42 protein-coding genes are annotated in these 47,786 nt (G+C 59.7%); 22 read left to right on the top strand and 20 right to left on the bottom strand.

All coding sequences use genetic code 11. The features are described 5' to 3' along the window. Window positions 1-85: 85 nt before the first annotated feature. From NW828_RS05315 to NW828_RS05300, 4 genes are all read right to left on the bottom strand, one after another. Window positions 86-1,054, bottom strand: coding sequence for a Gfo/Idh/MocA family protein (locus NW828_RS05315; RefSeq protein WP_238376973.1), 969 nt, complete (start codon window positions 1,052-1,054; stop codon window positions 86-88). A 180-nt stretch (window positions 1,055-1,234) separates the two neighbouring features. After that, entirely contained in the window at window positions 1,235-1,885 is a 651-nt protein-coding gene (locus tag NW828_RS05310) for a (2Fe-2S) ferredoxin domain-containing protein (RefSeq protein ID WP_414382186.1), read from the bottom strand. Then, on the bottom strand, window positions 1,869-2,147 hold the full coding sequence (locus NW828_RS05305) for an Asr1405/Asl0597 family protein (protein ID WP_414382184.1): 279 nt from the start codon (window positions 2,145-2,147) through the stop codon (window positions 1,869-1,871). Before NW828_RS05305 ends, NW828_RS05310 begins: the two co-directional genes overlap by 17 nt. A 126-nt stretch (window positions 2,148-2,273) precedes the next feature. Beyond that, window positions 2,274-2,825 (bottom strand): Dps family protein, encoded by a 552-nt coding sequence (locus NW828_RS05300; RefSeq protein WP_414343201.1) that lies wholly within the window; start codon window positions 2,823-2,825, stop codon window positions 2,274-2,276. 422 nt (window positions 2,826-3,247) lie between these two features. On the opposite strand from NW828_RS05300, the gene NW828_RS05295 reads away from it, so the two are divergent. Continuing rightward, window positions 3,248-4,375 carry a YcjF family protein gene (locus tag NW828_RS05295; RefSeq protein WP_414382181.1) on the top strand — a complete coding sequence of 376 codons (1,128 nt, stop codon included), beginning with the start codon at window positions 3,248-3,250 and terminating at the stop codon, window positions 4,373-4,375. Here NW828_RS05295 and NW828_RS05290 read toward each other — a convergent pair. Together NW828_RS05290 and hslO are read right to left on the bottom strand one after the other, a co-directional pair. Then, window positions 4,367-5,371 carry a glycosyltransferase family 2 protein gene (locus NW828_RS05290; RefSeq protein WP_414382178.1) on the bottom strand — a complete coding sequence of 335 codons (1,005 nt, stop codon included), beginning with the start codon at window positions 5,369-5,371 and terminating at the stop codon, window positions 4,367-4,369. The genes NW828_RS05295 and NW828_RS05290 overlap by 9 nt on opposite strands. A 52-nt stretch (window positions 5,372-5,423) precedes the next feature. Beyond that, the gene (hslO, locus tag NW828_RS05285) at window positions 5,424-6,314 is read right to left on the bottom strand and encodes an Hsp33 family molecular chaperone HslO (protein ID WP_414382192.1); all 891 of its coding nucleotides are present in this window, start codon (window positions 6,312-6,314) and stop codon (window positions 5,424-5,426) included. A 342-nt stretch (window positions 6,315-6,656) separates the two neighbouring features. Here hslO and NW828_RS05280 point away from each other — a divergent pair, with 342 nt between their 5' ends. The 4 genes from NW828_RS05280 to NW828_RS05265 all read left to right on the top strand — a co-directional run bounded on the left by NW828_RS05280 (window position 6,657) and on the right by NW828_RS05265 (window position 9,222). Then, window positions 6,657-7,142, top strand: a complete 486-nt coding sequence (locus NW828_RS05280) for an allophycocyanin (protein WP_414382175.1) — start codon at window positions 6,657-6,659, stop codon at window positions 7,140-7,142. 63 nt (window positions 7,143-7,205) lie between these two features. Continuing rightward, window positions 7,206-7,691 (top strand): allophycocyanin subunit beta, encoded by a 486-nt coding sequence (gene apcB, locus NW828_RS05275; protein WP_011433054.1) that lies wholly within the window; start codon window positions 7,206-7,208, stop codon window positions 7,689-7,691. A 166-nt stretch (window positions 7,692-7,857) separates the two neighbouring features. Next, on the top strand, window positions 7,858-8,061 hold the full coding sequence (locus tag NW828_RS05270) for a phycobilisome linker polypeptide (RefSeq protein WP_414373364.1): 204 nt from the start codon (window positions 7,858-7,860) through the stop codon (window positions 8,059-8,061). Window positions 8,062-8,193: 132 nt separating this feature from the next. Continuing rightward, on the top strand, window positions 8,194-9,222 hold the full coding sequence (locus NW828_RS05265; protein ID WP_414382173.1) for an ABC transporter ATP-binding protein: 1,029 nt from the start codon (window positions 8,194-8,196) through the stop codon (window positions 9,220-9,222). Between the two features lie 130 nt (window positions 9,223-9,352). Here NW828_RS05265 and NW828_RS05260 read toward each other — a convergent pair whose 3' ends face one another. Both NW828_RS05260 and NW828_RS05255 read right to left on the bottom strand, forming a co-directional pair. Continuing rightward, on the bottom strand, window positions 9,353-10,993 hold the full coding sequence (locus tag NW828_RS05260; RefSeq protein WP_414382170.1) for a 2-isopropylmalate synthase: 1,641 nt from the start codon (window positions 10,991-10,993) through the stop codon (window positions 9,353-9,355). Between the two features lie 71 nt (window positions 10,994-11,064). Then, on the bottom strand, window positions 11,065-11,997 hold the full coding sequence (locus NW828_RS05255) for an arylamine N-acetyltransferase family protein (protein WP_414382167.1): 933 nt from the start codon (window positions 11,995-11,997) through the stop codon (window positions 11,065-11,067). 258 nt (window positions 11,998-12,255) lie between these two features. On the opposite strand from NW828_RS05255, the gene NW828_RS05250 reads away from it, so the two are divergent. From NW828_RS05250 to NW828_RS05240, 3 genes are all read left to right on the top strand, one after another. Further along, window positions 12,256-12,537 carry a MoaD/ThiS family protein gene (locus NW828_RS05250; protein WP_414382165.1) on the top strand — a complete coding sequence of 94 codons (282 nt, stop codon included), beginning with the start codon at window positions 12,256-12,258 and terminating at the stop codon, window positions 12,535-12,537. A gap of 59 nt (window positions 12,538-12,596) precedes the next feature. Beyond that, entirely contained in the window at window positions 12,597-14,735 is a 2,139-nt protein-coding gene (locus NW828_RS05245; protein WP_011433060.1) for a polyribonucleotide nucleotidyltransferase, read from the top strand. Between the two features lie 106 nt (window positions 14,736-14,841). Then, the gene (locus NW828_RS05240) at window positions 14,842-17,004 is read left to right on the top strand and encodes a CHASE2 domain-containing protein (protein ID WP_414382162.1); all 2,163 of its coding nucleotides are present in this window, start codon (window positions 14,842-14,844) and stop codon (window positions 17,002-17,004) included. 579 nt (window positions 17,005-17,583) lie between these two features. Here NW828_RS05240 and NW828_RS05235 read toward each other — a convergent pair. Further along, a complete protein-coding gene (locus NW828_RS05235; protein ID WP_414349692.1) occupies window positions 17,584-17,805 on the bottom strand; it encodes a high light inducible protein in 222 nt (73 codons plus the stop codon). Window positions 17,806-18,004: 199 nt separating this feature from the next. On the opposite strand from NW828_RS05235, the gene NW828_RS05230 reads away from it, so the two are divergent. After that, window positions 18,005-18,487 carry a pyridoxamine 5'-phosphate oxidase family protein gene (locus tag NW828_RS05230; RefSeq protein WP_414382159.1) on the top strand — a complete coding sequence of 161 codons (483 nt, stop codon included), beginning with the start codon at window positions 18,005-18,007 and terminating at the stop codon, window positions 18,485-18,487. 67 nt (window positions 18,488-18,554) lie between these two features. Here the strand turns inward: NW828_RS05230 and NW828_RS05225 are convergent, their stop codons facing one another. Then, window positions 18,555-19,493, bottom strand: a complete 939-nt coding sequence (locus NW828_RS05225; RefSeq protein WP_414349693.1) for an alpha/beta fold hydrolase — start codon at window positions 19,491-19,493, stop codon at window positions 18,555-18,557. Window positions 19,494-19,761: 268 nt separating this feature from the next. Here NW828_RS05225 and NW828_RS05220 point away from each other — a divergent pair, with 268 nt between their 5' ends. From NW828_RS05220 to NW828_RS05210, 3 genes are all read left to right on the top strand, one after another. Further along, window positions 19,762-22,083 carry a fused MFS/spermidine synthase gene (locus tag NW828_RS05220; RefSeq protein WP_414382156.1) on the top strand — a complete coding sequence of 774 codons (2,322 nt, stop codon included), beginning with the start codon at window positions 19,762-19,764 and terminating at the stop codon, window positions 22,081-22,083. Window positions 22,084-22,228: 145 nt separating this feature from the next. Next, window positions 22,229-22,846: an NADPH-dependent FMN reductase gene (locus NW828_RS05215; protein WP_414382154.1), complete on the top strand. Its 618-nt coding sequence runs from the start codon at window positions 22,229-22,231 to the stop codon at window positions 22,844-22,846. A gap of 356 nt (window positions 22,847-23,202) precedes the next feature. Next, complete coding sequence (locus NW828_RS05210; RefSeq protein WP_414382152.1) at window positions 23,203-26,145, top strand: GAF domain-containing protein; 2,943 nt, start codon at window positions 23,203-23,205, stop codon at window positions 26,143-26,145. 24 nt (window positions 26,146-26,169) lie between these two features. Here the strand turns inward: NW828_RS05210 and NW828_RS05205 are convergent, their stop codons facing one another. The 3 genes from NW828_RS05205 to NW828_RS05195 form a co-directional block, all read right to left on the bottom strand. After that, entirely contained in the window at window positions 26,170-27,153 is a 984-nt protein-coding gene (locus NW828_RS05205) for an energy-coupling factor transporter transmembrane component T family protein (RefSeq protein ID WP_414357909.1), read from the bottom strand. A gap of 115 nt (window positions 27,154-27,268) precedes the next feature. After that, complete coding sequence (locus NW828_RS05200; RefSeq protein WP_414382149.1) at window positions 27,269-29,344, bottom strand: SH3 domain-containing protein; 2,076 nt, start codon at window positions 29,342-29,344, stop codon at window positions 27,269-27,271. A 187-nt stretch (window positions 29,345-29,531) separates the two neighbouring features. Beyond that, the gene (locus NW828_RS05195) at window positions 29,532-30,239 is read right to left on the bottom strand and encodes a Crp/Fnr family transcriptional regulator (protein WP_414382146.1); all 708 of its coding nucleotides are present in this window, start codon (window positions 30,237-30,239) and stop codon (window positions 29,532-29,534) included. A 273-nt stretch (window positions 30,240-30,512) separates the two neighbouring features. Here NW828_RS05195 and NW828_RS05190 point away from each other — a divergent pair, with 273 nt between their 5' ends. The 6 genes from NW828_RS05190 to NW828_RS05165 all read left to right on the top strand — a co-directional run bounded on the left by NW828_RS05190 (window position 30,513) and on the right by NW828_RS05165 (window position 34,821). Then, window positions 30,513-31,175, top strand: coding sequence for a sigma-70 family RNA polymerase sigma factor (locus tag NW828_RS05190; RefSeq protein ID WP_414343224.1), 663 nt, complete (start codon window positions 30,513-30,515; stop codon window positions 31,173-31,175). A gap of 2 nt (window positions 31,176-31,177) precedes the next feature. After that, entirely contained in the window at window positions 31,178-31,786 is a 609-nt protein-coding gene (locus NW828_RS05185; RefSeq protein ID WP_414382144.1) for an anti-sigma factor family protein, read from the top strand. A gap of 35 nt (window positions 31,787-31,821) precedes the next feature. Continuing rightward, window positions 31,822-32,451, top strand: coding sequence for a hypothetical protein (locus tag NW828_RS05180; RefSeq protein WP_414382141.1), 630 nt, complete (start codon window positions 31,822-31,824; stop codon window positions 32,449-32,451). A 63-nt stretch (window positions 32,452-32,514) separates the two neighbouring features. Beyond that, window positions 32,515-32,829, top strand: coding sequence for a DUF3181 family protein (locus NW828_RS05175; RefSeq protein ID WP_011433076.1), 315 nt, complete (start codon window positions 32,515-32,517; stop codon window positions 32,827-32,829). Window positions 32,830-32,874: 45 nt separating this feature from the next. Continuing rightward, the gene (locus NW828_RS05170) at window positions 32,875-33,948 is read left to right on the top strand and encodes an S-layer homology domain-containing protein (protein WP_414382139.1); all 1,074 of its coding nucleotides are present in this window, start codon (window positions 32,875-32,877) and stop codon (window positions 33,946-33,948) included. 303 nt (window positions 33,949-34,251) lie between these two features. Further along, the gene (locus NW828_RS05165; protein ID WP_011433078.1) at window positions 34,252-34,821 is read left to right on the top strand and encodes a photosystem I assembly protein Ycf4; all 570 of its coding nucleotides are present in this window, start codon (window positions 34,252-34,254) and stop codon (window positions 34,819-34,821) included. Between the two features lie 328 nt (window positions 34,822-35,149). Here the strand turns inward: NW828_RS05165 and NW828_RS05160 are convergent, their stop codons facing one another. The 5 genes from NW828_RS05160 to NW828_RS05140 all read right to left on the bottom strand — a co-directional run bounded on the left by NW828_RS05160 (window position 35,150) and on the right by NW828_RS05140 (window position 39,655). Continuing rightward, entirely contained in the window at window positions 35,150-36,733 is a 1,584-nt protein-coding gene (locus tag NW828_RS05160) for an NAD(P)H-quinone oxidoreductase subunit N (RefSeq protein ID WP_414382136.1), read from the bottom strand. Window positions 36,734-36,857: 124 nt separating this feature from the next. Next, window positions 36,858-38,156 carry a gas vesicle protein GvpJ gene (gene gvpJ / locus NW828_RS05155; protein WP_414382134.1) on the bottom strand — a complete coding sequence of 433 codons (1,299 nt, stop codon included), beginning with the start codon at window positions 38,154-38,156 and terminating at the stop codon, window positions 36,858-36,860. An 86-nt stretch (window positions 38,157-38,242) separates the two neighbouring features. After that, window positions 38,243-38,722 carry a peptidylprolyl isomerase gene (locus tag NW828_RS05150; protein ID WP_414382189.1) on the bottom strand — a complete coding sequence of 160 codons (480 nt, stop codon included), beginning with the start codon at window positions 38,720-38,722 and terminating at the stop codon, window positions 38,243-38,245. A gap of 221 nt (window positions 38,723-38,943) precedes the next feature. Beyond that, complete coding sequence (locus tag NW828_RS05145; protein ID WP_414382132.1) at window positions 38,944-39,420, bottom strand: phosphate-starvation-inducible PsiE family protein; 477 nt, start codon at window positions 39,418-39,420, stop codon at window positions 38,944-38,946. Window positions 39,421-39,469: 49 nt separating this feature from the next. Further along, window positions 39,470-39,655: a DUF2256 domain-containing protein gene (locus NW828_RS05140; RefSeq protein ID WP_041437321.1), complete on the bottom strand. Its 186-nt coding sequence runs from the start codon at window positions 39,653-39,655 to the stop codon at window positions 39,470-39,472. Between the two features lie 273 nt (window positions 39,656-39,928). Here NW828_RS05140 and NW828_RS05135 point away from each other — a divergent pair, with 273 nt between their 5' ends. Beyond that, the gene (locus NW828_RS05135; RefSeq protein ID WP_414382129.1) at window positions 39,929-40,891 is read left to right on the top strand and encodes an RNA polymerase sigma factor RpoD/SigA; all 963 of its coding nucleotides are present in this window, start codon (window positions 39,929-39,931) and stop codon (window positions 40,889-40,891) included. Window positions 40,892-41,012: 121 nt separating this feature from the next. On the opposite strand, the gene NW828_RS05130 is transcribed toward NW828_RS05135, so the two are convergent. Both NW828_RS05130 and NW828_RS05125 read right to left on the bottom strand, forming a co-directional pair. Continuing rightward, complete coding sequence (locus tag NW828_RS05130; RefSeq protein ID WP_414382126.1) at window positions 41,013-42,647, bottom strand: CTP synthase; 1,635 nt, start codon at window positions 42,645-42,647, stop codon at window positions 41,013-41,015. Between the two features lie 46 nt (window positions 42,648-42,693). Further along, window positions 42,694-43,191 carry a hypothetical protein gene (locus NW828_RS05125; RefSeq protein WP_414382123.1) on the bottom strand — a complete coding sequence of 166 codons (498 nt, stop codon included), beginning with the start codon at window positions 43,189-43,191 and terminating at the stop codon, window positions 42,694-42,696. 195 nt (window positions 43,192-43,386) lie between these two features. Here NW828_RS05125 and NW828_RS05120 point away from each other — a divergent pair, with 195 nt between their 5' ends. From NW828_RS05120 to NW828_RS05110, 3 genes are all read left to right on the top strand, one after another. Further along, on the top strand, window positions 43,387-44,382 hold the full coding sequence (locus NW828_RS05120; protein ID WP_414382120.1) for an aldo/keto reductase: 996 nt from the start codon (window positions 43,387-43,389) through the stop codon (window positions 44,380-44,382). Window positions 44,383-44,502: 120 nt separating this feature from the next. Continuing rightward, on the top strand, window positions 44,503-47,133 hold the full coding sequence (locus NW828_RS05115) for a heavy metal translocating P-type ATPase (RefSeq protein WP_414382118.1): 2,631 nt from the start codon (window positions 44,503-44,505) through the stop codon (window positions 47,131-47,133). Between the two features lie 278 nt (window positions 47,134-47,411). Next, a partial coding sequence (locus tag NW828_RS05110; RefSeq protein WP_414382116.1) for a DUF4388 domain-containing protein occupies window positions 47,412-47,786 on the top strand: 375 nt, incomplete at its 3' end.

The following is a 47,786-nucleotide window of genomic DNA, read 5'->3' as shown; positions in this document are numbered from 1 at the left end:
GTTTGGAAACAAACAGAATGCTATCGCTGCATAGTTGAACAGTGATGTTCAGCAGTGTTCAGCGTAAATGTATCAGGGACTTCCCTTAGGGCCAATCCTGAACGCAAACCACCTGCTGGGTTTGGGCAGATCGCTCGGCTGCCTCGGCCACCGCCAGGGCGTGGAGCATGTTTTCAGTATGGATATAGAGGGGTCTGCCGTGGCGCAGGTGATCCAGCACCATGCGGGTGTCTTGCTCGAACAGGCCGTGGCGGGATCCCGTCTCTAGAGGGTGGGCGCTGCCGGGCCGCAGCAACGTTGCCTCTTCGCCGTTGATCAATAGGCCCCCCCGTTGACCGTGGAACTCCAGTAGCCGCTGCGAGCACCACAGGGAATCTCCCTTGCCATAGGTCAACACCGCCAGCAACCCACTGGCAAAACTCAGCTGGGCTGTGCAGTAGCAACTGCTGTAGCGGTGGGGCAGATCCGGCCCGTCGTAGCGCAGTTGGCAGCTCACCCGTTCTACCCTGCCCAACAAGTCCACCAAGCGGTGGATGCGAGAAACGGCCCCCATGAGGGGGAAGCCAAACAACTCAGGCCGATAGGTCCAGCGATCGGGGGCGGGGTGGGTGGCGGTGAGAGTGATGTAGCGAACGGCAAACAGCTTGCCCAACCCTTCCAGCTCTTGTTTCAGCAACCGGTGAACGCCGCTAATTAGCTCGATGTGTTCGACGTGCAGCAGCACTTGCCGCTCGGCTGCCAATTGCACCAAGGAACGCGCTTCGGCAGCGCTGAGGGCGAGGGGATATTCCACGACGGTGTGGATCCCTGCCTCCAGAGCAGCACGGGCAATGGCGGCATGATCCCGATTGATGGTGCTGACAAAAACCAGATCCAGCCGCTGCTCGCCCAACAGAGAAGACCAGTCCGAATAGGCGACGGCCCCCAACTCGGCGGCAAAAGCATCGCTCCGGTCGGGAGCTCGACCGGCAACAGCGACAATCTGCACTTGCCCATCTTTGCGCAAGGCCTCGGCCCGTGAGCGAGCTGCGTAGCCGGTGCCGATGATCCCCACCCGCAAGGTTTGTTCCCTCCCCTAGCCTGCCTCTGTCTGTAGCATCACACAGGAGGGATCCTTTGTACCACCCGGCAATCCGGATCTCGCTCCGCCTAGGTTTGCCGGAAAACTCCTGCTGCACCCTTTGATTTTGTGCCTACCTCACAGAGCTGTTCGCCGGTGGGGATCCCATGGGCGTTAGGAAGAAGCTGCTGCTTCAACCTCTTGGGGTTGCGGCGAGGAAAGCGGAAAATGCCGCTCCAACAAAGCCGGGATCCCCTGGGGGGAAACGCCGCTATAACGAGCCTTGTCGGGCATAAACACCACATGGGGGCCCCGTTTGCAATCTTTCATGCAGCCCACCCCCTGCACGCAAATCGAACCAGAGTAGGCGGCCAAGTGGGCGTTCAGGGCTTGCATCACCGCTCCGGCCCCACGCCGATAACAGTCGGATTTCTGGCAGACCAGCACCTTACCTTTGATGTCTGTACCTTTGATATCTCCTTTGATATCTGTGATGTTTGGAGCAACCGGTTCGGAAGCTGCCTCAGCCCCAGAAGCCGAAGACAAACCCCCCGCCCTCTCTCCGAGGGGAACCACCCGGTAAAGCACCCACTTCTCTCGCCCTTTGTGCGGATCCACCTCCCGCTCCCCACAGATCTGCACGGTGTCTCCAGGTTTGAGGGTGCGGTAGAGGGCAGAGCGCAGAGACTTGGGGATCTTGCCGGAAAAAACGTCAGCCCCAGCCTGCCAACGCAGGTACTTGAGCTTGCCATCCTTATCGGGAAGAAATCCCAAAAACTGGCCCTCCGACTCAAACGGGATTCCTTGCTTAGGGAACTTGCTCATCTTGACCCCCAGCCTCTGTGTTGAGCTGCCAACAAACCTCTAGGCCATCCAATAACTCCTGTCGCCGCGCTGTGTGCTGACGGATCACACTGCGCACCTGTAGAACAGCCAATGGAGTACTCACCTCCACCCGCAGACGGCCATCTCCCGTACAAACTGCCGGGATCCCCAATTCCATCAGCCGCCGACCGATGCGCCAGCGCTCGCCCAGAGGAATATCCAAAAGATAACCGCGCTCAGAGTCCAGAAAGACGGGGTTCATGGTCGGGATCAGCACCTCAGAGTAAAGAATAGTAGTGAAGAGATGAAACAAATTCTCAATAGCCTTTCAAAAAAAAGCCAGAGGCCGGAAGCTAGGCAGGCTCAAGCCCACCTGTGGACCTTCTGGCTAGGCTCTGCCGTTCATCAAGCCAAACACCAGGCTATCGTTGGCCAGGAAGTGATGGAGATGGAAGGCGCGATCCTCTGTCTTCAACAGGATCTGCTCGTAGAGGTAGCGGGTGGCCCGATCCCCAAGGCTCTCCGCCTGGGCTGCCTGTCGCCGCAGCAGATCGATGATGGCCTGCTCTGCCGCCAGGTCGTTCATTAACATTTGCCGCGCCCCAAAAGCTCCATCCGGCTCAGGGGTAAAGCAGCAAAGCTGGGCCAAGGTGGCAAAGCTGGCTACCGGCACACCTCCCAGCCCTTCTAGGCGTTCTCCCAGGTCGTGGACATGCTCCCTCGCCTGCTCGTAGTGATCTTTGAAGAGTTGGTGCAGCGGATAGAACTCAGTGCCTTCTACCACGAAGTGATGCTTCTGGTACTGCAAGTACAGCCCCTGGAAGCTGGCCAGCAGGGCGTTCATCCCCTCGCAAACCGGCTGGGTTATCTCAGTGCCAAGCAAGACAGGATTGTCGCGCACGCTGTTGAAAGACTGGCGCAGGGTTGAAGTTTCGGACATAAAACTCTCCAGCACAAGTTAAAAGGAGCTGTGAATCCTAGAGCGCCCGCCACAACGGGCCTGGGATCCCTGGGTGTTTGCCTCCAAATCTAGCATAGTGCAGAAAATGGCTCTTGTGAATAACTCTCAATAAACCCGTTGTTGCGGATCCCTTTGGAGTGGGATCAGGGCGCAGACAGATTGGCTCTTGGCTAGGTCAGTCTCCGGTATCGGAAGAAACTTGGCAGTAGGATCCGCCCTGAACTACCTTTGTGGGGCTATCGGCCTTAGGGGAAGAAGCAAGAAGCATGTCTCAGAAAAGCCCATCCTTCTTAGAGAAACTGACTGACCTAACCCGCCAAATTGTTGACCGTGCCCGAGGCATCCCAGAAGCTTCTGAATCTCTCGAGAAGCCAGAAGCCTTTAAGTCTTTCTGGAATTCGGTGTCTCAGATACTACAGAAGGACCTCCTAGAGGCGCAGACAGAGTTGGGCCACTGCAACATCCTGGTCATTGGCAAAAGCGGGGTGGGCAAGAGCACCTTGATCAATGCAGTGTTTAGAGATGAGCTGGCCCGTACCGGTGTTGGCAGCCCCGTCACCCGCCACATTCGTCAGTATTCCAAGCCAGGTTGCCCAATCACCATCTACGATACACCTGGCATGGAACTAGACGGTGAACAGAATCAGCAAGTTCGCCTGGAGGTTTCCCAGCTTATCGAGGAGCTGCGCTTTAAGGATCCTGAACATCACATCCATGTTGTTTGGTACTGCCTCCACCACGAACTGAAGCGGTTGGAGGAAGTTGAACGCAAATGGCTAAAGGAGTTGGAACTCAAAGACGTTCCCGTCATCTTGGTCTTAACCCAATGCTTGGAATATCCCAATCCTGAAGAGAGCGAGTTTTTCCGGTATTTGCAGCATCAAAATTTGCCTGTCCGCTACATTGTTCCCGTTTTGGCCCGCAACAAGGCGATTAACCGGCAAATTACCATTCCTGCCCACGGGCTGGAGCACCTAATTGGCTGCACGCTAGAGCTTTTGCCGGAAGTGGCTCGCATTGCCTTTATCCGCCAGCAATTGCTGCGGGTGGATCTCAAAGCCGAGGCTGCCTTTAAGTACGTATCAGGCTATGTGGCCAGTGCAGCGTTTATCGGGGCAGTGCCCCTTCCCTTTGCAGATGCCCCTCTGTTGGTTACAGCCCAAGCAGGCATGATTGCCAATATCAGCTTTATTTTTGGCTTCGAGGCTTCCCCTTCTTTTTACTACTCTTTGATAGCCGCTTTGGCAGGCACTACAATTACAACAGCAATCGGGCGAACGATTGTGTCCAACTTGCTGAAGATGATTCCCGGCCCGGGGATTGTAGGCAGCGCTATCCAATCCACTACGGCAGCCACCCTCACTCTCTCTCTGGGCCTGGCCTATATCGAGCTGATGAAGGCCATCGCCCGCGCCAAAATCCAAGGGATCCAGCTATCTCCAGAAGAGATGAAAGATATCTTTATACGCGAGTACCAAAGTTATGTTGCCTCGGGATCCAAAACTCTGAAAGATGACTTTTCATCCTAGCTTTTGCGTAGGTACTGAATCTAGGGCAGGGGAAGGTCGTGGGGTCTCAAACCCAAAGGTGCCATCGACCAGGTAGAGGGGGCGGCCTTTCACTTCTTCAAAAACGCGGCCTAAATACTCGCCAATCACGCCCAAGCTGATCAGCTGGATCCCGCCCAAAAACAAGATCATCACCGCTAAAGAGGCATAGCCAGGTACATCGGAGCCAAAGAGCAAGGTGCGGATGATGAGAAAAAGGCCATACAAAAAGGCTGGAACCGAGATCGCCAACCCTATGTAGCTCCACACCCGCAACGGCCAAGAGCTAAAAGAGGTGATGCCTTCTATGGCTAGGTTCCACAGCCGCCAGTAGTTCCACTGGGTTTTGCCGCGAAAGCGGGGGGCGCGATCGTAAAAAATGGCCGTTTGCCGGTAGCCCACCCAGGCAAAGATCCCTTTCATAAAGCGGGTGCGCTCTCGCAGCTGTTTAACTGCCTCCACCACCTGCCGATCCAGCAGTCGAAAATCCCCCGTATTGCGCGGGATCCGCACCTGGCTGAGTTGATCAATCAACCAATAGAAGCCGTTGGCTGTAAAGCGTTTTAGCCAGCTCTCCCCGCGGCGGCTGCGACGCACCGCATAAACCACCTGATAGCCCTGCCGCCACTGCTGCAGCATCTCCGGGATCAGCTCCGGCGGATCTTGCAAGTCGGCATCGATGGGAACGACAGCGTTGCCAGAGGCGTGATCGAGGCCGGCAGTAAGGGCGATCTCCTTGCCATAGCAACGGGAAAGGTTCACCACTTTGATACGGGGATCCCGACGATGGAAGGCAATGAGCTTTTCCAGCGTGTTGTCTTGGCTGCCATCGTTGACGCAGATAATCTCGTAGGGGATCCCCAGCGGCTCCAAGGTAAGTTGCAGGCGTTCAAACAGGTGTTCCAGGTTATCCGCCTCATTTTTGCAGGGGACAACAACCGATAATTCAACCAACTCAACCGGGGGCTCAGACAACATCGAGAGGTGTCAGAAAACAATGAGGATCCCGTAGTTGGCCATCATTTTGCCATTAGGGGGTGGCCGACATCTCCGCCACAATCGAGCGCAGCTCGTCTTCCGAGATGCGATAAACCTCGTTGCAAAAGTGGCAAACTGCCTCTGCCCCCTTATCGGTGTGGATCATATCGAGCAACTCGTCCCGCCCCAGCATGCGCAGGGCCCCCTTCACTCGGTCGGAATTGCACTTGCAGTAGAAGCGGATGGTGCGCATTTCCGGCGCAATTTTCAGATCCAAGTCGCCCAGGCAGATTTGCAACAGCTCCCGCAAGCCGCCGCCACCAGCCAACATCGGGCTAAATTCTTCCACTTTGGCCAAACGGGCTTCCATCTCTGGGATCAGACTGGCCGGCGCCCCTGGCATCAGCTGCAACAACACTCCGCCGGCGGCGCGTACCCGCTGTGAGTCGAGATTTACTCCCAGAAGGACTGCCGAGGGAATCTGCTCTGAGGAGGAGAGGTAGTAGGTGATGTCGTCTCCCACCTCTCCCGAAACCAGCTCCACCGCGCTGGTGTAGGGCTGGCCATACCCCAGATCCCGCAGCACATGGAGGTAGCCATAGCGCCCAACGGCTTGGCCCACATCCAACTTGCTCTCGGCAGTGAGAGGAAGCTCAATGGCGGGGTTGCTCACATACCCGCGTACCGTGCCATCCAAGCCGGCATCCACCCAGATGTTGCCCAAGGGGCCATTTCCTTTCAGTTGCAGGTTAATCCGCGCCTGGCGCCGCTTCAGGTTGGCCGCTAGCAACAGGGCTGCGCTCATGGCCCGCCCCAAGGCCACTGTCGCCACATAGGAGAGCTTGTGCCGCTCCCTTGCCTCTTGTACCGCCTGGGTGGCCACCAAGCCCACCACTCGGATTTTGCCTTCTGCCGCCGTGGCCCGGATGAGGTGATCCGGCAGAGATGAGGGCGTACCCTCAGAAATACCTTTCGCTCGCTTCAATCGTTCTGACCCAGAGGCATCCGTCATCGCAACCTCAACGCATGTCTTAAACCAAGCCTGCAGGGATCCCCTGGCGACTCAGCCTTCATTCTAAGTGAGTCTAAGTGAGATTGTAGCCCCTCTCTTGCCGGACTTTGGGGAGGGAACTGCCCTGTCGGGGCGGGAATGGGACTGTCCCTTTTCTGGGAGAGATTTTAAGAAGTGTGAAGATCTGAGATGGCAGACGGCAAGCATATCGGAAAATAACTTGCGGGTATGCTCGTCATACTCTTTAAAAAATCGACTTGAGGATGGATATCCATGAGTGTTGTTACGAAATCGATTGTGAACGCGGACGCGGAGGCCCGCTACCTCAGCCCGGGGGAACTGGATCGGATCAAGTCCTTTGTCACCTCGGGCGAGAAGCGGTTGCGCATTGCTCAAGTCTTAACCGAGTCTCGTGAGCGCATCGTCAAACAAGCTGCCGACCAGCTCTTCCAGAAGCGCCCTGACATTGTCTCTCCGGGGGGCAATGCCTACGGGGAAGAGATGACGGCGACTTGCCTGCGGGATATGGACTACTACCTGCGCCTGATCACCTATGGTGTCATTGCCGGCGATGTCACCCCAATCGAAGAGATCGGCCTGGTGGGTGTTCGCGAGATGTACAACTCTTTGGGCACACCCATTCCGGCGGTGGCCGAGAGCATTCGTCAAATGAAGCAGGTGGCCATGGGTCTGCTCTCTCCTGACGATGCGGCTGAAGCCGGCTACTACTTCGACTTTGTGGTGGGGGCAATGAGCTAATCCCTCATTGTTTTTGCCGCACAACCCTTTGCTGTTCGTCGATTTGGATTTAGGAAGCTCATCATGCAAGACGCAATTACTGCTGTAATCAACAGCTACGATGTTCAAGGCAAGTATCTGGACAGCTCGGCCATGGAGAAGTTGAAAGCCTTCTTCGCCACAGGCGAGCTGCGGGTGCGGGCGGCTGCCACCATCGCGGCCAATGCCTCCACCATCGTCAAGGATGCTGCTGCCAAGGCGTTGCTGTACTCTGATCTCACCCGTCCTGGCGGCAACATGTACACCACCCGTCGCTATGCTGCCTGCATCCGCGACATGGACTACTACCTGCGCTACGCCACCTACGCCATGCTGGCCGGGGATCCCTCCATTCTGGACGAGCGGGTGCTGAACGGGCTCAAGGAGACCTACAATTCCCTGGGAGTGCCCATTGGGGCAACCATCCAGGCCATCCAAGCCATGAAAGAGGTAACTGCCGCTCTGGTGGGTGCTGAGGCCGGCAAGGAAATGGGGGTGTACTTCGATTACATCTGCTCTGGCCTGAGCTAACTCCCGGCGTCATTGCCTCAGGGGAGGTGCATTCTTCAACGAGCACGGCGGGCGATTTGCCACAGGGATCTGGTGTGCTAGCTGAAGTACGCGAGCTTTCTGGGGTGAGTCGCCTGTTTTGCTGGTCAAGATAGCCCATTTTGTTGTTGAGCGGGGATCCCATATCATGCGCATGTTTAAGATCACGGCCTGTGTGCCCAGCCAAACCCGGATTCGCACTCAGCGGGAGCTGCAAAATACCTACTTCACCAAGCTGGTGCCCTACGACAACTGGTTTCGGGAGCAGCAGCGCATCCAGAAATCGGGTGGCCGCATCCTGAAGGTGGAGCTGGCCACGGGTAAGCCTGGGATGGATGTAGGACTGTTGTAGTTCCCCTATCCAGTCGTTCCTTTCCCTCAGATACTGAGAATAGCCCTCTCCAGATCCGGTATGCCCAGCTCTGGAAGCTCTGTTCTTGGGGTTGGGGTAGCGGATCTGGCCGTTTTGTAGGGGTGGGGGTAGATGTTGCCTGATGTGCCGACCCGGTTGGAGCCAATCATCGCTGCCCACAACCTGAGCAAGGTTTACCCGGTGGCCGTCAAGGATCCCGGAGTGGTTGGCACCCTGCGCCACTTTTTTCGCCGCACCTATCGCCACATCCCGGCAGTGCAGTCCGTGAGCTTTCAAGTTCAGCCGGGGGAGATGGTGGGATTTTTGGGGCCCAACGGGGCGGGCAAGACCACTACCCTCAAGATGTTGACTGGTTTGATCTATCCGTCCGGCGGCACGGTGCAAGTGGTGGGTCATGTGCCTTACCGCCGGGAACCGGCGTTTTTGCGGCAGATCACCCTGGTGATGGGGCAGAAGCAGCAGCTCATTTGGGATCTGCCGGCAATGGACTCTCTGCGCATCAACGCTGCCGTTTACGAGATCCCTGAGAAGGAGTTTCGGGAGCGGGTGGGGGAGCTGGCAGAGCTGCTCGACCTAGAAAGCAAGCTGAAGCAACCGGTGCGCAAGCTCTCGCTGGGGGAGCGGATGAAGGCGGAGCTGTTGGCGGCTCTGTTGCACCGCCCGCAGATCTTGTTTTTGGACGAGCCCACCTTGGGGTTGGATGTCAACGCCCAGGCCGGCGTGCGGCAATTTCTGCGGGATTACAACCGCCGCTATGGAGCAACGGTGCTGTTGACCAGCCATTACATGGCCGATATTACTGCGCTGTGCCAACGGGTGCTGGTCATCAACGCGGGGCAGCTCATGTACGATGGCGACCTCGAGGCATTGCTGGAGCGCTTTGCCCCCTACCGAGAGGTGAGGTTGAAATTGGCTCGCCCTTGCCCTGTGGCCCAACTGCAGCTCTATGGAGAGGTGCGCACGGACGGGGATCCGGGCAGCTGTGAGGCGCGGCTGTGGGTGCAGCGGGAGCAGCTCACCCAAACGGTTGCCAAGCTCTTGGCAGAGCTGGAGGTGCTGGATCTAACGGTAACCGACCCGCCCATCGAGGAAGTGATCGGGCGGGTGTTTGCGGATGGGATCCCTTCGGCCAGCCCATAGGGTCATTTGCAACAGGGTTAGGTTGAGCGTGGGCTCCCTTCTTCCCCAAGAGGAGAGGGGCTGGGGGTGAGGGTCAGCAGCGAAGGATCCCAGCTTTGTTGGAAACGACTGGGATTCCCTAACCCTTCCCTCAGATCTTCTGGGCAGCAGCCTCGCGCTGGTCAGCCGTCGAGCGTGCCGCGTGCAGCGCAGAGTAGAGCTTGTTGAGGGCATTCATGTAGGCTTGGGCCGAAGCGACGATGATGTCGGTGTTGGCGGCATGGCCGGAAAAGATGCGGTCTTCGTGGCGCAGGCGGATGGTGACTTCCCCAATGGCGTCGATGCCGGCAGTAACCGATTGGACAGAAAACTCGATTAACTTGTTGGGGATATTGACAATGCGGTTGATGGCCTTGTACACCGCATCCACCGGGCCTGTGCCCACGGCAGCGTCCACCCGCTCTTCCCCTTCCGGGGTTACCAGGCGCACCGTGGCAGTGGGAGTCTCTCGATTGCCACACACCACTTGCACATGCTCCAGGCGATAGAGCTCCGGCACCGGGCGAGTTTCGTCGTTAACAATCGCTTCCAGATCCAGGTCGGAGATTTCTTTTTTCTTGTCAGCCAGCTCTTTGAAGCGCAAGAAGGCCTTGTTCAGATCCTGCTCCGACAGCTCGAACCCCAGTTCTTTGAGGCGGGTGCGAAAGGCGTTGCGGCCCGAGTGCTTGCCCAACACCAAGGTGCTCGATTGCAGGCCGATGGTCTGGGCATCCATGATCTCATAGGTCTGGCGGTTCTTCAACATGCCGTCCTGGTGGATGCCAGATTCGTGGGCAAAGGCGTTGGAGCCGACGATAGCCTTGTTGGGCTGCACCAACATGCCAGTGAGGTTGGAGACGAGGCGCGAGGTGCGATAGATCTCCTGAGTTTTGATGTGGGTGAGGGGCTTCTCGGAGTCCACCGGCAGGCCGAAGTAGGGGTTGAAGTAGCTGCGCCGCACGTGCAGGGCCATCACCAACTCTTCCAGGGCTGTGTTGCCGGCCCGCTCACCAATGCCGTTGACCGTCACTTCCACCTGACGGGCGCCCTGCTTAATCGCTTCCAAGAAGTTGGCCACCGAGACGCCCAGATCGTCGTGGCCGTGCACAGAAAGGATCGCTTGCTTGATGTTGGGCACGTTCTCGCGGATGCCCTTGATCAGTTGGCCGAACTCCTCCGGCATGACGTAGCCGACGGTATCGGGGATGTTGATGGTTTTGGCCCCCGCCCGAATGGCCGCCTCGATGACCTGGTATAGGAACTCTGGGTCAGAGCGGGTGGCGTCCATCATGGAGAACTCCACATCGTCCACGAAGGACTTGGCGTAGGCCACCATCTCTTCGGCAATTTGCAGCACCTCAGCGCGGGTTTTGCGCAACTGATACTTCAGGTGAATGTCGGAGGTGGAGATGAAGGTGTGGATGCGGGGCTTGGCAGCGGGCTTTAGGGCTGCAGCGGCTGCCTCAATGTCCGGCTTGAGGGCACGGGCCAGGCTGCAAATCACGGGGCCATCGGGCGTTCCCACCTGCTCGGCCACTTTCTGCACGGCCTCAAAGTCACCAGGGCTGGCATAGGCAAACCCCGCTTCGATGATATCGACGCCCAGCCGGGCCAACTGCCGGGCAATGGCCAGCTTCTCTTCGGTGTTGAGGGTGGCGCCGGGGCACTGCTCCCCGTCTCGCAGGGTGGTGTCGAAAATGAGTACATGATCCAAAGCTTGGCCATCAAACCCGGCGACCGCGGCAGCATCCATAACGGTTACTGGGATAACGAAACACTACCTCATTATTCTGACATTAACTGGGACATTAACTGGCAGGGGTTCTAGCCTTGTTTGGGGAAGATTTGGGTGGGCTCTGTTGAGACGTCATTGGGCTTGGGTCTTGCAACCTTTCCCCTGGGATCCCCAGCGGCGGCAGGAGATGGGGGAAGGCAGATCCCGAAGGCGCAGGCGAGCAGTTGTTCATACTCTTTCTCATCCCTGAGAGGGCGTTCCCAGCGGCCTTCTGGGGTGGTCTCGATCCACTTAAAAGAGCCATTGGCGCGGGCGGTGAGGGTGACCCGTCCGGTCGGAGTGGCTAGGGTGCAAAGGCGCAGCCGGGTAAACATCGATTCTGGCGAAGTTTGGTGAAAGTGGCACATGGGCTCGAACTCCTGCAGGGAGCGTGGGATCCGATCCAGAAGAAATAGAGTTTTCCAGGTGTGATCCGGCTGTTCCTGCTGAACGAGCCAATACCGACGAGCGGTGGGATCCCCTGGCCAAGGGGTGAGGCGGTAGCGTCCTTCAGCCTGGGCCTGAACCCCAGGATCCCCCAGCCGCAACGGCTCGCGAAAAGCCTCCCCATACCCCACATCTGCCAGCCAGGCTTCATCGCCGATGTTCACCTGCACAGCCAAGTGGTCGCACTCAGGTCCAAAGCGGACATCGGACTCCGTCGGAGTAGCGCGAACGGCGCGGCTCACCTGTCCTGAGAGTAGGTGTACCGAAAACCCCATTCCCTGCAAGGCAGCGGCCAGCAGGCTGTTCAGCTCGAAGCAAAACCCACCCCGCCGCTCTCGGACGATTTTTTGGAACAAGAAATCCCGCTCCAGGCAAATGGCGCGACCCCGATGAATGTCCAGATTTTCAAACGGCACCCTCAGCAGGTGGGCTAGGTGGATCTGGCGGAGGGTTTGCAGGGTGGGCTGGGTGGGGCCAACGTAGCCAATCCGATCCAAGTAGGCCCTGATTTGGGAGGGGGTCAGTGGCTCTAGCATCAGCACAGAAGCCGGTTGGCTGCAAACTGCAAAGCAAGCTTTTGACCTACCCTAGCCTTGCCACGAATCCCCGGCCAGAGCCAGAAGAACAGTTCACTGGAATCTGAAAGACGGCATCTTTTCCCCGGAGCCGATTTTTCTGGGGTTGTGGGGATCCCTGATGGCCAGGATATGGGCAGAGGATTCTGGTGGACAAACCGGCCAAAGATTGCCCAAGATTGTCCACAAGATCGTTCAAAGCAGGTGGGAGCACTGTCGATGGTTGCTGCTCAAAATCCAGCCCCCGATGAGCTTTTTCCCATCACGCTGAAGCTCTTTGCCATCTATCAAGAAGTGATCGGACAAACCGAGATGCGCCTGCAGGTGAGCCCTGGTACCACCGTCGGGCAGCTGTGCGATCAACTGATCCAGCGCTACCCCAGCTTGGCTCCTTGGCGCTCCCAAACGCGCTTCGGTCTCAACCTCAATTTTGTAGCTGCCGACACTCCCCTATCGGCGGGAGACGAAGTCGTTCTGATCCCTCCGGTCAGCGGGGGCTGAAAAGGAGCAAAAGGAGAATGCTACGATAGCGGCAAGAAAAAAAGAAGGCGAAGCGTTACATGGCAGAATACACTCGGTCGATTTCCTTTTATGGGCGGGAAATTGACATCAATATTGGGCTGATGGCCCCCCAGGCAGGGTGTGGGGTTTGGCTGACTTCGGGCGAAACCTCGATTTTGGTTACCGCCACACGGCAGCCAGGCCGGCCTGGCGTTGATTTTATGCCCTTGTTGGTCGATTACGAAGAGCGCCTCTACGCAGCGGGGCGGATCCCAGGGGGATATCTGCGGCGAGAAGGCCGGCCACCGGAACGGGCCACTTTGATCTCTCGCTTAATAGACCGACCCATTCGTCCGTTGTTCCCGGAATGGCTGCGGGATGATGTGCAGGTGGTGGCCACCACCCTCTCTGTAGATGATACGGTGCCGCCCGATGTGTTGTGTATTTTGGGAGCCTCGTTGGCCATTCACGGTGCTCGCATCCCCTTCAACGGCCCGGTGGCGGCGGTGCGGGTGGGCTTGGTCAAGGATGAATTTATCCTCAACCCCACCTATGCCGAAATTGAGGCGGGCGATCTGGATTTGGTGGTGGCCGGCTGTGCCGATGGCGTGATCATGGTGGAAGCCGGGGCCAACCAACTGCCGGAAAAGGATGTGGTGGAGGCCATCGAGTTTGGTTTTGAGGCCATCCAGGAGCTGCTCAAAGCCCAACAGCAAGTCCTGGCGGATCTCAACATCACCCCGGTAGAGCTGCCCCCTCCCCCCAAAAACGAGGAGCTGATTGCCTTTGTAGAAGAGCAGGCTCAGGAGGGCATTCGCTCCATTCTCAGGCAGTTTTTGGACAAGACCAGCCGGGAACAGCAACTGGAGGAGCTCAAGGCCAAGCTGGAGGCCCAAATCCAGGAACGGCCAGAGGGGGATCCCTTGCGGCTCTATCTTCTGGAAAACCCCAAAGAGTTGGACAACCAGTTCAAGGCTCTGCTCAAGAAGCTGATGCGCCAGCAAATCCTGCAAGAGGGGGTGCGGGTGGATGGACGCAAGCTGGACGAGGTGCGACCGGTCTCTTGCCGGGTGGGTTTGATCCCAAGGGTGCACGGCAGTGCCCTGTTCAATCGCGGCCTCACCCAAGTCCTTTCCATTACCACCCTCGGCACCCCCGGCGATGCCCAGGAGCTGGACGACTTGCACCCGGTGGATGAGAAGCGCTACATGCACCACTACAATTTTCCGGGCTTTTCAGTGGGAGAAACGCGGCCTTCACGCTCCCCGGGGCGGCGGGAGATTGGTCATGGGGCGCTGGCGGAGCGGGCCTTGGTGCCGGTGCTGCCCAAGGAAGAGGAGTTTCCCTACGTGGTGAGGGTGGTGTCGGAAGTGCTCTCCTCCAATGGTTCCACCTCGATGGGATCCGTCTGTGGCTCCACTCTTTCTCTGATGGATGCCGGGGTGCCGATCAAAGCGCCGGTCAGCGGGGTGGCCATGGGTCTTATCAAGGAGGGGGACGAGGTGCGCATCCTCACCGACATCCAGGGGATCGAGGACTTTCTGGGCGACATGGACTTCAAGGTGGCCGGTACGCGGGCGGGGATCACTGCTTTGCAAATGGACATGAAAATCACCGGCATCACCGTTGACGTGGTGGAGCAGGCCATTCGGCAAGCCAAGGCCGGACGCGAGTTCATCCTCGACAAGATGCTGGAGACGATTGCTGCGCCTCGACCCCAGTTGGCCAAAACGGCTCCCCGTCTGCTCACGTTCAAGGTGGATCCCGAGGATATCGGCAAGATCATCGGCCCCGGTGGCAAGACCGTGCGCGGCATCACCGAAGCGACAGGGGCCAAGGTGGACATCAGCGACGACGGCACAATCACCGTGTCTTCCTCGGTGGGCGGCCAGGCGGAGGCGGCGCGGGCGATGATCGAAAATCTGGTGCGGCGGGTGGAAGAGGGGCAAGTGTATTTGGGCAAGGTGACCCGCATCATCCCCATCGGCGCTTTTGTGGAGTTTTTGCCCGGCAAAGAGGGCATGATCCACATTTCGCAACTGGCGGAGTACCGCGTCGGCAGGGTGGAAGACGAGGTGGCTGTGGAAGATGAGGTGGTGGTCAAGGTGCGCAGCATCGATCACAAAGGCCGCATCAACCTCACTCGCCTCGGCATTAGCCCTGAGGAAGCAGCGCGGGTGCGCAACCATCACCACTGAGGCTGCGGTTTTCCCCCAGCAACGGGGGCCTCGGCAGCTGCCAGAATGGCAACTAGCTCCGCGTCTGCAGTGCCGTTCGCGTCGGGGTTGCGGAGCACTTTGCAGTATGCCGGATTCTATCCCCCACTTGCTCGCTGGCCAAAGCCCTACTTCTCCGGCTCGACCATCCCCCTCCCGGCGACGGCTGGGCTGGGCCTTGGCTTGGGGCTTGGGTTGGGCTGCTCTGCTCAACCTTTCTGCTCAGCATCCTTTGTTGGTGCGGATGGAGAGCGACGCCCAGGAGTGGCTGTACGCTTGGCGTGGTCCCCAGCAGCCTTCTCCAGAGGTGGTGATCGTTGGCATTGACGGTCATATCAGCAGCCAGGGGGAAAGCAATGATGTCGCTCTGCAACACTTTCGTGAACGCATCAGTGGTGCGGAGCACCTTGGCCAACATCAAGTTGACTTCCTTCTGGAACGGGCCAACTACGCCGGCCTGACCTTGCGTCTATTGGAAGAAGCCAAGGCCAGGGTGGTGGTGCTGAACCTGCCCAGCAGCTTTGTGGTGCCGCAAAACCTGGGCAACGAGAACTTAGATGCCCCTCTACGTCAGGTGGTACAGCGCTACCCAGATCGCTTGGTCTTGGCCACCCGCAGCAGCGAGAGCTTTGGCCGCTCCGAGATTAACATCTACAACCATTTCCTGCCCTTTTCTTCCCTGCGGCTGGAGTACTTGGTGCCGCCAGAACATGTGCAGGGGGTGGTGCAACATCGGGTAGACAGTGCCGGGATCCTGCGCCAGGCCCAGCTGCGGGGGCTCTACCTGCGCCGCGACAGCCAAGAGGAGCAGATGTTCGCCTCGGTCGAGGCTCTGGCTTTTGCCAAATACGACCCGGAGCGGGCCAGCCGCTGGTTTCGCGAGCGGGGGTTGCAGCCGATCCAATTCAACCCCCTCGGATCCCAGCACGGGATCCCCATCATCCCCATCGAACGGGTTTGCCCTCCAGCTGTTCTCCAGGCAGGATCCGGGTCTGTTGCCCCGATGATCAACCCCAGCCAAGCCTGCCGCGGCCAAGAAGGGATCCCTCCCCTCGATCCCGAAGTTGCCGACCAATTGCGGGACAAAATTGTCCTGGTGGGTTTTGTGGGCGGCTACCCCGAAACCTTCCCGGTGCGGACTGCGGATGGATCCCAGATTGCGGCGGTGGAGTTGCAGGCGCAAATCCTCTCCAGCCTGCTCACCGGAGAGGTCTACCAATCCGTGCCGGGGGGGGTGGCGGTTGCGGTGGTCTTGCTGCTGGGAGTGGGAACGGGACTGCTTTTGGTGCTTTATCGTCCCCCCCTACGTTCGCGTCAGCGGTGCGGAGCACTTTTGAGCCCTTGGGGCTGGAAGCAACAGCAGTTTCTCCTGCGGCCTGTGGTGGGGCTTGCCGTTTACGAAGGGTTGGCTGTGGCCCAGTTTCTGCTGTGGCGTTGGGTTTGGCCTCTCGTCTTGCCAGCCTTGGCCAGTGGGCTAACGGGGGTAAGCCTGCTGCTCACTTTGGTCATTGTGGAGAATCAAGAACGGCTCTTGGCCCAGCAACAGGAACTGGAGCGCCTGCGCCGAGCCGAACAGGAGGCTGCCATTGACCAGGCTCGCAAGCTGCTCTACCGAGTAGCCACCGACATTCACGATCGCGAGCTGCAGGAGCTGAAGGTGGTGATGGACAACTTGGAGAGCTTGCAATGGCAGCAGCACCAGGGAAAAGCTCCCGATCCCACCGTCTACGACCACCTGCTCGAGCAACTGGAGAGGATCGGACGCGGGATCCGGAATCAGCTCAACGATGTGCGCACCCTAGCCGCCAAGCTGCGCATCTCCCCCAGCTTGCGAGAGGGGTTGCATCGCGGCATCGAGATCTATCTGGACGAGCTGATCCAAGCGGGCAGCCTAACGCTATCTGTAGAGCGGCAACTGCAACCGCTGCAGGAGCCCAACACCGGTGAGTGGTTTGATCAGCGAGAAGACATCTTGCGCTTCTTGCGAGAGGCCATCGGCAATGTCATCGCCCACGTGCAACCCCCCAAAGGCAATGCTTCCTTTGTCAGAGTGTCGCTGGCCCAAACGGAGCGCCACTGCTGCCTTTCCGTGGTCAACGATGGTATCGAGTACGCTCCCGGCCTCAGCGGCGGCTACGGCAGCAAGGCCATGAACACCATCGCCCGCTATCTACCCAAGGGATCCTGGCATCGCACCCGCACCCCAGAAGGCCATACCCATGTCGAGCTGCACTGGGAGATGCCGCTCTGAAAGACCTACACAGCACTGAACAGAACAGATTTTTGCTCAGCGCTGTTGCTTTCTTCCTGCTTCAGCAACCCTTGACTAGCGGTAGGTTTTAGACCTACCACCCCGCCAGAGGAGTCTCCACAGGCGTTAGCTTGTCGGGGTGTGGGGGTAGCTAAGCCCCGCACTGTACCCGTAGCGTCAGTGTCGGGATACAGATACCCCCACATGGTGTATGGTGAGAGTAGTTGCACAAAACGGCTTTTGCCGGAATCTGGTGCAGCTACGCGGTGGGACATCCCGTGTCTGCTCGCAGAGGGTTCTTGCGTAGGCTCCCCAATGAAGCGAGAAGCCCACACTGTACCCGTAGGGTCAGTGATGGGAGTATGTCACTTCCCCCAGAGCTTGGGGTACATTTCAAACGGTAGCTGGGGTCTAGAAACATAAACCTAACCACCCGCTCTCTGCACACTCGCACAACTGCCTAGCGTTTGCACATCAGGTTGTAGAGAACTGTGCAGCAAAGTGAGGACTCCGTTCCACTATCGCGAACAGTCAATCGGCGATTAGAGACAGCCCTCTTCCTAGGAAGCGTTCTTTGGCTTATCGGCCCAGGGATTGCAGCCAGCCGAGCAGGGTGGTACCGGACAGAGCTTCAAACAGGATCAGGGCAACAAAGCCGATCATTGCCAAACGCCCGTTCAAGCGCTCTGCATATTCGGTGAAGCCCACGCGGGGGGTGCTGTCCACATACATTTCCGGCTCGATGGCGTAGTTGTTCAGCCGACCACCTTCTTCGACGACAACGGAGCGATATCGGGTCATAGGGTTCTCCTTGTGCTTTCTTCACCAGCGTAGCTCGCTTTGCATAGGATTGTAAAGTTTTATTTACAACGTTGTTGACGCCCAATGTTCCGAGCTGCCGGGCAGAGTTCAACCAGGCCAGGAACAGCCTGTAAGCAGGGTTGTGGCTCTTGTCCCAGTACAGGGGAGCTGATAATAGCAAGGGGACTGGAGGACAACCATGTCGGTGCTGGAACAGTTAAATATGCTGCTGGATGGCCAGCCGGTGGCCAGCTTGGCGGTGCTGGAGCAGGGATCCCCGGCGGTGTCGTTGGTGCCTTTTGTGGTGCAGCGGGATCCCTTGCGCTTTGCCATTGTCATCAGCGATCTTTCTGCCCACACCCAGGCTTTGCGGGCGGATCCCCGGGCCGCGCTACTCATCCACGAGCCGCCTACGCCAGGGGATCCCCGCAGTAACCACGCCCTGCCGCGGGTGATGGTGAGCGGAGAAGCCCAGTTTCTCAGTCGCGAGGAGGCGCAGGCGCAGGGGTTTGAAGCCCTCTACCGCGCCAAGTACGAGATTGCCGAGATGATCCTAAGTTTGGCGGATTTTCACTTCTGTCAGATCATCCCCAAAACTGGTAGCTTCATCCAGGGGTTTGGCCAGGCATTCCGGCTGAGCGGCCCCAACCTGGATCAACTGGAGCACCTTGGTCGGGCGTAGATTATGAGAATTCCAAGGGCAGCCCGCGCCATCCTTGAGCCCAGGGAAGCTCTTGCTGCGCCGCTTCTTAGCTCCCCTCTTCTGGGGGGAGAGAATGGAGTCCTTTCTCAGGTTTTCGGGTGGGATCCCGGATCCAGTCCAACAGCAGCGGGTTGACCAGCTCGGGGGCTTCATCCTGGGGGCAATGGCCAACCCCCGGCAACGGGATGAACCCCACCACGCAAGGAAACTCTGCCAGGGCCCGCCCCAGAGCAATGGGTTCCCAGGGATCCGCTTCCCCCCACAAGATCAAGACGGGACAGGTGAGCTGAGGCAAGAGATCTTCAGCCAAAGGCCCCTGAGAGTAGCGCACAAAGGCCAAAAAGACCTCTGCCGCCCCCGGCTCCAAAGCGGGTTTGAGCAAAAGCTGGATCAGCTCCTCGGTAACCGCTTCTTTGCGCCCGTAGGCTTGGAGGAGGATATTGCGAATGGCCCTAGCCTGGGCCACCTGAGCAAAGAAGAAACGACCAAAGGGGGGCCACCCCAGCAGGGATTGCAGCAAAGGGGTAAACTGGCGGCGCAGCCAGGAGACCTGGCCCCGTTTCCGCTCGTGCAATAGCCGCAGCGAGGGATCCAACATCGCTACCCCTAAAACCTGGGCTGGATCCAGAACCGCCGCCTGCAAAGCCACGATGCCCCCAATCGAGTTGCCCACCAGGTAGGCCGGCTGGCCCATCACCTCCCGCACAAAATCGGCCACCAGGGATCCCCAGGTCTCAAAGGTGTAGGGCAAAGGGGATCCCGGCAGGGGCTTGGCGGATCCCCCAAACCCCAACAAATCGACCGCATACACCTGACAGTGCTGCCCCAGCTCCGGCAAATTTTTCCGCCAATGGTCGCTGCTGGCCCCAAAGCCATGGATGAGCAACACGGCTGGGCCTGTGGATCCCGACTGTTGGTAGCGAATGGGCTGGTCACGCCAGAGCCAGCGATGCTCTGTGTTCGCGTTGGCGCTGCATGGCAACATGGGGGTGCAGTGTAGGTTTGAGTCAGCGTTGCGATCCTAACCGTTCGCGACAGCGGGACAAAGTCCTTGTGATCGGGGCAACTGAGAGTACTGGCGGAGGGTGGCCCCCTTCCACCCGTTGGCGCACTTGAATCGAGGAACAAGGATCGGCCTTCCTCTGAGTTGGGTGATCCCAAGGGGCACCACCAAGCGGCTACAACATCCCATCTCAAGCTTCCGGGAGAAAGTGGGGAATACTGGCAGTTGAGGGTTTTGCGGTAGGTCGGCTTTGGTTTGGCTAGTTGGCCTCAGCTTGTTTGGTAGCGCTTTTTGCCTCTTCTGGGGACAGTTGTTGGTGGGCAAGTTGCTGCTGCCGCTGTGGGGGGGATCCCCCCTGGTGTGGAATACCTGCCTGGCCTTTTTTCAGGCCACCCTGCTGCTGGGCTACCTGTGGGCAGACCGGCTGGGGCGCGGGCTCAATCCCAGGATGGGGGTGCTGATCCACGGGATCTTGCTGCTGGTCGGGCTGAGGCTTCTGCCCTTTCAGCTGGGGATCCCCGGCCAACCGGAAGGATGGTGGCCCCCTCTCGCTCTGTTGGCAAACTTGACTTTGGGAGCTGGGGTGCCGCTGTTTCTCCTGTCGGCGACGACGCCGTTGCTGCAACGGGGGTTGGCGGCAAGAGGGGTCGCGGGGCAACGGGAGGCTTTGGATCCCTATTTTCTCTATGTGGCCAGCAATGCCGGCAGCTTGGGCGGGCTGCTGGGGTACCCGCTGGTGTTGGAGCCTCGTCTGTCTTTGGCTTGGCAAACTCTCTTGTGGACGGGATCCTACGCGCTGGTGGCAGCCCTGGTGCTGCTGAGCGGGGTGGGTCTGCTGCTCAGTTGCAACGGCGTTGCCGAGCCACAAGAACGTGGGGCGGATTCCCAGGGATCCAGCGCTGCTCTGGGGAATTGGGCTGTTTCCTGGCGAGAGCGTTGGCGCTGGGCGGGGCTGGCTTTTTTGCCGGCGGGCCTGTTGGTGGCGGTCACCACTCTGTTGACCACCGACGTGGCGGCGGTGTCCCTGTTGTGGGCCATCCCCCTGGGGATCTATCTGCTGACATTCATGCTGGCTTTCGGGGGGATCCACCCCAATAAGGGGATTTTGGGAACGACAGCTCTTCTGGCCTGCGGGGCGGTGGGGACACAGGTCTTGGGCTGGGTGAGGCCGGTTTTTTTGCTTTTGCCGCTGCATCTGACCACCTTTGGGCTGGTGAGCTGGGGCTGCCACAGCCGGTTGGCTTGCCGTCGCCCGCCGGTGGAGCAGTTGACGCAGTTTTACCTGTGGCTGGCTTTGGGGGGGAGCTTAGGGGGAATGTTCTCTGCCCTCTTGGCACCGCAGGTGTTTGAGACAGTGCTGGAATATCCCCTGTTGCTGGGGATGTCGCTGGCAGTGCTGGGGGCTCAGGGGGGGCGGGTGGGCCTTTGGCTGGGGCTGGGGCTGCTCCTGCCCTTGCTGCTGTTGCACTTTCGACCGCAGGCGTTGCTGCAGGTGGGCGCTGGGGTGGGTTTGGCGTTGGGCTGGGCGGTGCTGGCGCTGTTGGTGTCAGGGGAGAGCCGTTCACAGCAGCAGAGCGGAGCCCCTGGCTGGCAGGCCAAGGTCGGTTGGGTGGGAGCAATGGCGGGGTTGGTTGTGCTGCTGGGGCAACCCTGGCTGCAGCCGGGACTGCAGGTGATCCACAGCGAGCGCAGCGCCTTCGGCCTCAACCGGATCGTGGAGTACCGGACTGAGCAGGGATCCTTTCGTGGCCTTCTGCACGGCACCACCCTACACGGCAGCCAAAACTTGGACCCGGAAAAAGCGCTGGAGCCGCTGACCTATTTCGCTCGGCCTGGGCCCGTTGGGCAGGTGTTTGCGGCGTTTAGAGCCCAGGCTGTGGCTCCCATGCCCGCCATTGCCGTATTGGGGCTGGGGATCGGCACGTTGGCCGCCTATGCCGAGCCAGGGGATGAGTGGACGTTTTTCGAGTTGGATCCCACCGTGGCCGATTGGGCGGGGCGCTATTTTTCCTATCTCCGGTGGGCCCAGACGCGGGCGCGGGTGCAGGTCATCCTCGGTGATGCCCGGCTCAGCCTCAAGGGGATCCCAGAGGGCAGCTATGACCTGATGGTGATGGACGCCTTCAGCTCTGACGCAGTGCCGGTGCATTTGCTCACGCAAGAGGCTTTGGCCCTCTACCTCAGCAAGCTCAAGCCCCACGGCTGGCTGCTCTTCAACATCACCAACCGCCACCTCGACCTGGCCCCGCTGTTGGCTGGCCTGGCCGGATCCCTGCAGCTTCACGCTTGGCACCAAGACCACCGGGATCTCTCCCCTGAGCAACGCCAGGCGGGGCTGGCCCCTTCCCACTGGGTGCTGTTATCGCCGCGCGACGCTTCGACGACCGCCTCAGCAGGGCGGAGCCCTTTGGCCCAAAACTCTGGAGTCCTGCAGGAACTGGATCCCTGGCAGCCCCTTTTGCCCCAGGCCGGGGATCCCGTCTGGCGGGATGATTTTTCCAACCTGCTGCAGGTGATCCGTTGGCCCCGGATCCCTTTGCTAAAGGGTATCCAGATCCCCAGTTCTGGATAGGAATCCGGCTGCTATCGCTACGCGACCCTTCGGCAAACGTGTTAGCGTTGCGGAGCAGAAAAGTTAAGGAAATCTTTACAACTCGAAGTTGGTATGAGTTATGATTGTTTGCAACGTAACTGATGTCTGCTCGGGAGTCCGGCCCATGTCTCCTCTACAAGCCCTCACTGGCAATCCTCAAACCACCATGGCTGAAACCTCTGCGGCTCGTTTCGTGGCAATCGGGGGCAGCTTGCGGCCCAATTCCCTGACGTACCAGGCGCTGGAGGTGGCGCGGCGCGAGTTTGAGAAGTTGGGGACCCCGCTGCACATCCTCGATCTGCGGCAGATGAAGTTGCCCTTTGTGGATGGCTCGGAGTCCTATGCGGATTATCCCGATGTGGCAGTCCTACGAGCAACCATGAAGCGGGCGGATGGGATCATCCTAGCCAGCCCGGAGTACCACGGCGGCATCAGCGGCAGCCTGAAAAATGCACTGGATCTGTTGAGTTTTGAGCAACTGGAGGGTAAGGTCTTTGGGTTAATCAGCGTTTTGGGCGGCGAGAGCAACAGCAATACCCTGAACCAGATGCGCTTGATTGTGCGTTGGGTGCATGGCTGGGTGATCCCAGAGCAAATCGCCATCGGTCGGGCTTGGAGCGCTTTTGACGAGCAAGGCAATCTCAAAGATGAGAAGCTAAAACAGCGCTTTCAACACTTTGTCCAGAGCTTGGTGACCCATACTCACAAGCTGCGAGGGATCCCAGTGGTGAAGCCTTCCTGAAATTACAGTCATTCCAAACTAGATTGAGACACTCTCCAAGCGTTCCGCGACCAACCCCAGGGAAGTTAGGAAGCCATGAAGGACGGCTGCAGACAGACTACACTGGGGCTGGGTGAGAGATGAAAACCAAATCTTTCACTGCGTCGAGGATGGGGCGAACGCCCGACGTCGAGAATCCCTGCCCCTTGGGGCGGAGAGTATGCCAAAGTTGTTCCAAACAGCAACAAGTCCGGGCTCTCTTCTTCTCACCTGTTGCCTCAGCGTTGCCCAGCAACAAATAAGGCTCAGATCCGACGGAGATCTGGCTGAGAGGGCATTGACTTGCAGAGGAACCCGCAGAATAGCTCCACACAGGTATGGTTCAGTCTGTTCCCCCTCATTCCGATAGAGCTGGGCCAATATCTCCCCTGGTGGCCCTGCAAGCAACCTTGCAGCAGATGCGGGAGCAGAGCGATGCCAACACCCTCGTTCAGCTCACGCTGGAGTATGTCAAGGCGGCGTTTGGGGCGCCGCTGATCTGGCTGGCCTTTTACGACTATCCAAATCACCAGTTGGTGGGTCAGGGGGGAGTGACCCTTCTTGAGGATCAAACCCTACTGCGGGCGGTGCATCCTCTACAGCCGGGGGAGATCCTGGAGCAGGTGGTGATCGAGCAGCGACCGATCAGCCTGCCCGACCTCTCTCAGGAACCGCGCATGGGCATTTGGCAGCGGGAGGCCAGGCGACTGGGCGGGATCCAGGGCTGTTTCATTTATCCCTTCTCGGCCTACGGCCCGCTGTCGCGAACGGCAGTAGGACGGCGGCGCTGTTTGGGGATCCTGATGCTGGGATCCCAAATGTGGGGGGTTACCACCCGTGAGGACGAAAAGGCTCTCCTGGGGATTTTGCTGGGGCAGTTGGCAGCTTCTCTGCAAGAGTTGGAAAACGCTTGGCAACAGCAGACCGAAAAGCGCCTTGAGGATCCGCTCCTGAGGTTGGGAACGGCGATGCGCCAGGTGGGATCCCTGCAGGAACGGGTCAGCCTGGTGAGGCAGGAGTTACAGTCTTTTCTGGGCGCTGTCCACATTCAGGTGTATTGGCACGAGCGCAGCCAGGGTCAGTTCGTTCCCCATGGAAGCGCCCCCAAAGCTGTTGGCAACAGCGGGGGGACGGAGTCCTCTCAGCCCCCTGTTCCCAAAGGGGCTAAAGTCGGAGCAGGGCCGACAGGAGAGGTCAGCCTTTCGCTGCGGGAATTGGGGGACATGTACTACACCCTCGCCGATGGCCAGGTGGTGGTGGGCGGCACAGGGACGACTCGCTCTGAGGTTCCCCCCAAGCTGATGCAGCAGTTGCGAGCCCAGGCTGTTTTGGCAGCCCCGATTTTGCTGGAGAAGGATCTGCTGGGGTTTATCTGGGTGCAATCCGATGTGCCCCGTACCTGGCAAGCCGCTGAGCGACAGTTGGTGGCCGCTGCCGCCAATGGGTTGGCCTTGGCTGCCCCCCTAGAAAATCTGGATCGCCGCATTCGCCAGTTGGCCGATGACCAAGAGTTTGTGCAACAGGTGGGCCGCTCGCTTTACAACCCGGCGGAGCTGCAACAGGCTCTCCAGCAAGCCGTTGTCGGCCTGGCCCAGCGCCTGAAAGTCGGTGCAGTGGCCGTGTTGACGGTGGATCCCGACAGCCCCATCCCCCGCCTCTTCTACGAGTACCGCAGGGAAGGCAAGCAGACTTTGCCACAGCAGCTCAGCCCTCTGAGCGACCAGGACTGGCAGGATCTCATGCGCAGCGAGGTGGTCGTGGCAGAAAACTACGACCAAGATCTGCGCCTGCTCTCTTGGCGGCAGGAACTGGCAGGGGTTCGTTCCTTGATGCTGACCCACACCGGGGTCGGCGGTACCGCCACCACACCTGTGGAAGGGCTGCTCTTGGTGTTGCATCCCCAGCTACGGACCTGGAGCCGGGAAGAGCGGCAACTGCTGCGGGGGATCGCCCAACAGGTGGGGGTGATCCTGCGGCAAATTCGGTCAGAACAACGCCGGCAACGACAAGAGCAATTGCTCAAGGGCCTGATCGCCACTTGTTCAACCTTGCAAAACTCGGCCACCTTGTCAGATCTGTACACCACTACCACTCGACAGACGGCCCAATTGCTGGGGATCCCTCTGGCGCTGGTGGTCAGTTGGCAGCCGGGGGAAAGCCGGGCTCAGCTCCAGGGGCCTTTTACTACCGCTGCCGGGACAGGGACCGGCTCCACCGAGATCGACCTGCAAGATCCCCTACTGGCCTACGCGCTGCAGTCGGCAGAACCTCTGCCGCTCACCCAGGAGCAGATCCCCCCTGCCAGCCGCACTTGGCTCAGTCGCGTCAGCGGTGCGGAGCACTTTGCTGCCGGCCTGGGATCCTGGCTGCTGGTGGCGCTGGGGGAGACAAACTCCTCGCAGGCGGGAGCTTTGGGAGTTTTGATCTTGGGGGCAGAAGCGGGCAAGGTTTGGGATCCCGACGAGCGGGCGGCTGTGATGCTGATCGCCCAGACCTGCGGCTGGACGCTGCGGCGCTTGCTCTGGATGCAAACTTTGCAAGAGCAGCAGGAGGTGCTCAGGGAGTTGAACTGGTACAAGCACCGCCGCCTGCTGGATATGCAGAATGCCCTTCTGGACAGCCTGCACCGCCTGGGTCAGGTGCCGGAGATCCCCGGAGACGAAGCCACCCGCTGGCAAAAAGTAGTGGAAATTGGCAGAGGTCTGCGGGATCTGACCGTCTCCACAAGGCCGTTGTTGCAGTCGGAAACTTGGCAGGTGCAGCCGCAGTCGCGGTCGGTGCCCTTGGCAACCTTGGTGCGCAAAAGCCTACGCCGAGTGGAGGCCCTGACCCAAAAACGCAAGTTATGGCCGCGGGCCCATGGGGACATGAGCCTTACCATCCAGGGGGATCCCGAACGACTGGAGATGGTGCTCTGGGAGGTGTTGACAGCCGCTATTTTGCGCAGCCCGGAAGGGGGGCGGCTGGATCTGTGGAGCCAAGCCAGCGTTCGCGATAGCGATGCGGAGCCCTTTGGCTATGCAGAGCTGCTGGTGGTGGATCAGGGCAGCTTCGACCCTCACCTGATGGCCGCCCTTCAGTTGGATCCGAACCAGGTGATCTACGCGGATCCTCTGCTCAAGTCGCCTCTATCGGTAAGTCCTGGTCTGGAACTCAGCCTGTGTCAACGGGTGGTGCAGCGGATGGGGGGCCAGCTCTCCTTTTACCTCTCTTCCGATGGGCGTTGTGTCTCTCGGCTGCTCCTGCCGATGGGCAGCGACGAGCCCCATCCCCCTGGGTAGGAAAAAGCTGTGTTGCCGGTCACCTTAGGGGGACAAGGTTCTGAGCAGCCAAAACAGGGGCAGTAGAGCCAGTAGGCCGCGATCCAGCCGCCGCAGTTGTAGGCGGTGCCAGCGCAGGGGATGGTCTGGGCCGGTCAGCCCACGGGCCTGCATTGCCATAGCCGTCTGTTCGGCACGCAGGAGCAAGTTTTCAAAAAAGCGCTCCACCAAGGCCAGCAGGGTTTGCATCCCGCCCCGGAAACTCAGGGATCCCCAGCGCACATCCCGAGTTCGCACCGCCCGCGCCAAGTTTTGCACCTCTTCCATCACCAAAGGCAGAAAGCGCAGCGCCAAGGTGAGGGTGAGAATTACTTCGGCAATCGGCCATCTCCAACGCTTGAGAGGCTGCAACCATTGGCCGATCCCCTCGGCAATTTCTTCGGGGGCCGTGGTCAACAAAAACAAATGGGTGGCGTAGAGCAACGTAAAAATGAGGGTGCCCAGCCGCAGCGCCACCGATAGAGAACGGCGGGAGACCTGAAAGGTTCGTCCCAATAGGGAAAACTGAACCAGGCGGTAGCGATAAGGAGTTTGCCAGGCACGGGTTTGCGCCCGCCAGGCACGGTCTGGGGATCCCTGTTCTACGGCCAAGTCGAAGTGCCCTGCACCGCTAACGGGAACAGCGGGGATCCCGGTCAGCCCATAGCCCACCACCTGCATATCCTGCCGTTGCGGTTGGGGAAAAACCCCCAATCCATCCGGCGCCAAGCTGGTGATCCCAAAGGTGAGCAGGCTCAGGGCCAGCACCAGGGAGAGTTGGCCCGACCAAACCCGGCGCGGCAGACGGGCCGCCACAGTTAGCAGCAGAAGAGCCACCACCACGGCCAAGCGCCAACCATTGCCGGCCAAAATGGGGCTGAGGAGAAAGCTGAGCAGCCAGGCCAGCTTAACCCGCGGATCCAGGCAATGTAGCCAGGTGCGAGGCTCTTCCAGATAAATCCCCAGCGGGGCATTGCGCAGAATATCCACAACAGTTGAGAAGGAAGCAGACTATACCCCTTAAAAGGGCGGGACCGAGAACTCCGTCCCCGTAGCGCGGTCGCAGCAGCGTTGCGGAGCAATAACAGCTGGCAGCAAGGGAGAGCTAGGGCCGTTCCACCAGACGGGTAGAGCCCGACTGGGCAGCGACCCATCCCCCCGGAGCCCCATCTCGCTCGATGCGCAGCCAGACGGGCACTTGTCCCTCACCGGCCTGCACCTCTACCACCCGCAGCAGGGCTTGGCGTGGGGCTGTCCCGACAATGGCTCCTGTCAGGCTGGGTTGCTGGCGAATGTTGAGGCCATCGTTGGAGATCACCCGCACCTGTTGTACTCCTTGCCACTCCGCCAGAGGGCCAGTTAGCTCAGGCGGGGGAGCGGGTTCTGTCTGGCCGGGATTGTCGTTCGCGGAGGCGTCGCGTAGCGATATGTCAACCGGCGGCTGCTCAATTTGCACCTGGGGTTGCTCCAGCGGTGGTGCCGGCGGCGGCGTGAACAGGCCCCGCAACATTTGCCAGATGACCAGCAGGGAGAGAATGCCCACACCAACTACCCCGGCCACTCGCGTCAGCGGTGCGGAGCCCACGGCGGGAAGGGCAGGACGCTTACGGGATCCCAAGCGGCTGCGGCGGTAACGTTCCACTTCCTGCATTCCGCTCACGCCAGCTCCCTCCCGCTGAGGGGAACGGTCTTGGGCGCGTTCGCGACAGCGGTGCGGAGCACTAGAACTCTCATCCGCAAGAGCAGAGACGCCCGCCTTGGGGGTGCTCCGGTAGGAGGGCAAATCCGAGAGGCGCGGGGGTTCTGGCGGGGGCATCACTCCTCCCCGTTGCCAAGGGGTGGGGGGGCGCTGCAATTCTTGGGTTGGATTAGGGGGGCGCACGCCACCCACCACGGCAGGCAAATGAGGTGGGGGATGGGGGGCTTGTTCGCGACAGCGGTGCGGAGCACTGGGAGAAAGCATCCCCGCCGGCGGATCCTCGCGGCTGGGCATTTCGTCCAGGTAAGCTTGCACTTGGGGGTTGTCGAAGTAGGCTTGCAACGTCGCTTGGGTGGCTTCCAGACCGCGAAATTCCGGGAACACCTCCTCCTGAAACCATTTTTCTGTGAAGCGGCACAGACCCGGCAGATGGTCGGGAGAACCGGCGGAGTGTTCTTCGATAAACTGCAAGGCCTCTACTTCTTGGGTGGAGCGCAGATGGGCGAGCGCCTCTTCGGTCTGCCCCAGCAACAGACTACAGATGGCCTGCTCCAGATGCACATCCTGCCGCTGCGCCAGACGAGCCAGGTAGCCGCGAGCACGCCGCACCAGGGCCGGGCGGTTTTCCAGATAACCTGCCGCCAGCAACACCTGCACGGCCAGGTAGGCGGCTACCATCGAGGGACGCTCAGCCTCCTGCTCGAACAGCTCTTGCTGTTCTTTGAGGGTGAGGTGGCGACGTACCCGTTGGATAAAGCGCAGGAAATCTTCGGTGCTGAGGCCAGAGCCATCCTGCCCCACCCCCTCGATGCCGCCCCGTTCGTTCAGCATGGCTTTGAGGAGAGCCAGTCCCTGCTGCCGCTCCCCGTTCCCATCAGCGGTGTGTCTTCCAGCTTGGGCGGGAGCACTTTGGCTGAGGAGTTGCAAAATGCGATAGGGACGCAGCTTGCCCAAATCGATGCGGATCTCCGCTTGCATCTGCGGAAAGGCCTGGCACTCCTCCAGCTCCGCCAAGCCCGCCTGTAAAGAACGCGCGGCCTCTTCGTAGGATCCCTGTTGCCAGGCTTCTCGACCCAGTTCCAGACGAGCGATGGCCCGCGCCAAAATGGCATCGGAACGAGCAGGGTGGCCCTGCTCCAACAGGTGTTGAGCCAAGTCCAACGCAGCCTGGTACTCTCCAGCTTCGCAATACAAGCACAGCACTCCCGGTAGGTGCGCCTCCTCCACCGTCAAGGTGGGATCCGTTGGCATGAGGTGTTCATCGTAGTTTCGTCGTGCCTCAGGGTTCAGCAGCACAGAAGCCGCCTCTTGGATCATCTGGGCGCGAGCTTCCACAGCCTGTGGCGAGAACCCCGACAGCCAGGAGCGCTCGCCCGGCTTGAGATCGATCCGCTCCCGGTATGCCTGTTCAATCTGATGCTCATCTGCTCGTGCCGACAGCATCAAAACCCGATAGTAGTCGAGGGGCACCCGCACCGTCATGGTTTTTGTCCGCGCTCTCCGATTCGTGCCAGCGGGACGGAGTCCTTGGACAACTGACCCGCATCGACTTAACTGTAGTCCTTTTCCCCGGTAAAAGGGATCCCTGCGCTGAGAATCGCCACCTTGCCCCCACCCGTTCCAGCTAACCAGCTCTTCTTTGAAAGTGAAAAGGTCTATGAGGGAATATCTAGAGCAGACGGGTGGCCTCCAGCAGTTTGGCGTACCGGATCAGCAGCAAAGACTGTTGCTCCGGCAGCGGCTGAATAACCCCCTGCTGCTGCAGACGGCTCAGTACCGCCAGGGCTGTCTCCCGGCTAACTTGGCTGATATCGGCCAAATCCTGGGGGGGAGGGTAGACAATGCGCATCCCCTGGGGGGTCTTCTCGCCAAAAGCTTCCGCCAGTTGCACCAGCGTATGCACCACTCGCAGCGGGGGGCTCTGCTGGTCAAGATCCGCCTGCAAGTTGGCCAGGCGCAGGCGACGGGAGAGGCTGCAGGCCAGCTGGTAACACAGTTGCGGCTCCCGCAACATCAGCGCTTTGAAGGTTGCCGCCGGGATCCCGGCCACCCGCAGCGGGGTTAGGGCCAGCACATCTCGCGAGCGGGGAGCTTCGTCCAGTACCGCCATTTCCCCCACCCAAGCGCCCGGCCCCAGCAAGGCAAGGGTTTTGGTGCTGTCTTGCGCCCGCAAAGCCCGCCGCACCTTAGCCCAGCCGGCGAGGATCAGATAAACTACGCTGCCCCAGGCATCTTGCATGAAGAGGGCCTGTCCCGCCGGGATATCCCGCAGCTTGACCTGGGATCCCAACCATTGCAAGGACGTCGCCGAAAGTTCGGCCAACATTGGCACCGCCTTGAGCTCGGAGAGAAGGGCAACAGGAGCATCGGAAGCCATGGCGGGTCGGACGTTTCACCATACCGCAAGCCCACTGTAGCCCAGTTACCAACTCAAGAGCTATCCTGCAATCCACCACCCCGCCATGTGCGCCAAGATCTAGTGAGGAGGTGGTCTTGCTGTGGAGTCTTGCCGGTATGGCCCTCAGAGCCTCTAGAGCTACCCTGCGGTTGAGGGTAGGGGGAACCCAAACTCTGCCATTTCGTCTGGGCAACAGAGGTTCTGTCTGGGAGGGGATCCCTCCGCTGTTGTTGTTAGAACTTATGGATGCCTATGGATGCTGCCCTCAGCGACATCAGTGGCCAGCGCTGGTCGGTCTTGGTGAAGAACGTGCCTGTGCGGCCCGAAAAGCTCGCTGATGTGGATCTGGTGCTGATCTGTCAGCAGGGATCCCAGCCCCATCGGGAGGCTTTTGCCGAGTTGATGCGTCGCCATCAGGCCCATGTGGACAAGGTGCTCTATCATCTTGCCCCGGACTGGCAGGACCGGCATGACTTGGCCCAGGAAGTTTGGATCCGGGCCTACCGCCACCTGAAACGCCTACAGGAGCCGGCAAAATTTCGCAGCTGGCTGGGGCGGATCGCCACCAACCTGTTTTACGACGAGCTGCGCAAGCGCAAACGACAGCAGCAGCCCCTTTCTCTGGATGCGCCGATTCAGATGCGGGATAGCGAGATGGAATGGGAGCTGCCCAGCGAGAGCCCCAGTCCCCATGAGCACCTCGCCACCTGCGAGTTCTACGAGCGATTGCACCAAGCCGTCCGCGACTTGCCGCAGGCCTTTCGCCAGACAATCCTGCTGCGGGAAATTCAGGGAATGGCTTATGAGGAAATTGCCGAGATCACAGGGGTGTCTTTGGGCACTGTTAAGTCTCGCATTGCCCGCGCCCGCGCCCGCCTACAATCCACCCTAAAACCCTACCTTAATGGTGAATGACCATGGTTCGCGGCAACCCCAACCCCGACCCCAGGGATCCCCAGCAAGAGCTGCCGGTGGTGGATGAGCGCTTTGAACAGTTGAGCGCCTACTTGGATGGGGAATTGTCGTCCCAGGAAGCGCGGCAGGTGGAAGATTGGCTGGCCAGCGATCCTCAGGCGCGGCAACTGTACAGCCAACTGGCAGCTTTACAGGCCGGTTTGGCCAATCTCAAGGCCCCAACCTTGAACTCCACCCAGACGGAGCTGTTGATCAGCCGTGTGTTCGCTGAGCTGGATCGGCGGCCAATGCTCGACCTGGGCTGGCGGCAACGTAAGGGCACCCCTTGGGGACGGGTGGCAGCGGCTGTAGTGGCCTTGGCAGGGGCGGGCTGGGTGGGATGGCGTTGGTCTCATCCCCAGCCTTTGGTATCGCTGGAAGATCCGCCGGTGCGCGTGGCCATCGTGCCTGCCTCTGCTCGTGTTGCCCAACGCTATCTTTTCGAGGCGGGGCAAAAACAAGATGCCTACTCGATTTTGTTTGAGGCAATGCCCGACCGTGGATCTCGCTCCGCCAACGGAACCGGAGCCGTTCGCATCAACGGGACGGAGTCCTTGGTGGGCTGGGAATGACCTGAGCAGGCTTGAGAAAGACTGAGGAGCGCAGGGTGGAAAAAGCAGTTCGCTGGGCTTGTGGGCTAGGAGTCTGCCTTTGGCTATGCAGTCTGGGATCCCTGTCGGCCCAGGCAGATCCCAGCAGTAGCCATCTGGCAACGCCGTCCGCGCCGGCGGGACGGAGTCCGAAGCAGTTGCACTCCTCTCCCAGTGGACAGGAGCCTGCCCCCCAGCCCACAAACCTGCCTTCACCCGGATCCCGTCTCACCCCTGCCCCCGATCAAAACCAATGGGCCCCTCCCAAGACGGAGCTATCGCCCTTTCCGGACTTCCCCCTTCTCAAGGAGTTGGATCCGCCCCCGCCAAGCTTGGCCGACCTGGGCATCCATTGGGATCGCCTGGCCCTGCTGCCGGATTCCGAGCTGGCAGAGGAAATGGATGTGGAGTTCAGCCGCCGCCTAGCCCGCCTAAACCGGCAAATTGCCGACCAACAAGAGCGCCTCTACCGCCTCTTGCAAAGCTGGGACTCCGATGAGGCCGATATTCGTCAAATTCAGGCCCAACTGAGCCGGCTGCGGACAGAACGGGATCGCTTGGCCCTAGAGCACCTGTTGATGCTGCGGCAGTTGCAAGAGAACTTCGCCCTACCTCTACCCGACCGCTCGGCTGCCAGCTCTCCCTGAGGATCCCTTGGGTTCAGGCTATGATTGAGCAAGGGCAGACGCAACCCCCAACGGAGCTGAGCGATGGCCAAAGTGCCCAGCAACCCAGACATTGAGCAATTAGCTGCTGCCATTGGTAAAGAAGTTTACATCGATGTGGCCCGCTGGCATCTTTACCTGCGCGATGCCCACCTGCATACCCTTTTGGCGGAGCGACTGGCACCCCAGGTGATGGCAGGCAAGGTGGATGAGGACGCCGTCACAGAGATCTTGCAAGGGATCCCGGTGAAAGTGGGGGGTGGGCGCAAAGAATTGCCCCTGGCCGATCTCCTGCCGATGCAAAGCCTGCTTAACCTGCTGGACGTGCTGGAGGAGTTCAGCCGCAAATGGGCCCAATAGAGACCAATAGAGAAAGGTAGAGCGGTGCATCATCAGTCTAAACCTATGCGGCCTGGCCCCTGGCTCAAGCTCGGCAGCCTTATTCCGCTGCTCTGGCTGTTGTCGGCCTGTCAGGGAACCGAGTGGGGAGAACGGCTGGAGCGCGCTGTACGCCCAGTAGGTCTGCCCACAGCCCAACCTGAGCCGCTGGCATCTCCCTCGCCTCAACCTTCGCCGGGATCCATCCCGCCCTCTATCTCCGCTCCCCCTGCTCCCACCCCTTCCTCACCCCTGCCCAGCCCGGACAGCAGCCGCTTTACAGACTTGGAGCCCGGATCTCTGGTGGCCCGTTCGGTGGGATACCTAGATCGGTTGGGAGTTTTTGCCGATATCTCCAGCAGCGAATTTCAGCCGCAGCGCAGCGTTCGTCGCGGAGAATTTGCCCGTTGGCTGGTGTTGGCCAACAACGCCATCCACGCCGATGAGCCCAGCCGGCAAATCCGCCTGGGATCCCCCTCGGAACGCCCCCTCTTTTTGGATGTGCCGGAAGAGGATCCCAACTTTCGCTACATTCAAGCCCTGGGAGCTGCCGGTATAATTGCCGGAGATGCCAATCGAGAGTTTCGCCCCAACAGCCTGCTGTCGCGGGCAGAGTTGATCCGCATGAAGGTGCCTCTGGACTTACCTCCCGGCCAGATCAAGGGATCCCGAGCGGAGCTGGAGGAGCGCTGGGGGTTCACCGATGCGGCGCAAATTCCTCCTGAAGCCATTCCTGCTCTGGTAGCCGATCGCAGCCTAGAGAATGCCTCCACCGTGCTGCGCACCTTTGGCCCCATCCGCACCTTCAACCCCTTCGAGCCGGTTAGCCGCGGGGAAGCCGCCATCGCCCTGTCGGCTTTTGGGGAACGAACGGCCCAAGACGCCATACCCCAGCCGCCAGCCCTGCTAGACCCAACCCCTGAGCCTCAGCCTTCTCCCCCTGCCGCAGAACCGGAGCAGACGGCTTCTCCCGAGCCGGATCCCAACCCTGCCTCTCCCTCGAATGCCGTTGATGAGCCCTCTGCGCCGGCCCGCCCCCGTTCCTCGGAAGTTGCCCCAGGGGAGGGCAGGATCGTTACCCCACGCCAAACCCAACCCTGAGGTGAGAGGGATCCCATTGGCGTATGCTGTTGGGCTCTGTCAGCAGATAGAACGCCTCAGAACCCCAGCAGGGATCCCTGCTACGGCTCTTACAAGGAGCAAAAGGAGCCATAACAATAAAAACTATCCCTAACTCCCTTCGGGAGAGGGGCTGTACAGCGCAGAGGACTTCCGCCCCCATTCCCCAGGCGGCTCTAGCTCTTGCCAGTCCCCTGAGCGCCCCTCTGCTGGGGAAAACCCTTGCCGCCCATAGCCTATAGAATGGGGGAAGCCAGCCTTGGAAAACCTGCAGGGATCCCAACTGTGTCCGCCATTGTTCCTGAAATCCGTTCTGCCGATCTGCTGCGCTACACCGTGATTGGGTCGCGGCGGCCCAGCGTGTACTTTTGGGCGGTGGCGCTGACGGGGGGAGGGCTGGGCTTTACCTTGGCCGGCCTTTCCAGCTATCTCCACCGCAATTTGCTCCCCTTTTCCGATCCCGCCAGCCTGGTGTTTATTCCCCAGGGCATTGCCATGCTCTTTTACGGGGTGCTCGGATCCCTGGCGGGGCTATACCAGTGGCTGAGTTTGTATTGGAACTTGGGAGGCGGCTACAACGAGTTCGACCGGCGCACGCAAAAGATAACGCTGGTGCGCCAGGGCTTTCCGGGCAAAAACCGTGAAGTCCGCCTGGAGTATGACTTTGCCGATGTGCAAAGCTTACGGGTGGAGCTGAGAGAGGGGCTTAACCCCCGCCGAGCCATCTACTTGCGGGTGAAAGGACGTGGCGACATCCCCCTCACCGGCGTAGGCCAGCCACCTCCCCTGACGGAGATCGAAAACCAGGCAGCCGAGATTGCCCGCTTTCTCAACGTCAGCTTAGAGGGCATTTGATTCCCTGGGGCATCATGCGCTGTGATCGCACCCTGATGGCCGCGTGAGGGATGTGTGCCCTACTACGAATGGGTGACCAACTACATTGCTGTAATCGGTGGGCGCTAATGCGGAGGCCTTGAAGAGATCCCGGATCCCTTTGGGGTGGGGAGACCCTCTTCTGGATTAGAGTCCTTTCAAATTAGATTGAGACTAGGTTGAGACGCTCCCCAGGTGTTTCGCGCTGCAGCCCTTCTTCCAGAGGGAGAAATGACCATATCTGCACAACTGAAGCGCGCGCTGCCGAGCGTCGCTTTTTAAAACCTCGGGATGGAGAGCATCTCAAAAACTAGCCTTCGCCAGCTTGAGGAGAGGAACCCAGGGATCCCTTGACTGCCACCTGAAGGCTCGCCGACTCCGGAATGAATGCCTGTGCAGTCGGGAACCCCAAGAAGGGGCTTTGCTCTACCGCCTGGGTGGAGAGGGTAAAGAGGGGATTGGAGAGGATCCCGGCAAAGATGGTAGCCACCAAAGTGAACACCAAGCCCACCCGCAGAGCCTGCATGCCTTCCGCCTGCCAGTTGGTCTCAGGGTAATTTTGCACTGAAACCGACATCTCTTGCGGCTCTTTCACCACGATGGTTTTCACCACCCGCACGTAGTAGTAGATGGAGATGACGCTGGTGACCAACCCCACCAACACTAGGGTATAGGCCCCTGCCTGCCAACCGGCCCAGAACAGGTACAACTTGCCGAAGAAGCCTGCCAGAGGGGGCAACCCACCCAACGAAAGCAGACAAATGCTCAAGCAAAGGGTGAGGAAGGGATCCTTTTGGTAGAGGCCGCTGTACTCGCTAATTTCATCGGTGCCGGTCTTCAGGCTGAACAGGGTGATGCACAAAAAGGCCCCCAGGTTCATGGCCAAATAGACCATCAAGTAAAAGATCAAGCTGGCATAGCCGGCCTCGGTGCCCGCCACCAAGCCAATCAAAACGAAGCCCGCCTGTCCAATGGAAGAATAGGCCAGCAGCCGTTTGAGGCGGGTTTGGGCAATGGCCACCACATTCCCCAGCACCATGGTCAAAATGGCCAGCACCGAGAGCACCGCCCGCCACTCTTCCGTCATGGCCGGAAATACGGTGGCCAGAAAGCGCACCGCCAAGGCAAAGCCTGCTGCTTTGGATCCCACTGACAAAAAGGCCACCACCGGCGTTGGGGATCCCTCGTAGACATCAGGAGTCCACTGGTGAAAGGGCACTGCCGCCAACTTAAACCCGATACCACCAATGCAGAGCACCAAAGCGATGATCCCTGCCAAACCGGCATCCCCCATAGAGGAGGCAATGGCTTCCAGCTTCGTTTGCCCACCCGAAAGGCCGTAGAGCAGCGACATGCCGTAGAGAAAAATGGCTGTGCTGCTGGCCCCGATCAAGAGATATTTCAGGGCTGCCTCCGAAGAACGGGGATCCCGCTTGGTATAGCCGGCCATCAGGTAGCTGGCAATGCCCAGGGTTTCCAGAGATACAAACACCAGGATCAAGTCCGTCGCCCCGGAGAGGAACATGCCCCCCAAGGTGGCCGTGAGCAGCAACACATAAAACTCGCCTGTGGGGGCTCCCGACTGGGCGATGTAGCGCTCCGCCATCATCACGGTCAGCACCGCCGTCCCCACCACCAGGCCACGGAAGAGAATGCTGATGGGATCCGCCGCAAAGCTGCCCAAGAAGCTCTCCAACTGGGGCTGCTGCCACTGCAACACCAAGGTCACCAAAGCCCCAATCAAGCCAAAGATGGAGAGGGCCGGAAGACTTTTGCGTGCCGCCGACCCGCCGATTAAATCCACCACCAAGACGAGCAAGAGGGTGAGGGTAACCACCACTTCCGGCCAAATGGCACCGGCATACAGGTTTCCGGTTGGGGCAAAGACATCCATAGGAGAAGACTATGAAGAGAGATTAAGGGGATCCACAGCCAGCATACCGCGATTTCTGGTCTCTCTCCCCGCTTCAGGCATCTCTTCTCCCAATCGTCTCCATCAGCGCTCTCAATCTACAGGCTCAGTAGAGCTTGGCGCTGGAGGTGAGCACCAACTTCAGGCGGGCGTGGATCAGATCCAAGTCCGCCAGCCCCAGGTCGATCTCCCCATCGACGACGATGCCGGTGTGGATCAGGCGATCCAAGAGTTCCAGCACGGATCCCTCGCGGTGGGGTTGTCCGGGGTAGTAGTCCCCCTGGCGGGGCAGGAGGGTGCCCAGATCTCCGAGATCCAGGTTTAAATCCGCCGGGTCAATCTCCAACAGGCTGCAGATGTGTCGAATTTGCTCCCGCAGGGCCTGTAGGCTGCTGCCGGCCCGCTCGAGCTGCTCTGCAGAAAGGCGCTCAGCCTCCATTTGCCGCACCACCTGCGCCTCCATCAACTGCCGCAACAGCTCCACCAAGGTCAGCACCAGAGAGGCCAAACCAGCCTCCGGGCGTTTCCGGCCAGGGGTGGGCCGAGTCTGGCTCAAGTCTTCCCAGCTGGCGGGACTAATCGAAAGGCGCGGCGGGGGAGGAGAAGCAATCCAACGGTCAAAGGGCTGACAAAGCTGTTCCAGGCTGAGCAAGCGGAGACGGGGATCCCGAGCGGCCTCTTCCCTTTCCTCTGGTAGGTTGTAGCCCCAGTCGGCCAAAAACAAGAGAACCTGCTCCAGCTCCGGCACCCTCTGCACCTGGCGCAGCGTTTGCAGGCGATCCTCCACAAACCACAGCTCCTCAGCCGGCAGTTGGGCGGCAGCCAGTAGCCGCTGTAAAGTGGTGGCCTTGGGGGCGCGCACCTCCTTGCCCAGAATGCGGTGGCGTGGCAGTTGGATCCCTTCTCGACCCAAGAGCTGCTGGATAAACCGCCCCTCTTTGGTACTGAGAATGGCCAGGCGCGGCTCCCCGGCAGCCTGAAGCTGGCGCATCCAGGCCGCCACCCCCGGATAAAACCGGTGCAGCCCCAGCCACCCCTGCAGATCCTCTGCAATCCAGCGATCCCGCACGCCATCCAGCACTTGGGCCAAACCTAGCTCGGAGACCCCCACCTGCTGCAACAACCGCTGCCGCCAGCTGGGCCAGTCTTGGCGCAAGTCCTCCTCCCGGATCCCTTCCTGTAGCCCCCACAACAACAGAGGCATCTCCCAGCCGGTCTCGATCAGCGGGCGCAGACGGTCGAAGGCAGGACGCAGCGGCTCTAGCTGAGCAGGAGCCAGGCCCCACACCTGAGCACAAACGCGGCAGGAGGAAGCAAAATACTCCGCCCGCCCATCGCAGAGCACACCATCAAAATCCAGAACCAGAATGCGGGGGGACATTCGCCGGGGCCTAGCGAACTCCATACCTGAGTCCCCCTGAGGGCAAGTTGCAAAAATGGGGCCAGAGGCCAAGTTAATTTAACCAAACTGTTCCACCCGATTGGCCCAACCTAATTGGATTCCAAGATGCGAACCGACTTGATCTCCACTGGCTTCAGGGGGCGATCCTGAGGGTCGGTGGGCGCAGTTGCAATTTTATCCAACACATCCTCTCCCTCGATCAATTGCCCAAAGATCGTGTAGTTGGGCGGCAGCGGGTAGTCGGCATGCATGATGAAGAACTGGCTGCCATTGGTGTTGGGGCCGGCGTTGGCCATAGCCAAAGTGCCACGGCTGTAGGGACGTTGCACTGGCTCATCGGGAAAGCGGTAGCCCGGCCCACCCCGCCCTGTACCCGTGGGATCCCCGCCCTGGATCATGAAGCCGCGGATCACGCGGTGAAAGATGACGCCATCGTAAAAGTGATCGTTGGCCAGAAAGACGAAATTGTTCACGGCCAGGGGAGCTTCCTGAGGAAACAGCTCCAGAACCATTGTGCCGGCGGTGGTCTCCATCGTGGCCGTGTAGGACTTGGCCGGGTCGATCACCATCGGCGGGGGACTGTTGTAGGTTTTCACTGGTTTGCCCAATTGTTGTGCCAGGAGCAAATCGCGAGAAGAATGCGGGCGGGCCAAGACAGGGAGAGCACTCAGCCCCACCCAAAGCACCACCATCAGCACAGCTAACTTCACCAGGCTGGCCAACTTAGATCGCACACGCACGTTTCTTGCAGGAAAGCTCCATCCCCATCGTACCAGGATTCTGTCCGAGCTTAATCTTCCCCGGACTTGGATGGAGGCTTGGCTCGCCGCACCAGCCAATAACTTACCGAGAGGGCCAACGTTGCTGCCCCCAAGCCAATGAGCTCCAACCCCCCCAGCTTCTCGAAATCAAAAATGATGATCTTGCGGGCCACCGCAATCAAAGAGGTGACGATCACCAGCTCCACCTGCACCACCTGCTTTTGCAAGTAGGCGGTAATGTTCTCCAGAATTTCCAGCGCAATCAGAATATTTAAAAAGAGGCCGAAGATCTCGATTAAAGTGGTGGAGAAAAACCCAGTTGGCTCCATCAACAAATCTGCCACCAAGAACCGGGCCAAGTCCACCACTGCTACTACGATTAGCCCGATCATCAAAATTGAAAGCAGCTTCGAGATCAGGCTTTCGATGCGGGCAATGGCCCGCAAAAAGGGATCCTCCTCTTCCGTCTCGTGGGGATTGTGCAACAGCCACTTGAGAAACCGCATCGCCAACCCCGACAGATCCAAACCCTTATGTCCTGATCCTGAGACAACATTATCCGTCCCAACCGTCTTGCCGGGAAGCAGGCAGGGATCCCTTGGGGCGATGATTGCGACACCGCTCAGAACAGTATTTCACCTCCGACCAACAGTCGGCCCACTTTTTGCGCCAGGTGAAGGGTCGCTGACAGGTGAGACAAATCTTGCTGGGCAAATCCGATTTCTTCCGTTGGCGTGGCATGGTGCACTGCAAAACAAGGTCAACTCTGTAGTCAGTTTAACAATCCTACCGGATGCTGACCGTTACCATCACGGAAGTGTTTAGTCTGCGCCCCACCTTAGCAAAAGCTGAAGTCTGAACCTAGAGAAATCGAGTAGCCTCTTGAAATCCGGCGAGATCTCTGCCCTGTGTCTGCAGGGATCCCTGAAGGAAGTTGGGTTTGCTGAAGGGTCAACCGGTTCTGTCCTGTATCCAAGCAAAGTTTCCAACATCCGCTTGTGGATGTGAGTTTGTATGAAGTCTCAACCGAATGGGATGGATGTAGCTGTTCAGAATTGTCCCCCCCCACCGAAACGGGTTGAGGTACGGCTCAGCAAACCCGGCAACCGAGCGACCCAAGCCTCGCTGTCGGAGGACTCGGTGGGCATATTTTTGCGGGAAATGGCTCGCTACCCACTCCTCAATGCCGAGCAGGAAGTGAAATTGAGACGGCTGATTGCAGAGGGGGGAGCCGCCGGGGAACGGGCGAAACGGGAATTGGTTAGGGCCAACCTGCGCTTGGTGGTCTCGATTGCCAAAAAGTATTTGAATCGCGGTGTGCCGTTTCTGGATTTGATTCAAGAAGGCACCATTGGCCTGATCCGGGCCGCAGAAAAATTTGAGTACGAACGCGGCTACAAGTTTTCCACCTACGCCTACTGGTGGATTCGCCAAGGGATCACCCGCGCCGTTGCCAATCAGGGGCGCCTGGTGCGGATCCCGGTGCACATGGTAGAAAAGCTCAACCAGGTGAAGCGGATCCGGCGGGAGCTGACCGAGACCCTAAACCGTCGCCCCACCCAAGCGGAAATTGCCGAAGCTCTGGAGATTTCCCCCGACAAGCTGGACGCTCTCTTAACCCTCTTGGAAGCCGGTCGCCAAACCCTTTCGCTACATACTCCGGTCGGCAAAGAGGAGGATAGGGAGCTGATGCAGCTTATCGAGGACGCCAACGGCCTCACTCCCGAATCCCAAATGGACTTGCACCTGCTGTCTGCCCAACTGGAAGAAATGCTGGAGCAGCTCAGCCCCCGAGAGCAAGAGATTCTCAAGCTCCGCTATGGGCTGAAAGATGGCCACCTACACACTCTCTCCGAAATTGGTCAGCTTTTCGGCCTCTCTCGGGAGCGCGTCCGACAAATTCAAGCACGAGCCATGCGCAAACTGCGCCATCCACGCCGACAGGAAATTTTGGCAGATTGGATGGCCTCGTTTTAGGCAGTAGGCCACGGCTGCTCCACAGGCGAAACCCAGGATTCCGCAGCAGTTTATGTTCAGCAAAGCTCTGCAGAACCAGGACCAGAGGCGTGCCCCCACTTTTGGACAAGGGATCTGTCAACTAGCCCATCTTCTGCAACTGCAGGGGGTGAGGCTGAGGGCGGCTGCGCAGGGCAGCTTCGATCAACCCCAAAAAGAGGGGGTGGGGGCGGTTGGGGCGGGAGCGAAACTCCGGATGGAACTGGGTGGCGATGAAAAAGGGGTGGCTGGGCAGCTCGATAATCTCCACCAAGCGGTTATCCGGCGAGACGCCGCTGATAACATAGCCGGAGTCTAGAAAAAGGCTGCGGTAGGCATTGTTAAACTCATAGCGATGGCGGTGCCGCTCGTAGATGATGGTCTCGCCATACAGCTTGGCCGCCAGGGTATTGGGCATGATGCGACAGGGATAGAGGCCCAGCCGCAGGGTTCCCCCCAGATCTTCCACATCTTTCTGCTCCGGCAAGAGGCTGATCACCGGGTGGGGGGTATCGGGGTCAAACTCGTAGCTGTTGGCCCGCTCCAGATGGGCAATGTGACATCCCCAGTCGATCACCGCGCATTGCATGCCCAGACACAGGCCCAGAAAGGGAATGCCCCGCTCCCTCACGTAGCAAATACTGGCCACTTTGCCCTCGATGCCGCGATTGCCAAACCCCCCTGGCACCACCACTCCATCCACGCCGGAAAGCAATGCCTCTGGTCCCCGCTCTTCGATCTCCTCAGAAGAGATCCAGCGCAGCGTGACGCCGGCATTGAGGGCCAACCCGGCATGGCGCAGGGCCTCGGCCACCGAAAGATAGGCATCCGTAAGGCGCACGTATTTGCCGACAATGGCAATCTCCACCCGCTCTTGGGGGTGGTGCAGCCGCTTCACCAAGAGCTCCCACTCCCGCAGGTCGGGCTGCTGGGGATCCAGGTTGAGGATCTCCAAAACCCGCTGCGCCAACCCCTCCTGCTCGAGCACCAAAGGCACATCGTAGATACTGGGGGCATCCTGAGCCTGAATCACACATTCCACCGGCACATCGCAAAACTCGGAGATCTTCTCCTTGATCCCGCGGGGCAATGGCTGTTCGCAGCGGCACACCAACACGTCCGGCTGGATACCAATAGAGCGCAGCTCCTTCACCGAGTGCTGGGTGGGCTTGGTTTTCATCTCCCCTGCCGCTTTGATCAGGGGCACCAGGGTGACATGCACATAGGCGACATTGGCGCGGCCCACGTCCTTGCGAAATTGGCGAATGGCCTCCAAAAAGGGCAGAGACTCGATATCCCCCACCGTGCCCCCCACCTCCACCAGCACCACATCGGGGTTGGTCTCGCGGGCCACTCGCCGGATCCGTTCTTTGATCTCTTGGGTGACGTGGGGGATCACCTGCACCGTGCTGCCCTGGTAATCGCCGCGCCGCTCTTTGTGGATCACGGCCTGGTAGATGGAGCCGGTGGTGACGTTGTTGAGCTTAGACATGTTGGTGTCGGTGAAGCGCTCGTAGTGGCCCAAGTCCAGGTCGGTCTCGGCGCCGTCGTCGGTGACGAACACTTCTCCATGCTGGTAGGGACTCATGGTGCCGGGATCCACATTGATGTAGGGATCCAGCTTCAAAATCGACACCGTGTAGTTGCGGGATTTGAGGAGGCGACCCAAGCTGGCCGCTACAATGCCTTTGCCGATGCTGGAGACCACTCCACCGGTAACGAAGACAAACTTGGTCATGGCCTGGATCCCTTCCCTTTTGCCTTTTGATTATGCCAGGGATCCCTTAGCGCAGAGAGCGGATGGGGCCATTGTAGAGGATGGTGGTTTGAAAGGTGCGCCTGTCTACCCGCACCTGGGTTTCAATGCTGGGCTGGACAAAGCCGGGCTCTCCCCCCCGGAAGGTGAAGATCCAGGCGTCTTCAAACTCTTCAAACGGCGAGTCAATGGCTGCCCCGTGCATGGAAGCTTCGGCGCGATAGCGCTGCAGGCCCCCATTGGCGATCTCGGCAGCTTGGCGGGCCAGGTTTTTGGCGCGGTTGAGATCCCGGAAGTAGCGGCTGATCTCCTCAAAACTCCCCCTGGGCAGCGGTCGCTGGGGAGCAGGGGTTGCCGGCACAGGCCGGGGATCCGGCACGATGGGCAGGGTGGGAATATCGGGACTGGGGGGCAGCGGGGTTTGGGAAGGTTCGGGAAAGAGGGGCCTAATCCCCTGGGTCTGGGCGGGCAGCGAGGATCCCCAGAGCAGCGCTCCGGCCAGGCAGAGAGGGAAAAGGGATCTCATAGGCAGTTCCTCTACCAGTGAGTGATCTAGCTGGAATCACTACTCTACTGAGCCTCTCTCCCCAACAAGCAGAGGAAAAAGCCTGGTTGCTGTTTCCCAAGGCAGCTAAAAGAGGGAGGTCGTTGGCGCAAGGGGGACTGCCCACCTGCTGACGGTTGCTAGCATGCGGGAGGAGACCGCCTCGCAGAAGTTGCCATGGAGTTCATCGATCTTGCCGAGACGGGGCTAAAACTAAGCCGCGTGGGGCTGGGCACCTGGAGCATGACGGGGGATTGGTGGGGGCCAGCAGATCCTGAGGAGGCCTACGCCACTCTCCGCAAGGCCATTGACCTAGGCATCACCCTCTTTGACACCGCTCCGGCCTACGGCCGCGGCCTTTCGGAAGTGCTTTTGGGACGGGCCATCCGGGATGCCGGCTGCCGGGATCGCCTAGTCATTGCCACCAAGGCCGGCCTGCAGTGGGTCAACGGCAAGGTGGTGCGCAACTGCAGCCTCAGTTGGCTAGCTCAGGATTTGGAAAACTCCCTCCGCCGCCTGCAGACGGAGGTCATTGACATCTACCAGGTACACTGGCCAGATCCCCTAGAGCCCCTGGAGGAAACAGCCGCCTTTTTCCAGCGCCTGCTGCAGGAAGGCAAGATCCGCGCCATTGGGGTCAGCAACTTTTCCCCAGAACAACTGGATCGGTTTCGCCGGGTGGCTCCTCTGCACACCGCCCAGCCCCCCTACAACCTGTTCGAGCGGCAGATTGAAGCAGAGGTCTTGCCCTACTGTCGAGAGCACGGCATTCACACTTTGGTGTACAGTCCCCTCTGCCGAGGTCTGCTGAGCGGACGGATGACGCCGCAAACCACCTTCCCCCCAGGGGACATGCGCGCCGGGATCGACCCCAAGTTTGTTGAACCGCGCTACTCCCAGTACCTAAAAGCGGCAGAGGCATTGAGCCAGTTTGCTCAGGATCGCTATAGCAAGACCTTGGCTCAGTTGGCGGTGCGCTGGCTGCTGGATCAACCAGGGGTGAGTGTGGCACTGTGGGGGGCGCGCAAACCCCATCATCTGGAGGCAATATCCGGCCTTTGGGGCTGGTCGTTGGATGCGGAAGCGATGCAGACCATCGAGGATATTTTGCAAAGGTATGTTCCCGAGTCCATTCCCCCCAGCTTTATGTCCCCAGCTGCTCGCGCTGCCTAACCCGTACCCTTGCCCAGATTGCCGGGATCCTGGAACTGAGTTTGGCAAAAAATGAGATTTAGAGCTCTGTCCTACCGCAGCCAGTAGGGCCAGGAGTCTGTCAACCACGGGAGGACAAAGATGGCCATTACAGATGCAATTGCGTCAGCGGTGCGGAGCACTCTGACCCATAAGGCCCATAAGGCAGACAGGCCAAGGGATCCAGCTGGCCAAGATAGGCCCACAGCGCCTTCTCAGGAGGGATCCCTGATTCTCCAGGTGGGGGGCATGAGTTGTGCCGGCTGCGTCCGCACTGTCGAGCAGGCTCTACTGAGACAGCCGGGGGTGGTCAAGGCCAGCGTTAACCTGGTTACCGAGTCGGCCCTTGTGGAGTTTGCCCCTGGACTCCGGCCCGACCCGCAGCACCTGGCCCAGATTTTGACAGAGGCAGGGTTTCCCAGCCGCTACAGTTCAGAGGGTGAGGCCCTCTCCGGCGGGAGTTCCGTTCGCGTCAGCGGTGCGGAGCACTCTCAAGATCCCTCTTCCCCTCCCGGTGGGTGGGAAGAAGCCTTGGATGTGCCTGCGGATCCCCTCTCTCGGCAGCGACAGCAGACCCGACACCACATTCGCCAAGCGCTCACCGCCGCTTTTTTGCTGCTGATTTCTGCCGCCGGACACTTGGATCTCTTCGCCCGTCTGGGCTTGCCCCTCCTTAACGATGTCTGGCTGCACTGGGGCTTGGCGACCTTGACTTTTGTCGGCCCAGCTCGCGGCATTGTCCTGGATGGTTGGAGAGGGGCGCGGCGGCTGGCCCCCAACATGAACACCTTGGTTACCTTGGGATCCGGATCGGCCTACCTGGCCAGTCTGGCGGGGTTGTTGGCCCCTCAGGTGGGCTGGGAGTGCTTTTTCGACGAGCCCGTCATGATGCTCAGCTTCATCCTGTTGGGACGGGCCTTGGAACAGCACAGCCGCCTGCGGGCGGCCAGCAGCCTGCAATCGCTGGTGAGCTTGTGTCCCAGTTTGGCTCGGCGGGTTCAGCCATCCGCTTGCGTCAGCGGAACGGAGTCCTCGAGGACGGGATCCGAGGCTCCCGGCTCAGCAGAGGGTGACTTGGATCTGGGATCCCAAACCGGAGAATGGTGCCCTGTCGAACAGGTGCGAGTGGGGGATTGGCTCCAAGTGCGGGCCGGCGAACAGATCCCGGTGGATGGAGAGGTCATTGCCGGCCAGGCCACGGTCAACGAGGGGATGTTGACGGGGGAACCCTTGCCGGTGCTGAAACAAGTGGGGGATCCCGTGGTGGCTGGGACAATCAACCAATCGGGGTTGCTGCTGTGCCGAGCGACGCGCACCGGGAAAGACACCACCTTGGCCCAGGTCATTCGCCTGGTGGAAGAGGCCCAAGCTCGCAAGGCCCCCATCCAAGGGATAGCCGACCAGGTGGCGGGCTACTTCACCTATGGGGTGGTCACGCTGGCCATTCTCACCTTTGGGTTCTGGTACTGGATTGGGATCCCACTCTGGGGGAGCGGCGGTGCGGAGCACTTCGTCCTGGCGGGGTTCAGCCTGCACGCCCATCTGCATCTGGGTGACCATCCCCCTCACCCCACACCCCTGCTCAGCAGCCTCAAGATGGCCATTGCCGTTTTGGTGGTGGCCTGCCCCTGTGCTTTGGGATTGGCTACGCCGATGGCCATCCTGGTGGGTACTGGCTTGGGAGCCGAGCGGGGTTTGCTCATCCGAGGGGGAGATGTTCTGGAGAAAGCCCATCGCTTGCAAACGGTGGTCTTCGACAAAACCGGCACCCTCACCCAAGGGGATCCCCACCTGACGGACTGTCTCAGCCTTGACCCCTCCCTGGATCCCAATCGCCTGCTCCAACTGGCAGCCACAGTGGAAAGCGGCACTCGCCATCCGCTGGCGCAAGCCATTTTGCAAGCCGCCCGCACCCAGGGTTTGCCGTTGCTCTCCGCCGGCGAGTTTCAAACCCAGCCGGGGATAGGGGTTGCTGCCCAAGTGGAAGGGCAGGCAGTGGTATTGGGATCCCTGGATGGGCTGGCTGCTTTGGGGATCCCAATTTCCCCAAAGGCGCAGGCCCAGGCCGAGGCGCTACTGGCAGCCGGCAAAACGGTGGTGGGCGTGGCTGTAGAGGGATCCCTGGTGGGGCTGCTGGCAGCCCAGGATCCCTTGCGGCCCGATGCGCAGGCAACGCTGCAACAGCTCCGGAAAATGGGCCTGCAGGTGGTTTTGCTAACCGGCGATCGGGCGGAGGTGGCCCACCAGGTGGCTGAGGCTCTGCAAGTGCCAGGTCTCCGCGTTATTGCCCAGGTTCACCCGGCAGACAAAGCTCAAGTCATCCGAGATCTGCAGGCCCAGGGTCAGAGGGTGGCCATGGTGGGCGATGGCATCAACGACGCTCCGGCTTTGGCCCAAGCCGATGTGGGCATTGCCCTGCATTCCGCTACCGATGCCGCCCTTGAGACCGCCGATATCATTCTGATGCGCAACCACCTCTGGGATGTGGTGCAAGCCATCCGCCTCAGCCGCGCCACCTTCCGCAAGATCCAGCAGAACCTCCTCTGGGCCTTTGGCTACAACCTGGTGGGGATCCCAGTGGCAGCAGGCGTGCTCCTACCCCCCTTTGGCATTGGGCTTAGCCCGGCAATCGCTGGGGGTCTCATGGCCTTGAGTTCCCTCAGCGTAATCCTCAATTCACTCCTCTTGAGGCGAACTTTTGTACCCCGTAGATCTTCGAGTAGCCGCAGCTAAAAAAGTGTTAAAAATTACGAATGACTAAGTACCGATCGTTAAGTCTTCCGAGGTTTTACCGAGCTTCTGACACAATTTCCGCTGCGTCCAAGCCAAAAATTCGGCAACTTCGATTACATTTGATTAAAAAGATTAATCCGCTTTAACTTTTGAGGATTTGGTTGTAAGATTAGACCGAAACCAAGCTGTAAGCGCATCTTCTGGTTTCTTGCTTAGCAAAGCAAAAACCGTGAAAATACTGAGAAAGCGCATCTTGCAGCGGTGAAGGGAGCAAAAGTATGGCGATGCTTGGAGATCTTCAGGAATTTTCCTTATGCGACCTGTTGCATTTAATGGAAAAGGGTAAGAAAGCAGGGCAATTATCCATCTGGGCACCCAATGGCATTCAGCGGATTTGGTTTTACCAAGGTCGGGTGGTCGCCGCCCTCACCCCTGAAGAAAAGCATCGTTTGGAAAGCCTGCTGACGCGCTTTGGCTTGGTGGACGAGCAGGTGGTCAGCCAGTTGGTCGCTAGGGGCTTGGAGGAGCCTCTGGGGCGTTGCCTGCAGCGGCAAGGGTTGATCTCGCCCGTAGATTTGGCCAAGCTCTTTCGCCATCAACTGCAAACCGGCCTCTACAGCCTCTTCGCCCTCGAATCCGGCCAGTTCAGCTTC

The organism is Synechococcus sp. W55.2 (assembly GCF_047461635.1).
GTDB lineage: Bacteria > Cyanobacteriota > Cyanobacteriia > Thermostichales > Thermostichaceae > Thermostichus.
Note: the sequence above shows the minus strand (reverse complement) of the source record. Positions and strands in the feature narration are given on the sequence as shown.

Coding starts and splice junctions, on each gene's coding strand:
- NW828_RS05310 (WP_414382186.1), bottom strand. CDS start 1,885: ATGAGCAAGTTCCCTAAGCAAGGAATCCCGTTTGAGTCGGAGGGCCAG.
- NW828_RS05305 (WP_414382184.1), bottom strand. CDS start 2,147: ATGAACCCCGTCTTTCTGGACTCTGAGCGCGGTTATCTTTTGGATATT.
- NW828_RS05300 (WP_414343201.1), bottom strand. CDS start 2,825: ATGTCCGAAACTTCAACCCTGCGCCAGTCTTTCAACAGCGTGCGCGAC.
- NW828_RS05290 (WP_414382178.1), bottom strand. CDS start 5,371: ATGTTGTCTGAGCCCCCGGTTGAGTTGGTTGAATTATCGGTTGTTGTC.
- NW828_RS05280 (WP_414382175.1), top strand. CDS start 6,657: ATGAGTGTTGTTACGAAATCGATTGTGAACGCGGACGCGGAGGCCCGC.
- apcB (WP_011433054.1), top strand. CDS start 7,206: ATGCAAGACGCAATTACTGCTGTAATCAACAGCTACGATGTTCAAGGC.
- NW828_RS05270 (WP_414373364.1), top strand. CDS start 7,858: ATGCGCATGTTTAAGATCACGGCCTGTGTGCCCAGCCAAACCCGGATT.
- NW828_RS05265 (WP_414382173.1), top strand. CDS start 8,194: ATGTTGCCTGATGTGCCGACCCGGTTGGAGCCAATCATCGCTGCCCAC.
- NW828_RS05260 (WP_414382170.1), bottom strand. CDS start 10,993: ATGGATGCTGCCGCGGTCGCCGGGTTTGATGGCCAAGCTTTGGATCAT.
- NW828_RS05255 (WP_414382167.1), bottom strand. CDS start 11,997: ATGCTAGAGCCACTGACCCCCTCCCAAATCAGGGCCTACTTGGATCGG.
- NW828_RS05250 (WP_414382165.1), top strand. CDS start 12,256: ATGGTTGCTGCTCAAAATCCAGCCCCCGATGAGCTTTTTCCCATCACG.
- NW828_RS05245 (WP_011433060.1), top strand. CDS start 12,597: ATGGCAGAATACACTCGGTCGATTTCCTTTTATGGGCGGGAAATTGAC.
- NW828_RS05240 (WP_414382162.1), top strand. CDS start 14,842: ATGCCGGATTCTATCCCCCACTTGCTCGCTGGCCAAAGCCCTACTTCT.
- NW828_RS05235 (WP_414349692.1), bottom strand. CDS start 17,805: ATGACCCGATATCGCTCCGTTGTCGTCGAAGAAGGTGGTCGGCTGAAC.
- NW828_RS05230 (WP_414382159.1), top strand. CDS start 18,005: ATGTCGGTGCTGGAACAGTTAAATATGCTGCTGGATGGCCAGCCGGTG.
- NW828_RS05225 (WP_414349693.1), bottom strand. CDS start 19,493: ATGTTGCCATGCAGCGCCAACGCGAACACAGAGCATCGCTGGCTCTGG.
- NW828_RS05215 (WP_414382154.1), top strand. CDS start 22,229: ATGTCTCCTCTACAAGCCCTCACTGGCAATCCTCAAACCACCATGGCT.
- NW828_RS05210 (WP_414382152.1), top strand. CDS start 23,203: ATGGTTCAGTCTGTTCCCCCTCATTCCGATAGAGCTGGGCCAATATCT.
- NW828_RS05200 (WP_414382149.1), bottom strand. CDS start 29,344: ATGACGGTGCGGGTGCCCCTCGACTACTATCGGGTTTTGATGCTGTCG.
- NW828_RS05195 (WP_414382146.1), bottom strand. CDS start 30,239: ATGGCTTCCGATGCTCCTGTTGCCCTTCTCTCCGAGCTCAAGGCGGTG.
- NW828_RS05190 (WP_414343224.1), top strand. CDS start 30,513: ATGGATGCTGCCCTCAGCGACATCAGTGGCCAGCGCTGGTCGGTCTTG.
- NW828_RS05185 (WP_414382144.1), top strand. CDS start 31,178: ATGGTTCGCGGCAACCCCAACCCCGACCCCAGGGATCCCCAGCAAGAG.
- NW828_RS05175 (WP_011433076.1), top strand. CDS start 32,515: ATGGCCAAAGTGCCCAGCAACCCAGACATTGAGCAATTAGCTGCTGCC.
- NW828_RS05170 (WP_414382139.1), top strand. CDS start 32,875: ATGCGGCCTGGCCCCTGGCTCAAGCTCGGCAGCCTTATTCCGCTGCTC.
- NW828_RS05160 (WP_414382136.1), bottom strand. CDS start 36,733: ATGGATGTCTTTGCCCCAACCGGAAACCTGTATGCCGGTGCCATTTGG.
- gvpJ (WP_414382134.1), bottom strand. CDS start 38,156: ATGGAGTTCGCTAGGCCCCGGCGAATGTCCCCCCGCATTCTGGTTCTG.
- NW828_RS05150 (WP_414382189.1), bottom strand. CDS start 38,722: ATGGTGATCGACCCGGCCAAGTCCTACACGGCCACGATGGAGACCACC.
- NW828_RS05145 (WP_414382132.1), bottom strand. CDS start 39,420: ATGCGGTTTCTCAAGTGGCTGTTGCACAATCCCCACGAGACGGAAGAG.
- NW828_RS05140 (WP_041437321.1), bottom strand. CDS start 39,655: ATGCCACGCCAACGGAAGAAATCGGATTTGCCCAGCAAGATTTGTCTC.
- NW828_RS05135 (WP_414382129.1), top strand. CDS start 39,929: ATGAAGTCTCAACCGAATGGGATGGATGTAGCTGTTCAGAATTGTCCC.
- NW828_RS05130 (WP_414382126.1), bottom strand. CDS start 42,647: ATGACCAAGTTTGTCTTCGTTACCGGTGGAGTGGTCTCCAGCATCGGC.
- NW828_RS05125 (WP_414382123.1), bottom strand. CDS start 43,191: ATGAGATCCCTTTTCCCTCTCTGCCTGGCCGGAGCGCTGCTCTGGGGA.
- NW828_RS05120 (WP_414382120.1), top strand. CDS start 43,387: ATGGAGTTCATCGATCTTGCCGAGACGGGGCTAAAACTAAGCCGCGTG.
- NW828_RS05115 (WP_414382118.1), top strand. CDS start 44,503: ATGGCCATTACAGATGCAATTGCGTCAGCGGTGCGGAGCACTCTGACC.